The following is a 57,671-nucleotide window of genomic DNA, read 5'->3' as shown; positions in this document are numbered from 1 at the left end:
TGGTTCGGTGACATTTACGCAAACTGTATTAGAGTCAAGTTCTGCAACCGAACCTTCTTCAGCTCTTATCACTCCTGCAAAATACCTAAAATGATCTACGGCTAATGGTAGATCTGCAGCAAGGGTTTCCCTAACCGCTTTACCATTATCCCAGGTTTCAGCTCTCGCAAGATCTTCGAGGTTTTTCTCCATAATATCAGCAATCTTTAGAAGTAAATTACTTCTATAGGCAGCTGAAGAGTTATTCCATTCTGGTGCGGCTTTCCATGCGGCATCGATAGCTTTATTGATATCATCTTCAGTAGATCTAGCAACTTTGGTGAAACTATTTCCGTCAACCGGAGAAATATTATCAAAATATTCTCCTTTTATAGGAGCTGTCCATTTACCTCCAATGAAATTGTCGTATTTATCTTTGAATTTTGGTTTTTGAAGCTCCTTTTTTTCTGTGGTTTGTACATCGCTCATAATGAAAAAGTTTAAGTTTATGTATTAAGTGAATACCTCTGGGTGGTTAAGTATCAGAAGTCTCTCAAAGTTAAATTTTACACGTTTAATAAACCTGACGAATTCTATCATTACTATGAACTATCCTTTAAATTGTTGTTATATCTTTAAAAATGAAAATGGTAAATTGTATATTTAGAAGTATTCAGGTCGAATAATTAATAAATTCACAATTACCTAGAGATGAATCTTTCGAAAGAATTTTACGAAGGCAGAAAATTGGAGAATCTTGTAGAGAATCAAACTTCTTATACGCTTAACAATGCCTCTCTACATATCTTTGAAACCCATGAGCAGGCAGAGCGGGTTTTACTTAAGTTTGATAAACCTGTCCTGGCAAGTATGCTGAAGGGGAAAAAGATCATGCATCTTAGGGACCAGCAATCGTTTAATTTTCTTCCCGGAGAATCACTCATTCTACCATCAGATGAAATGATGTGTATAGATTTTCCTGAAGCTCAATTTAATAATCCTACCCAGTGCCTGGCCATGGCAATTTCAGAAGATAAGATCTCTAAAGTTCTGGATCATATGAATGAGTTGATGCCGAAAGTAGATGAAGGAGAATGGAGCCTGATGGATTATAATTTCCATTTTACTAATGATATTGGTATTTACCAGATTCTGCAACGACTTTTGTTTCTTTTTACTGAAGATCATCCTTCTAAAGACTTGTTCGTAGATAATATGCTGGAAGAACTTATTATAAGAATACTCCAAACCAATTCCAGAAAAATTTATACTGAGAAGAGCTTTAGATTAAGTTCTGGTAACAGGTTGGCTTATATAGTTGAATATATCAGAAAGAATCTACACAATCCATTAGCGGTCAAAAATTTGAGTAAAAAGGCCTGTATGAGTGAATCTAATTTTTACAGGGTTTTTAAAAATGAACTCGGAATTTCACCAATAGATTTTATAAATAATGAGCGAATTAAACTCGCGGTAAGTTTACTTCAAAACCCTAATAAATCGATAAAAGAGGTCTACCAGGAGTGCGGTTTTGAAAGTCGGTCTTATTTTAACCGGGTATTTAAAAGCAGGAAAAGGATGGCCCCGGGCGATTACCAGTCAAAACTTAACGTTAGGGCGTAAAAAAAGAGCACCTTGTGCTCTTTATCAATTATTTTTTTGGATGTTTATTTCGTTAGAATATATTGACCAGATAATTTAACTACATAGTCTACTCCATTTTCACTGATCTCACTCTCCTGATCAATCACAAGTACAAGGCGGTTTTCAGTATTTTCCTGAATACGCATTCTACTATCTTCAGGATTCTGAACCATTTGATTATCTACCTGACCAAAGGCATCAGAGGTATATAGATAGCCGCCCTCAATATACCAGTCTCCAGATGAAGATGCGTTCTCGACTGGAATCAACATACCGTCGAAACCTGTAACACTTAGAAGTACATCATAACTGCCTTCGAAATTGAAAGTCCTGTTATCCTTAAAGGTAAGTACAGCGTCAACATCCTGACCTATTCCTTCGTATGAACTGCTTAAATCTATTCCTTCAAAATTTCCGGTAGTGGTGCCGGTATATTGGAAAGACTCCAGCTTCCAGGCACTAACCAGCATTTTTTCTTCTTCTGAAAGTGAAACTGAATCCCCATCATCTGAGCATGAAGAAGTGGAAATAATAACAAAGGCAAGCACTAAAATTTTGATCGTTTTCATTTTTTAAAATTTTGGTTGGTTGATATATAAAAATGAAAAGATGTGGTAGGGTAGGACGATAAGTCTCTATCTTTCTGTAGATCAAAATAATAAAAAATACGTTCTGGGAAGCTAATTTTTTATAAAATCTCTAAAATCTTTAAAAAATTCTTCTAACTGCATCATTTTAGTAGACAGGAATGTCTTCACCTCAGGCCAATCCTTTTTATTGTGGATGCTAACATTATCCAATTCAACATAAACTCTGGAAACGATCTTATCTTCAGGTAATTCATAATTTTCAGTCAGAATAGCTTCGGGAAGATATTCAGACTTCAGGATATTTTCCAGGGATTGAAGTTTTTCAAAATAATAGGTTCTAATCATTGCATCGTTGTCTACAATATCCAGTGATACCTGGGCAACCTTTCTGTCGAAAGTGAATTTCAACTGTATCTCTTTCATTTTGGTATTATAGAGCAACCATTTATGAGGAAATTCCTTTCCGAAGCTGGTCCAGAACTCCTGTCTTATCTTTTTTGATTCTTCCTGGCTAAACATTTAAATAAAGTATGCGAGTAAGATCCCTAATATTATCACCCCTAATTTAGAGGCATTGAAGGAATGATTTTTTGAAGACTCAAACAAAATTGTTGTAGAAACATGCAGAAATATACCTATTACGATAGCGTTGATATAAGGCGCATATTCAGAAAGCACTTCGATATTATTTTTTAACCAGCTTCCCAATGGAGTCATTAGCGCAAAAAAGGCAAGGAAAAGAAAAACTTTAGGTTTGCTAAGTTTGCTCTGAATTAAGAATACCGAAAGTATAGCCGCTACCGGTATCTTATGTACCACTACACCATGCAAAAGGTGATTGTCATTATCCAGCGGAAATCCTTCCAGCAGGGAATGAAGACTCAAACTTATAAGTAGAAGAACGGGAAATGTTTTAGAGTTTTCATGAAAATGCAGGTGACCGTGTTCTACTCCCTTAGAAAGAAACTCAAGTACTATCTGGAATAATAATCCCAGCATGATAAAGACTCCTATTCCAGAATCTGGTTCGCTGTATACATCTGGTAATAGCTCAAGGACAGTAACAGCTAATAAATATGCACCACTAAAGGCTAGCAATAACTTGAAACCAGAAGAACTTCCAGGCTTGAGAAACAGCGATATAACGTAACCTGTGATTACGGCAAGAATGGGGAGCAAATAAATATATAGATCAGTCAGCAAATTACTTATGGTTGGTTGATCGGGCTTGCTCAAACTATATCCTGAACAATCCCGTTTTAATTATAGTTTCGGACAAAATTAACTTATTTTTGTCGTTCTATAAAGAAGGATTATGGCTAATAACTTTAGAATGATCGCGAAGACCTTATACGGGTTTGAATCGATCCTCGCAAAAGAATTACTTGACTTAGGTGCAATGGAGATCAAAGAAGGTAACCGAATGGTTAGTTTCGTTGGTGATCTTGGTTTTATGTATAAAGCTAACCTATGTTTAAGAACGGCTATAAAGGTTCTTAAGCCTTATGAAAGCTTTAGGGCTAATAACGAGCAGGAATTATACGATAATATAAAAAAATTACCGTGGGAAAAGTTTCTGGCAGAAGATGGAAGTCTTGCCATAGACTCAGCGGTGCATTCAGAAATTTTCACTCACTCCCAATATGTAGCCTTGAAAACCAAGGATGCTATCGTAGACAGGTTTAGAGAGAAATATGGAAAACGTCCAGATGTAGATCTTGATTTTCCAGATCTTAGGATCAATATTCATATTGAAAATAACTTCTGTAATGTATCTTTTGATAGCTCTGGTGATTCTCTTCATAAAAGAGGTTATCGTAGTGCAACCAACATTGCGCCTATCAATGAAGTATTAGCCGCAGGTATGCTATTAATGTCTGGTTGGGATGGGCAATGTGATTTTCTTGATCCAATGTGCGGTAGTGGAACCATTCCTATTGAAGCTGCTATGATCGCCTGTAATATTCCGCCAAACCTTAATAGAAAGGAATTTGCTTTTGAAAAATGGAGTGACTGGGATGAAGATCTTTACGAGAAGATCGAAGAATCTGCCTTGAAAAAAGTAAGGGACTTCCATTTTAAGATCAAAGGTTTTGATAAGGCACCTTCGGCGGTGATGAAAGCTAAAGAAAATGTGAAGAATGCGAATCTTTCAGACTTTGTGGAAATTAAACAACAAAGTTTCTTTGAAAGCGAAAAGGAGAATGAAGGTTATTTACATATGCTCTTTAATCCTCCTTACGGAGAACGTCTGGAGATAGATATTGAAGATTTCTACGGAAAGATAGGGGATACCTTAAAGCAAAACTACCCGGGAACTCATGCCTGGTTTATTGCTACTAATTTTGATGCTATTAAAAGCGTAGGTTTGAGAGCTTCCAGAAAGATCAAATTATATAATGGTCCTCTTGAAGGAAGGCTGCTGAAATATGTTCTTTACGAAGGTTCTAAAAAGAAAAGCAAGCAAGAGAATAATTAATCTCTGGCTTTTTTATAAAAAGGAATAAGGTAGGAAACCGAATAGCCAAAACCGGCGCCAAATTCACTACTGTCATAGGTTCTTCCGAATCCAGGTATCGCCAGATTATCGAAATTAGACGGATTATTTTGCCCAATTCTTCTCTTTAACTGAACATTTGCCGTAAGAAACAGGTTATTAAGAACTTCTACTTTAATACCAACCATTACTTCAGCCCAGTTGGCAGTTAGTCCTGTCGCTTCTGTATTGTCTTCCCTGATATCTGCACCAAAATAATCTGAAGAAGTGTAGATCCTGTACTCGTCAAGTGTTTGAGAAAATGTTGAAAAACCATATCTCACACCCACGAAAATGGCATTCTGCATATCCAGCCAGTTCTCATAAGCATTGTAATCGCCTCCAACCTTAATATAGCTACCGTTGGTGAAAGTTTCAATATTATCACCTTCAAAAGTAATCTTGGAAGTGCCTACCTCTGCAGCAGCATAGAAGTTATTATAAACCCGGTAGTCTCCAACTAATTCTATCCCGCTATAAGTGTCATCTAATAATGTTCGAAGTGGTTTACTTAAATCTATCCCCACTCTTATTCCATACTTTTCCTTGTACTGTAAAGAATCCTGAATCTCCTGTGCCTGTTGAGCATTTGCTGATATACCGAAAAGTAGAATTAAAATCAGACTAGAAATATATCGATACATGGGCTTGATTTTGATCTTCAATATTCGCTTCTTCTATTTGTATATCCTGTATCCATTGAGTGCCGTCTTCCTCATTCTCGAGATTGACCTTCAGGCCAACATATGCGATCTTGTAGGCACATGCTCTATTTATATATTCTTCATTTCTACCATACGTGAAAGTAATAACATCTGTATTTTTATTTCCATCTTCTTCACCGGCTTCGGTATTGTTAATGGTAAATTCGAAAGCTGTTAGATCTTCATCTGTTCTAAGTGGGATGGCCAGACTATCCCCCGTAAAACGTTCATAAGTGATGGTCTGGTCACGATTGTTCTCATTTCTAATGAAAACATATTCTTCATTGCCTTCTTCATTTATTCCCAGATTCTGAGGTGCTTGTAATTCTTCAGGATCCTCAACATCATAAAATCTAATTATAAGTAGAGGAGTAGTATCTGTAGTTTCCGGACATATATCATCACGCTGGCATCCAGTACTGGCAATTAATAATATAGTGATAAGAAGGGAATAAAATTTAATTTTCATCTTTTAAACTATCGTTTTTCAAGACACACAACATTTTCTACGTGATGGGTCTGCGGAAACATATCTACTGCCTGCACTTTAGTTACTTTATAATATTCATCCAGTAGAGAAAGATCTCTTGCCTGTGTTGCTGAATTACAACTCACATAAACAATGCGTTGTGGCAATATACCAATTATTTGTGCCACCACATCTTTGTGCATTCCGTCTCTTGGAGGATCGGTTATAATAACGTCTGGATGTCCGTGTTCGTTTATAAAGCTTTCAGTAAATACTTTTCGCATATCACCAACATAGAACTCTACATTGTCTATATTATTTCTTTCCGCATTCTCTTTAGCATCCTTGATCGCTTCCGGTACTGCTTCAACACCTATAACCTTCTTGGCTTTTTTCGCTACGAATTGTGCAATCGTACCTGTACCGGTATATAGGTCATAAACAAGTTCGTCTCCTTTTAGATCGGCATATTCCCTGGCAATCTTATATAGATTATAAGCCTGGTCTGAATTCGTCTGATAGAAAGACTTGGCGTTGATCTTGAACTTAAGACCTTCCATTTCTTCAAAAATATGATCACGTCCTTTAAAGCAGATCACTTCCTGATCATAAATAGTATCGTTAGCCTTTCCATTCACTACATATTGTAGCGAGGTGATCGCTGGAAACTTTTCTTCAAGAGCATTTAATAAAAGCTCTCTTTTTTCCTTATTATCTTCAAAGAACTGAACCAGGATCATGATCTCACCGGTAGAAGTAGTTCTTATCATTAAAGTACGGAGTAATCCTTCCTGTTTTCTGGTATTAAAAAAAGGTAGATCGTTCTCTGTAGCAAACTTCTTTACGAAATTTCTAATATCGTTACTAGGGTCTGCCTGTAAATGACATTTCTTAATATCGAGGATCTTATCCCACATTCCGGGGATATGGAATCCAAGAGCATTTCTTTCTTCGATATCTTCACCGCTCTGAATTTCCTCCTGGGTTAGCCAGCGGCTATCGCTAAAGGAGAATTCCATTTTATTCCTGTAAAAATAGATCTCTTCGCTTCCTAGAATAGGAGTAACCTCAGGTAGTTCGATCTTTCCAAGTCTTTGCAGATTATTTACAACTTCATTCTGCTTGTATTCAAGCTGAAATTTATAATCCATATTCTGCCATTTACAACCTCCACAGGTTCCAAAATGCTGGCAAACAGGTTCTGTTCTTTTATCTGATAGTTTATGGAATTCTATCGCTGTTCCCTGGTAAAATGATTTTTTCTTCCTGGTGGTTTGAACATCAACAACATCACCGGGAACTGCATTGTCTATAAAGATCACTCTGCCATCTGGAGATTTGGCCACTGCCTTACCTTTAGCACCGGCATCTACAACTTCAATTTCTGTAAAAAGCTTGTTTTTATTTCTTCTCGCCATAGCGCAAAAATAGGATAATTAACAAGATTTAAAGAGAGGCCGGTTGAAATTTTCAGTAAACATTTAGTAATTTGCAGGAATTCAATTTTAAGGGATGATTTCTCTCCCTTTTCGTCACTTTTCAACCGGAAAAAGAAGGAATAGCATAACAATAATTCAAAAACGAAAACTAACATGCCTTTACCTAAAATCAATTCTTCAGAAGAAGCAATTAAACTAGAAGACCAACATGGTGCACATAACTATCATCCACTACCAGCAGTACTAAGTAGAGGAGAAGGTGTTCATGTATGGGATGTAGAGGGTAAAAAATATTACGATTTTCTATCTGCATATTCCGCAGTTAATCAGGGACATTGTCACCCGAAGATTGTTGGGGCTATGCATGAACAGGCTTCTAAACTTGCATTGACTTCCCGTGCATTCCATAATGATGTACTTGGGTCTTATGAAAAATATGCGACCGAGTATTTTGGTTTTGATAAATTATTACCAATGAATACTGGTGCCGAGGCTGTAGAGACGGCTATAAAAATTGCTCGTAAATGGGCATACGAAAGAAAAGGTGTAAAAGAAACTGAAGCACAGATAATTGTATGTGCGAATAACTTCCACGGAAGAACTACTACGATCATCTCTTTCTCTAATGATGAAGAAGCACGGAGGAATTTTGGACCATATACACCAGGATTTATTAAGATAAACTATGATGATCCAGATGCTTTGGAAGCGGCTATAGAGGCAAATCCAAATGTTGCTGGTTTCCTGGTAGAGCCAATTCAAGGTGAGGCTGGTGTATTTACTCCGGCAGATGATTATATGAAAAAAGCAAAGGAGATCTGTATTAAGCATAATGTATTGTTCATGGCAGATGAGATCCAGACAGGAATCGCCAGAACCGGAGGATTGCTTGCTGTTTGTGGTCATTGTTCTTGTGAAGGTCACTGTGAAAGGCAGGAGGATACTTATAGCAAACCAGACATCTTAATACTAGGTAAAGCATTATCTGGTGGAAATTATCCAGTTTCTGCGGTATTAGCAGATAATGAAGTGATGGATGTGATCCAGCCGGGACAACATGGTTCTACTTTTGGAGGGAATCCTGTTGCAGCAGCAGTAGCTGTAGCGGCTTTAGATGTTGTTAAGGATGAACATCTTATCCAGAATGCCAGAAAATTAGGTAAGCTTTTTAGAAGATTACTTGATGATTATATTAGAGAATCAAATATCGTAAACCTTGTAAGAGGTCGCGGATTATTGAATGCCATCGTGATCAATGATTCTGAAGACAGTTCTACAGCCTGGGATATTTGTATGGCCTTAAAAGAAAACGGACTTCTGGCCAAGCCAACCCATGGTAATATTATTCGTTTTGCTCCACCATTGGTAATGAACGAGGAACAATTGAGAGATTGTGTAGATATAATTATTAGTACTTTAAAGCAGTTCGAAAAATAAATTCGGAATAATCACATAATAAAAATCCCGCTATTAGCGGGATTTTTTATGGGTAATGGGTAGATGATTCTAACCTCCGTATTCTCTTAAGATCTCTTGCTGCATTTCCTGAATTCCTTCCAGTCCACCATACATAATTACTGCGGCAATTGTAGAAATTAAACTAAGAGCACTTAAGACTAGTCCTATAATAGCAAGAATTCGTCCGGTTTTTACATTATTATAACCAGTATAAAGTTCCGGATCGGCACTGTAAATCTCGATCGCCCGTTTAGACATTACTAATGCTATAATTCCAAATATTACTCCGGCCACTCCATAGCAGCAACAACCAATAATAGATAAAATTCCAAATACTAAAATGAGGGTTGAATTGGGTAATTCTCTTTTTTCCATAAGCTTTAAAGTTGGTTAGTTGATAAATTGAATCATTTTAAAAATATAAGCACCGGCAATAATAACTGCATTGAAAATGATAAGGCCGATCTTAATATTATAGTCGAATTTAAATTTATAAAAAAGATTGAAAACCAGGAATAATAATAGAAAGGCCAGACTGTAGATAGCTGGATACATTTCAAAAGCCTTAGAGAATTCACCATTTGCTAGTAATACGGTCGCTCTTTGAGCACCACATCCCGTACAATCTACACCAAATACAGATTTATTCAGGCACGGCAACATGTATTCTTCAATAGAGCTCAATTCTTAACACCTATTTTTTTAGTCAATTCTTTATTATCGCTGGTATTTACCTTCACAATATATATAGCATTGCTCAAATTTGAGGTAGAAAAATTAAAATTTTTCTCTTTAGAAGTGAAATTCTGGGTAAAGTATAATTTCCCATTGAGATCATAGAGCCTGATGGTTCTTAGTTCAGAGTCATAAAGCAGTTTAATTTCCAATTGCTGCTGAAGATTATTCTGAAAAATTTCTACTGAATTAAGAAGAATATTTGGTGGTTTGTTAGTATTAAATTCAGGCGTGTCTTTCTCAGTACTTACAGTTGCGGTAAGTTTTTCAATAAAACTTAGATAAAAGCGGTCATTATATTCTCCAGCAGCTAGATCTACCTTTAAATAACCAGTTTTGATATTGAAATATAACCTATCCTTTGCATCATATATAAACACACGGTCTGGATTGAAATTACTCAAATCAGAAATTGAAAATTTAAGTTCAGTCTGTTTATTAAGAAAGATTTTAAGCGGAATTAATTCTTCATCTACTTTAGGTCGAACATTGATTACAAATGCGTCATTAGATATAGACCAACTAATGTCCTGGGAATTGTTATTCATTTTTCTTGCATCCATAGTGCGATCTTCATCGGGACTGGAATTCTTAAGAAAGACCAGAGCCAGCTTTTGAATGTAAGTTGAATCTATTTCAATGTTTAAATTCATTGAGGATTTCTCGACATCTGAATCCTTTTCGTCTACAGATGATTTGAAGACAGATAGCTTTTCAACTTTCTTCTCATAAGTTCTATATGAGTTTTTGAAACTGAAGGAACCTTCTTTTAAGCCTGTTATCATAAAGCCCTGGGCTATAGGAATTATTTTTCTGTAATAGTTTTTACCCGTTTCTCCAGTTGCGCCGCCATCAGAATACTTAATAAAGGCCGGTGGGACATATACTCCCGCTCCAGGTGAGTAAGTACCATAACCACCTTCATAATCTGCCAGATAATGTGAATTACCATTTTCTTTAGAATCCCAGAAATAAGCGATACCGGTTGTTGCCGTATTTTCAATCAGGAATTTATCAAGGTCCAGGGAGGAAGGATACGGATTACCAATGAGTAAGATCTGATCTTTCTTAATAGGCAATTCAATCTCGCCGTCATTCGGTAAACCTCTGAAATCATATGTTTGAGAATTACCAATATTAATCAATTCTCCTTCGATCTCATTTAGGTTTTTACCATTTACTCCTTTCATCGTAAAGCCTTCACCTGGTAAAATATCAAATTGGTCACCGGCAAAAGCCCAGTTTGAATAATTGTTTCCTGAGAATGTATATATCCATCTGTTAGAAATGCTAAGTGGATCGCTCAATCCATCGGTTGCAGATATTAATTTTGCGTTTCTACTATAGGTGGCATCAATTGGTTCAAAAATATAGTCATTAATCCTATCATCTCTATCCTGGACTAAGATGGGTAATGACCAGTAATTATAATCATATGCATTCGTTGTTCCTTGTTGAAAAACTGATAGCTTCCCGTTTCCTGTATTAAGATTAGATGTTTTAGATCCCTGTATCAATTGGGCATCTCTTCGTAAATAAATACTCGCAGCCGTTTCTTTTTTATTATTTTCAGCTAAATGAATTTCGTTTTGCACAAAAACCAGCCGGTCTTTCACGTAGATATAACTATCAGCATGATTTGATGGAGCAATATATAATTGTGCCGATAGCCACGAAGTGCTAAAAATCATTAAAAAAAGGAGTGGAAGCCTCATTAAAGCTATAAATTTGCATAAATGTAAATAATAAATCATTGACGCTCACAGATTTAAATATTTAACTTACTGATAATGAATAACTCACAGGTAATAAATACAACTCTAATTGTAATTGGCGGAGCATTGCTACTTTATAGTATTTCAGCGGAAGATGTTAGTCCCTACTTTAAAATTATTGGCCTTGTAATTATTATGCTTGGTCTTTATAGGGCAACGAATTACTGGGTCGCCACTAAAGATGATCATCAGGATGAAAACGAAAATGAAGTAAAGTAATGGGTTTTAATAAAGGAGATAGAGTTGAATTACTTGATGATGACCTAAGTGGGGTCGTGCAGGAAGTAGGTGCTGGTGAGGTGATGATCAGGACCGAGGATGGATTTACTATGAGTTTCCCTGCAGATCATCTTGTGAAAATCCAGGACGATATAAATGATATCGACGTCGAGGAATTCGACCTGGATGCTGTCATAAAAGAGAAAAATCCTCCTAAAAGACAACAGTCTTCCAGACCTAAACCAAAGGATAAGGGCGCTCCACCTATGGAAGTTGATCTACATATCAATCAACTTGTGAAATCACCAAAGGGATTGTCTAATCACGAAATGCTTAACCTGCAACTAGATACGGCCAGACATAAACTGGAATTTGCCATGAAAAAACGCATCCAGAGAGTGGTTTTTATTCATGGTGTAGGTGAAGGAGTGCTAAAAATGGAATTAGAATATTTATTGAGTCGCTATGGGAATATAAAATATTACGACGCAGATTATCAAAAATATGGCCTGGGAGCTACAGAGGTCTATATTTTACAAAATCCTTAGTTAGTTTCTTCAGTAGATTCCTCCGGTTCTTCCGGTTCTGGATCACTGCATGTTTCATCCTGTAGAGGACATTGCGGGAAGGAAACGGAAAAAGACATTAATGTTCCAAGATTATAATTTTCATATTGTATAGATTCACCAGAACCATTTTGATTATCGAATTTTAAGTTATCTATATCAATTCGGTATCCATAATTTCTACTAATGTCATGACCTATATATTCATCATGGCTAATTTTAGCTGTTTGTTCAACATTTAAGTAGTTTGAGATGCCTTCGGCAGTTTGAAAATTTTCAGGGCTATCCAGGTCGTCTTCAGAAACTTCTAAACGAGTTAGAACACCATCATTGTCATCATCATCATCCAGATAATTAGGAATTCCATCTTCATCAAAATCTCTCAACCCATCTTCATTTACTGGATCATTATTTTCATTTGCCAATTCTGTAGAGGTTAAAACATTATCTCCATCGTCATCTTTATCTAAATAATCTGGTATGTTATCTTCATCTGTATCCTGGTAGGGACCTCCTAGAACCCAATTTTCATCAATATTAGAAAGGCCATCACCATCTGGATCGGCATTTGCGCTTTCATCTGTAAAACCAGTAGTTACAAACACGGTTCCTCCAGTCCCACTGATCCATTCTTCAATTACCTTTGGTTCGCTAGGAGGTACGGCACTGCAGAAATATGAATTATTTCCGCTTGCGAAAGAACCATCATAAATTCTATACGTAACCCTGTTATTTCCTGTTAATGGGAAGCTTATTACAGCTTCATCTGGTGGGATTAAATTGCCATCTTCATCAGTATCAAACTGACTGCTATTGAATTCAAGAGAAATAGATTCAAAAACATCATCATCATTTATGGCGTAGATCACATTTCTGTCCGGAGCGTCGCAGAACCGAAGCGTACTATCTTCGAAATCAAAATTAGTTACAATGATTTCCCCATCATCACAGGCAGTGAACAGACCTAATAGAAAAATACCGAAGAATAAACGTCTCATGAAGATGTTTTTTGAACAAAAATAAAGGAATCAAACTTATATAGAAGAGATGTAGGAAATTATTTTATTTCCTTTAATTTTGGGCCCTATGAAAAATGTGTATTTTGATTCAGCAGCTACTACCCAGTTAAGGGATGAAGTGGTCGAAAAAATGACCAGCGTTTTAAAAGAAAATTATGGAAATCCTTCATCTACCCATAGCTTTGGAAGGTCTTCTAAATCTCTCATCGAACAGGCTAGAAAAACCGTTGCGGGAATTTTGAATGTAAAAGCATCTGAGATCGTATTCACCTCTGGTGGAACCGAGGCAGATAATCTGGCTTTGAACTCGGCAGTTAGAGATCTGGGTGTTCAGAGAATTATTACATCACGGATAGAACATCATGCGGTTTTATATACGGTGAATCAACTTCAGGAATGTTTTGATGTTGAAATAGAATATGTAAATATTGATGAAAAAGGAAATGTAGATCTTCAGGATCTCGAAGACAGGCTGAAAGGTTCAGATAAAAAGACTTTGGTGAGTCTTATGCATGTGAACAACGAGATCGGGAATATGCTGGACCTGAAGAAAACTGCTGAGCTTATAAAATCATATAATGCCCTTTTTCATTCAGATACCGTTCAATCTATAGGACATTTTAATCTAGACCTTAATGAAATACCTGTTGATTTTACTGCAGTAAGTGCCCACAAATTCCATGGACCAAAAGGAGCTGGATTTGCATTTGTTCGTAGAAACTCTGGATTGAAGCCACTGATATTTGGCGGAGAGCAGGAGAGAGGTCATCGTGCAGGAACCGAAGGTGTGCATAATATCGTTGGTTTGGAAGAGTCTCTAAAACTGGCGTATGAAAATCTGGACCAGGAAAAAGAATACATAAGTTCTCTAAAAAAACATTTTATAGAGAGTCTGAAAAAGGAGATTCCTGGTGTGAAATTTAATGGTTCCTGTGAAGATTTTGACAAAAGCACCTATACTCTTATTAATGTTTGCCTTCCAGTAACTCAGGAGAAGGCCCTAATGCTTTTATTTCAACTAGATCTAAAAGGAATTGCCTGTTCTAAAGGTAGTGCCTGCCAGAGTGGTAGCGACCAGGGTTCTCATGTGCTTAATGCTTTTCTTAATGAAGAGGATAAAAAGAAACCTTCCCTAAGGTTCTCATTTTCGAGATATAATTCCAAAGAAGAAATAGATTATGTAGTAAAGACTCTTAAAGATTTTATTGAGAGCTAGAACATAGCTCGAACTATCATATAAAAAAAGCTGAACCTCGTGGTTCAGCTTTTTTAGTTCTATAAGATTGAGTTCAGAATGACGTCAATAAAAGTTTCCCACGATTTCTATTTCCTGAAGAATTTAGCGGTATAAGAGGTGGTATTACCAACATTATCTGTTACGATCACTTTCAGGTTGTTCTCTGTATCAGTAATCATATTGTCTGAAAAATAATGAGTAAGTGTATTATTCTTATACTCATATTCCATTAATATGAACTTTCCATTTACGGTCGCTCGGTATGCTTCAATTCCTGAAAGATCATCAGAAATCTTCACCTTTAAGGTTTCATTTCCTGAGATCCATTGTCCATTATAAAAATTCACTGGATTCACTTTAGGTGCAATGGTATCTTTTGAAATAAAGTATTTACCAAAAGTTCTTGTTCCTGTGGTAAATCTATTTCCTTTTTTATAGGTAGTAGAATAGATCGGCCTTCCATAATCTGAAAGCCTGGCTATAAATAATTGTTCTCTTTCTTCTGCCGGATATTCGCTAACATCAAAACCAATCGTAAAATTCTTGTGTAATGGTATTTCATCACGGTGAACTTCTACCATATCCTCAGAAAAATTGATGTCTAAATAGGCGTCTTCGTAAAGGCTTCCGCCAGGAATATAAACGTCCATTGTATTTCCTTTGGCAGAAAGTCCGTTAGAAGCACTCGCCAGGTAATCTGTTTCTTTTATTTCCCTTTTCTTGATTTTAACACTAATCTGCCCCTTAATTGGGATTCTTACCAGTTTCTCATTTCCTTTAAAATCTATCACTTTAATGACATATTGATAATCAAGGCTGTCTTTAATGTTTAGCTTTCCTTCGCCTTCAAGATTTCCGAATATACTAAGAGGATTTGAATCCTCTCTAAATAGCTTTTGAACCCGACTTTTATTTTTCGCGTAATATTCATAATCTATAAGCTGGTTGAGGTGTCTGGTTTCTGAAAATGAAAATTTCTGAAAATCTACCTCAAAGACCTGGTCTCCATTAAGATTTGCTTCAATGCGAAAAACTCCATTGTGATTGTATGCCCCATCTTGCTGATCTACAGTAGAAATACCGAATCCTATTTCACCACAAGCTTCAACTTCGCTGGTTGTGTATGTTCCATCATTCTGCGGAATTAATCTAAGCTTTTGGCGGGCTTGAGAATTATTCACGTGGGCATCCTCACCAAGTGGGTAAGCAAATAAACCTTCAATAAGAGGTTCGCGAGAATCGGCTACATCCAGCCCGAACATTTGTGCATTCATAGGTCTCTGGCTGCCATCCCGTATTTCGAAATGTAGATGGGGGCCACCGCTTCCTCCAGTATTACCGCTATAGGCAATCAATTCTCCTTGTTCTACTTTGAGTTCCCCAGGTTCAGGGAAAAGTTCGATCTCATAAGATTCTTTTTGATATTGTTGTTTTCGAAGATATTCTTTTAGTTTAGGTGCAAGTTTTTGTAAATGACCATAAACAGTGGTGTAGCCATTGGCATGTTGTACATAAATAGCCTTTCCATATCCATAATGCTGAATATTTATCCTGCTGATGTATCCTGCGGCAGAGGCTTTAACCTCAAGACCTTCGCGCTGTTGAGTTTTTATATCCAGACCACTGTGAAAATGATTAGATCTCAACTCACCAAATGTACCTGCAAGCACAATGGGAACGTTTAATGGATTTTGAAAGTAATCCTGTGGCAGGTCATTCTGGGCTTGTAACGTAGAAAATAATACTAAAAATAGCAGGCATGTAGCTCTCTTCATAAATCTGGGGGTAATTTCTATTAAAATGTGGGGTAAAGTTAATCAAAGTTATGGCAAATTTAAAGACCTTGCTTACAGAGAATTATCCAGATTGTTGATTATTATTTCAAAACAGCTAAAAAAGTATTGGGATATTTCAAACCGTATGTTAACTTTGTAAGGGTTCACATCGGTTTTAGCGCTTATGAGTGAAATTACAGAAATAGTTGATAACCTTGAGAATAGAATCAGCAAACTACTTCATAAATACGATGTTATGAAGCAGGAGAACGAATCTCTTCAGCAGGAATTGGCTACTGTAAGATCTGAATACGGCAAACTGGAAGAAGATTTATCAACTTCCAAAGACCAAATTCAGTCCTTAAAAGCTGCGAATGCGATGCTTGGCAGTACCGACCATAAAAGAGAAACAAAGCTCAAAATAAACAGCCTGATCAGAGAGATCGATCAGTGCATTGTTCAGTTATCTGAATAATTTGATATAATGGAAGACAAACTGAAGATCAAAATATCGATCGCAGACCGCGTATATCCGCTAACTATTCAGCCTAGTCAGGAGGAAGGTTTGCGTAAAGCAGCGAAAAAGATCGAGGCTATGATCAAACAATTTGAGCAAAGCTATGCGGTAAGGGATAAACAGGATGTTCTGGCAATGTGCGCATTGCAGTTCGCCGCCCAGACCGAGCAGAAAGATATTGATAATTCGAGCGAAATGATTGAAGCAGAGGAGAAGTTAAGATCACTTAACGAATTGTTGCAGAGTCATTTAGCCTCTTAAGTTCTTTAAATAAAATAAAGGTTACTGCCTGTATTAGTGCTTTTTTGATAAACTCAACACGATTCTTTTAAAAAGGGTGAGTCTAAGTTGTAAAAGCGTGCCGTGTCCCTTTTGGGAGAGCGGATTCTTGATCAACTTGTTAACCCTAAACTTGATTTAAAGGAGTTTAAACAAAACCCATCTAATACAGGCTTTTTTTATATATATCTAAATAGAAACGAATGGAAATACTAACTATAATCATTGCCGCAGTAATAGGACTGGCGCTCGGCTTTGCAATTGCGAAAATGCTTGAAAAGAAGCAGGCCTCTAATACTATAGCCAGTGCTAAGAAGGAAGCTGCGGGAATATTAAAAGAAGCTAAGGCGGAAGGTGAAAGTATTAAGAAAGATAAAATACTTCAGGCAAAAGAGAAATTCATTGAACTCAAGTCTGAGCATGAGAAAGTGATCCTTTCCAGAGATAAGAAGATCAATGATGCCGAGAAAAGAGTAAAGGATAAAGAATCACACGTATCTAACGAACTAGGTAAGAATAAAAAGCTTAATAAAGATCTTGAAAGTAAAGTAGCAGATTACGATCACAGAATCGATTATCTTGATAAGAAACAGGAAGAAATAGATAAGCTTCATAATAGTAAAGTGCAGCAACTGGAGGTGATCTCTGGTCTTTCTGCTGAAGAAGCCAAAGCACAACTTGTGGAATCATTAAAGGATACCGCTAAGGCTGATGCAATGGCTCTTATACAGGATACGGTAGAAGAAGCGAAATTAACTGCACAGCAGGAAGCGAAAAAGATCATTATAAATACCATACAGAGAATTGGTACCGAGGAAGCTATCGAGAATTGCGTTTCAGTATTCAATCTGGAAAGTGACGATGTTAAAGGTAGAATTATAGGTCGTGAAGGTAGAAACATTCGCGCCCTGGAAGCTGCTACCGGGGTAGAGATCATTGTAGATGATACTCCAGAGGCTATTATTTTAAGCTGTTTCGATTCTGTAAGAAGAGAAGTTGCCAGGTTATCACTTCATAAACTAGTGACCGATGGTCGTATTCACCCTGCGCGTATTGAGGAGGTTGTGAAGAAAACAAGGAAACAGATCGAAGAAGAAATTATAGATATAGGTAAAAGAACGGTTATAGATCTTGGAATCCACGGGCTGCAACCAGAACTTATTAAGATGGTAGGTAGAATGAAGTATCGTTCCTCTTATGGTCAAAATCTTCTACAACACTCCAGGGAGGTTGCTAAACTGTGTGGCGTCATGGCTGCCGAGTTAGGGTTGAATCCTAAACTTGCTAAACGTGCCGGGTTACTTCACGATATTGGTAAAGTACCAGAAACTGAAACTGAAGTTCCTCACGCTATTCTGGGTATGCAATGGGCTGAAAAACATGGTGAGAAACCAGAGGTTTGTAACGCCATTGGAGCTCACCACGATGAGATAGAAATGAATTCATTATTATCACCAATCGTTCAGGTATGTGATGCGATAAGTGGAGCGAGACCTGGTGCAAGAAGACAGGTACTAGATTCTTATATCCAGAGATTGAAAGATCTTGAAGATATTGCTTTTGGTTTTGGAGGTGTAAAGAAAGCTTATGCAATCCAGGCAGGTAGGGAATTAAGAGTCATAGTAGAAAGTGAAAAGGTTTCTGATGAAAAGGCTTCTAACCTTTCATTTGAGATCTCTCAGAAGATACAGACAGATATGACTTATCCTGGCCAGGTTAAGATCACGGTAATTCGTGAAACCAGAGCAGTGAATGTGGCAAAATAAAATTTGTAATCATTATATATAAAAAAGACCGTTCAATTTGAACGGCCTTTTTTGTTTTTACGTCAATCTGAACTTGTTTCAGATTCTCTTTTTACAGACGAGATCCTGAAATTAGTTCAGTATTACCTACTACCTTAAAATGGGCTGAAATTCTTCCTGTCAATTCGAACCGAGCATAGCAAAGGGAGAAATCTAAATAATTTTAAAGATTTCTCCCTTCGATCCAATTGACTTTGAGTTTTTATATAGTTCTAATCATTATAAATATTCTCATAAGAGTTTCCTTCCATTTCAAAGAATTTACCATTTACATATCTAAAGTGGTAATCAAGATCAGCGATCTCTTTCATGTCATCTTCATCTAGCTGGTAGCCGGCACTCATCAAATTTTGCTTAATACGATCTTCATTAGTTGATTTTGGAATTACGGCAGTTCCTCTTTGCTCGCTCCATTTAATAAGAATTTGCCCTGGAGAACCACCATGCTTCTTAGCGATCTTATTAATCACCGGGTTTTCCAGTAAGGATGGCTCATCTGCCGCTTTCATTTCATCTGGTCTGTCACCGCTTCCCAGAGGAGAATATGCGGTCACATTAATTCCATTCTTACTACAAAATTCTAGTAGTTTGTTCTGTTGAAGATAGGGGTGAAGTTCTACCTGATTCATTTCAGGAATTTGATCTGTCTCTGCCATTAAATCTTTCAGTTTTTCTATGCTGAAATTGGAAACTCCAATATGTTTAACCAGTCCCTGCTCTTTAGCTTTCACCATTTCATTCCAGGTTTCGATTAGTGGAACCTCTTCCAGAGAAAGAAAATCTTCCGCCTTTTCAGGAAAGCCTACATCAGGTTTAAAAGCCACTGGCCAATGAATTAAATATAGATCAAGGTAATCTAGCTGAAGATCCTTTAAAGTTTGTTTTAAGGCTGGTATAACGTCTTCTTGTTTATGAGCGTTATTCCAAAGCTTGGAAGTAATCCATACATCTTCTCTTTTTACCTTTCCATTATTGAATATTTCTGAAAATGCCTCACCAACCTCTGCTTCATTGCCATATGTTGCAGCACAATCTATATGTTTATAGCCATTGTTAAGAGCGGTTTTAACCGCTTTAGTGACTTCTCCTTTTTCAGATTTCCAGGTTCCAAGACCTATCGCATCCATTGTATCTCCGTTTCTAAATTTTAGTTTCTTCATAATTCAATTTTTTATGAAGTTAAGGATTATGGACCTGAAGGAAAAGTTGCTGGAATCCTTTAGCAGAATTTTAATACCTATTTCCTGGGGTGGTAAGATTCCATGACCTGTCTTAGGTGAGATCTATCCACATGCACATATACTTCTGTGGTAGTTATACTTTCATGACCCAGCATTTGTTGAATTGCCCTGAGGTCGGCTCCATTTTCAAGTAGATGCGTGGCAAAGGAATGTCTGAAGGTATGGGGGCTAACCTTTTTTCTGATTCCCGCGGCTTCTGTAAGTCTGCGAGTAATGGTAAAGATCATAGCTCTGGTAAGTTTATTGCCTCTTCTGTTCAGGAATAAGGTATCAGTCGCTTCCGGTTTTATGTCCATGTGCGATCTTACCTCGTCCTTATAAATATTGATGAATTTTATGGTATAATCTGAAATTGGAACGAACCTTTGTTTATCTCCTTTTCCCGTAACTTTTATAAAACCTTCTTTGAAGAATAGGTCTGAGATCTTAAGATCTATCAATTCTGAAACTCTTAATCCGCAACCATAAAGAGTTTCTATAATCGCCCGGTTTCGTTCACCCTCATTTTTGCTTAGATCAACGGCGGCGATTATTCTGTCAACCTCTTTAATAGAAATTGTATCGGGCAGCTTGCGACCAATTTTAGGTGACTCCATGAGTTCAAGTGGGTTGTCTTCTCTATAATCCTCAAATACCAGGAAACCGAAAAAGCTGCGTAATCCTGAAATAAGTCGGGACTGTGAGCGGGCATTCAGATTTTTTGATACGCTGTAAATGAATTCCTGTATCGTTTTATCCTCAATTTTTGTCGGACTTATCTGTATTTCATTAACATCAAGATAATTCATCAACTTGATCACGTCCAGACTATAATTCTCGATGGAATTGATGGAAAGTCCGCGTTCAAGTTTAAGATAATAGCGGTAATCCTTTAAAGCGTTTTGCCAATTCATGTGTTAAAGATACTAATTCAGGGGGATCAACCTTAATAATACTTTAGGTTTAGCTAACACTTTTTTAACAGGATGTCACCTACATTTGACCCGAATCAATAAAAAGGAAAATGATGAAAAAGACATTTTTATTATTAGTAATGACAATTGTAGGAGTAAGTACTTCTTCACAGGCACAGGAGTACTGGAATTTTGGAGTTAAAGGTGGTGTGAATTTCACCAATATGACTTCAGACGGATTTGAAGATAATAATAGCAGAACAGGTTTTCACCTTGGTGTATTAGCAGAGATCCCGGTTAGTGACCGTTTTTCTGTACAGCCAGAGGTACTTTACTCTACTCAGGGAACAGAGGCAACCAGAAATTTTGCTGGAGATCGTATTGAAGGAGAATACCAGTTAGATTATGTTCAGGTTCCAGTGATCGCTAAGTTTTATGTGATCGATGGTCTGGCTCTTGAAGCAGGTCCTTCTTTTAACTTTCTTGTAGAAGAGGAGTATGATTTTGAAAGCAATGCCTTAGACCTGGAAGCAGATTCTGAATTTGCCAGTACATTCGAATTTGGCGGTGCTTTAGGAGCTTCTTACAAGTTCAATAATGGTTTTTTCGTGAACGGTAGATATGTTTTAGGATTTACCGATGCGTTTGATAGTAACAATTTTGATGATGATGCTATTAAAAATAATGGATTTCAACTGGGCGTAGGATTCCAGTTCTAGATATCAATCACCTATGAAAATGAAAAAGCGAAGATTTGATCTTCGCTTTTTTTATGCGACCACGCTAATTTCATTATTGTTAGGGAATAATCAATACTTAGGAAGTATATTTATTTAAATAACTTTTTAATTAATAGAAAAGGGATTTTTCCCTTATTTTTTTATGCTTTTGATAAGTTATTAAGATATTTTATATATTAGATTCCATTAACAACCTAAAATTCAATTTATTATGAAAAAATTTTTAATTGTTGGGGCATTAATAATGTCCTCGATTTCCTATGCGCAAGGATTTAAAGCTGGTCTAAATGTTGGAATTCCAACGGGGGATGTTTCAGATTTTTATAATCTGCAAGTAGGGGCCGATGTAGCTTATATGTTTGAAGTTGCAGATAAATTTACTGTAGGACCTATGCTAGGGTATATGAATTTCTTTCCTGAAGAATCTGATTTTATGGACAATGGTCAGTTCTTACCTGTGGCTGCTTCAGGAAGATACGGGCTTTCAGAATCTTTTTTCCTGGGCGCTGATCTTGGATATGGTGTAGGATTAACTGATGGACTCGACGGGGGGTTTTACTATAGACCTCAGGTAGGCTACGATTTTGGACTTATAGGATTGATAGCCTCTTATTCCGGAGTAAGCGTAGATGGAGGTAGTTGGAGTTCTGTTAATTTAGGTATCGAATTTGGTTTATAGTAATTATATAATTTACTGTATTAAGGCGGGGTTTTCCCCGCTTTTTTTAGTTATAAGGGTTAGTAGATAAATTGAGATGCATTTTCTGTTTTTACTTTGTAGTAGATAATATTCGGCGTAAACTTTCAACTATATTCAGCTAAATCGAATTTAATGCAGGTTTATTCCCTGCTTTTTTATGTTCTATTTTTAATACATTTACACTATGAAGCTACTAATACTTAACGGACCCAACCTTAATTTACTCGGTATACGCGAGCCCGAAAAATATGGTAATAAAAGTTTTGATGATTATTTTTCAGAGCTACAGTTTCAATTTCGAAATGTGGAACTTTCATTTGATCAAACCAATATTGAAGGAGAATTAATTGATAAGATCCAGAATGCCCGTAAGGATTTTGATGGGATCATCCTGAACGCGGCAGCCTATACACATACTTCTGTCGGCATAGGGGATGCAGTTGCTGCAATTGATATTCCAGTAGTAGAAGTGCATATTTCCAATACATTTTCCAGGGAAGAGTTTCGTCATAAATCTTATATCTCACCTATTGCCAAAGGCATCATCGTTGGATTTGGATTACAAAGTTATGATCTTGCGATCCAGAGTTTTTTAAATACCAAAGATGACTAAAGCTTACCTAAACTGGAGCAGTGGTAAAGATTCTGCACTTTCTCTTTATTATTCTAAGAAACAGAAAGAATATAAGGTCGAAAAACTTCTTACCACAATTAATAAGGATGTAGATAGGGTAACCATGCATGGCGTGAGAACTGAGCTATTATTACAACAGGCTGAAGAATTAGGTTTACCTATACAGATATCTGAGTTAAGTGCTGAAACCAACATGGAAGAATATAACCGTAAGATGAAGGAAGCAACAGATTCTTTATTAAATAACGGTTATACGCATAGTATCTTCGGAGATATATTCCTGGAAGATCTCAAAAAATACAGGGAAGACCAATTAAAAAGTGTAGGGTTAACTCCGTTTTTTCCTTTATGGAAAAAAAACACCAGAGATCTTATATCTGAATTTATTGATCTGGGCTTTAAAGCAGTGGTAGTTTGCACCAATTCTAAGTATCTGGATGATTCTTTCTGCGGCCGAATTATAGACCATCAATTTGTATTAGATCTACCGGAAAATGTTGATGCTTGCGGAGAAAATGGTGAATTTCACACCTTTGTTTTTGATGGTCCACTTTTTAAATCTCCTGTTAAATTCAAAATAGGAGAGAAGGTGAATAGATCTTATAAGCCTACGAAGGATAATGACGATAATTGCTTTCAGGAGGATGATGAATCCTGGGACACCGAATTTTGCTTTTGTGACCTTATTCCTGAATAGAAGTTCGTTGTCATAACGTCAAGCTGAACTTGTTCCAGCTTCTATTAAATATAATCCTTCCCTAAGATCCTGAAACGAGTTCAGGATGACGAGAAAAAAAAACCCGCATTCAAAAGAATGCGGGTTTTTTATTTTTCTAACGTCTAACGTCTAACGTCTAACGTCTAACGTCTAACGTCTAACGTCTAACGTCTAACGTCTAACGTCTAACGTCTATAAGTGTATTACTTCGTCATAAGCAGCTGCAACAGCTTCCATCACCGCTTCACTCATGGTTGGGTGAGGGTGAACTGCTTTTAGCACTTCATGACCTGTAGTTTCAAGTTTTCTACCTAGAACAGCTTCAGCGATCATATCAGTAACTCCGGCTCCAATCATATGGCAACCTAACCATTCTCCGTATTTGGCATCGAAGATCACTTTTACAAAACCATCAGATTTTCCGGCAGCTTTCGCTTTACCTGAAGCAGAGAATGGAAATTTACCAACTTTAAGTTCGTATCCGGCTTCTTTTGCCTGCTTTTCGGTCATACCTACTGAAGCGATCTCTGGAGTCGCATAGGTACATCCAGGTATATTTCCGTAGTCTAATGGCTGAACGTCCATTCCTTTGATCTTTTCAACACAAAGAATTCCTTCGGCTGAAGCTACGTGGGCCAGGGCAGGGCCATGAACCACATCTCCAATAGCATATACTCCAGAAACATTGGTTTGGTAAAAATCGTTAACTACTATCTTATCTTTATCAGTCTTGATCCCAAGGTCTTCAAGTCCTATATTTTCAATATTCGTTTTAATACCTACTGCAGAAAGAACCACATCAGCTTCCAGTTTTTCTTCACCTTTTTTGGTCTTCACAGTAGCGATAACTTTTCCATTCTTTTTTTCAACGCTTTCTACGGAAGAGTTTGTCATCACCTTAATTCCGGCTTTCTTGATGCTTCTTTCAAACTGTTTTGAAACTTCTTCATCTTCTAAAGGCACAACATTAGGAAGAAACTCAACTACCGTTACTTCTGTTCCCATGGCGTTGTAAAAATGAGCAAATTCAACTCCTATAGCCCCTGATCCAACCACGATCATAGATTTAGGTTGCTTTTCAAGAGTCATAGCTTCACGGTAACCAATTACGGTCTTACCATCCTGCTTAAGGTTTGGAAGTTCTCTTGAACGTGCTCCTGTAGCGATAATAATATTATCTGCCTGGTATTCTGTTTTCTTGTCTTTCTTATCGGTAACTTCAACTTTCTTACCAGATTTCAATTTTCCGAAACCTTCAAGAACATCAATTTTGTTCTTCTTCATTAGGAACTGAACACCTTTGCTCATTCCGTTTGCTACGTCCCGGCTTCTTTTAACTACGGCTCCAAAATCCTTATCGGCTTTTTCAAGTTTTAAACCATAGTCTTCAGCATGTTTCAGGTAATCAAAAACCTCTGCACTTTTAAGTAGGGCTTTGGTTGGGATACATCCCCAGTTAAGGCAAACACCTCCAAGACTTTCCTTTTCTACAATTGCGGTTTTAAAACCTAACTGAGAAGCGCGGATTGCAGTTACATAACCACCCGGGCCACTACCTAAAACAATAATATCATATTTACTCATATTCGGAATATTTTGAATCTGGTTATAGAGTTTGCGAATTTAAGGAATTAAACCCTAAACTGAAAGTTACAAAGCCGGGATAAGAACATAAAAAAAACCCGTATGAATTCATACAGGCTTTTTGATTTATTTTAGTGAAGAGGATTTATTTTTTTTCCTTTTCAAAATCAAGGTTGAATCTGTTCTGAACCTGATTCAGGTTTGAGAAATCAACATCTGCATTTGCTGCAAAAACAGCAGAAGGCAATACTACAATTCTGAAGGTTTGATTATCTGTAAACTGACTGTTAAGACCGCTTAAGTCAAAATTCCCGTCAATAATGATTTCCACATCACTTACTGTATGATTGTAAACGTATTGGATGGTCCCTTCATTCAGGAAAAAGTTTTGAGGGATAAGGCTCCATGAATCCACAGTTCCGCCATCTTCTGCATCCAGCAATTCTAAGCGATAAACCAGAACCGCATCAGATTCAGGTTCAAAAGTATCCACTTCTGCAGGGATATCAATCAATTGAGAGTAATAATTAAATTCTGAAAAGTATTCAAAATCAATTGTGCGTTCATATGTATAACCTAAACCATCAATTCCATCTAAACCATCTTCACCCGGAGGCCCTTGTGGTCCTCTTTCTCCGTCAGAAGAACAGGAGATGAAAAATATGCTGGTTAGTACTAATAGAGATAATAATTTTTTCATGATTATTGGGTTTTAGTTATTTATTAAATTCAATACTGGCTGAATTAACACAGTATCGTTGACCGGTATCTGTAGGACCATCATCAAAAACATGGCCAAGATGACTTCCGCAGCTAGAACAAAGGATTTCAGTACGAATCATACCAAAGGTTCGGTCTTGAATATATTCAACTTTTCCTTCGATGGCATCGTCGAAACTAGGCCATCCGCAACCACTTTCAAATTTTGAATTACTCTCAAAGAGTACTTCCCCGCAAGCGGCACATTTATATTCTCCCTTATCAAAATGCAGATTGTATTTTCCCGTGTTGGGAGCTTCAGTACCTTTCTCCCTCAGGACTCTATATTGTTCAGGAGTTAACTCCTTTTTCCATTCTTCTTCAGATTTTTCAACTTTATACTTTTTCATATTACTTAGAATCTGGTTTAAATTTCATCGCAACACCATTTATACAATGACGCTTTCCGGTGGTCTCTTTGGGACCATCATTAAAAACGTGGCCCAGGTGGCCTCCACATCTGGCGCAATGCACTTCATCTCTTTGGTAGCCTAATTTAGAATCACTGCCGTAAGCTACACCGTCATCTATAGCACGATCAAAACTTGGCCAGCCAGTGCCACTTTTAAATTTGTGTTTGGTCTTGTAGAGTTCATTCCCGCAAGCCGCACAAACAAAAGTGCCTGGTTCTTTTATATCTAGTAGATCACTGGAGAAAGGTGTTTCTGTAGCTGCATTTCTTAAAACTGCATATTCTTCAGAGGAAAGTTCTTTTTTCCATTCTGCTTCAGATTTTGAAACTTCATAATTTTTTGAAGTATCCTCACCTGATTTTTTCTGGGCATTACCGTTGCAACTTATAAGGAAAGCAGCAATTACGGTCAATAACAATAACTTTTTCATAGCATTCTTTTTGCTAAAATTACAAAGATTGTGCCGCTATAAAAGTTGTTATTTTGTTAATTACCTTTTCATTTCCTAAAATACGACGATGACCCAGCCCAGATGTGATCATTAATTCGCTGTTTTCCAGCTCTTCATGTATCTCATATGCCGATTTTACCTTCACATCTACATCTTCCTCATCATGAATAACCAGGGTAGGTGTTTTTACATATTTAGCAGATTCCCCTCCAGAAAGTATATCCATATCTTCATTAAACCTGTCGTCCAGGTAAGCCTTCATTTTTCGAGCTACCTTATGATTCATTTTCATGTTCTCTGCAAAGTGCCGGGTTATTTCTGAAATATTATTCGCAGTCCCAATGATTACAAGTTTATTGGTTTTCATTCCATTTCTTATTGCCCTTAGAGAGGACATCCCACCTAGAGAATGACCTATTACCGCTTCAAAAGGACCATGTTGCTCTTCCATATAATGAATAGCTTTTATAAAAAATGGCATCATACTCATTTTGCCTTCAGCTTTCCCGTGTGCGGGAGCATCAAAACTTACACACATATAACCTTGCTCCAGCAGCTCCTTGGCAATTTTCGCCAATTGGGTTCCGCTGCCACTCCAGCCATGAACTAAAAGTACTTTCTTAGCACTGCTCCCATATTCGTAAGTTACTATTTCACGGTTCATGGAAGGAACCAATACAGTTTTCTGGATTGAATTTTCATCCATTTCCTTTTCCCTGTTTGGGATCTTGTACTTAAACGGAGTTAAAAATAATTTAGCCGCAAACCTACTGGCCAGAAAGGGGGAAATAGTTGTTAATATTCTTGAAATCGTTAATATATATGAAGGTACCAGGAGTCGTTGTACCGGTGTTTTATCTTTAGTGTTTTTTGTCATTTTTTAAGAAATCATCAATTTATTATAAAAAGTATAACAGTACTTGAAAATGCCGTCGCAGGTATCGTTATTGCTGCAAATATCAACAATGGTATTGTTTTTGAAACTCTTCTTTGTGTTAAATCATACTTAAACCAACAACGGCGATATTACTGCTTTTGTACTTTTAGGTACATAAAACCAAAAATCATGAAGTTTAAAAATACCTTTTTATGGTTAAGTGTGCTACTGTTAGTAGTATCATGTAAGACTAATCCTTTTACAGGAGAAAGCAATCTTAACTTTGTTTCTAATGATCAATTGTTTCCAGCTTCTTTCGAGCAGTACAACCAGTTTCTTAATGAAGCTGAAGTGGTAAGAGGAACTGAAGATTCCAGAATGGTCAAGAAATTAGGAGAGGATATTGTGGTAGCGGCAGAACGTTATTTGAATGCTAACGGATACCAGGGTTTTATGAACGACTTTAAATGGGAGTTCAACCTTGTGAAAGATGATCAGGCGAACGCCTTTGCGATGCCGGGTGGTAAAGTTGTAGTATACACCGGTATTCTTGATGAGGCAGATAATACGAATGGTTTAGCGACTATTATGGCGCATGAGATTGCCCACGCCCTGGCAGATCACGGTGCTCAACGTATGAGTGCTGCTCAATTGCAACAGCTAGGTGCAGTTGCCGGATCTGTTGCAGTAAGCGGAAAAAGTGAGCAAACTCAGCAGATATTTGCGCAGGCGTATGGGCTTGGAACTACAGTAGGAGTTATGCTACCTTTTAGCCGTGGTCATGAAGCTGAAGCAGATAGAATTGGTCTTACAATGATGGCGATCGCCGGATATGATCCAAGAGAAGCACCAGAATTATGGAAGAGAATGCAAGCTAACAGCAGCGGTCAGGCTCCTCCAGAATTCCTGAGTACTCACCCTTCAACCCAAACCAGGATCAATAATCTTACTAAATGGGCACCAGAAGCAATTGCTGAGGCAAAAAAATATGGAACTACCAGTTTTAAATAAGATATTCTAAAAATAAAATTGAAAAGCCACCAAATTCGGTGGCTTTTTCTATTTTTAGTGCATGAAGCATCTACCTAAAGGAAGTAAAAAGCTTATTCATGCCTGGGCTTTTTATGATTGGGCTAACTCAGTTTATAGTTTAGTCATCTCATCTGCTATTTTTCCTATATTCTATGGAGCTCTCACAATAGTAACAGATAGTGAAGGAAATAAGTTAAGTGATACAGTTACCTTTCTGGGAATAGACTTCAATAATGATACTTTAATAAGCTATGTGACAGCGGGAGCTTTCCTCGTAGTTAGTTTTTTAAGTCCATTTTTATCTGGTATTGCAGATTATATAGGGAACAAAAAGAACTTTCTGAAATTCTTCTGTTATCTGGGTGCTTTTTCGTGCATAGGTCTTTACTGGTTTAGCTTGGATTTTCTATGGTTTGGGCTTCTGTGTTATTTTTTAGCACTTATAGGTTTCTGGGCCAGCCTGGTGTTCTATAATTCTTACCTACCCGATATTGCCTTTCCAGCCCAGCAAGATAAAGCCAGTGCAAAAGGTTTTTCTCTGGGATATATAGGTAGCGTTATTTTATTGATCCTTTGTCTGGTGATGATATTGAAGTATGACTGGTTTGGTTTTGAAAACAAAGGATTTCCCACTAGATTTTCTTTCGTGTTAACTGGAATCTGGTGGATAGGGTTTAGTCAGTACACTTATTATTATTTGCCAAAAGGAAACAAGAAGGCTAAGCTAACCAATGATGTGCTCTTCAATGGATTTAGAGAGCTTAGAACTATATGGAAATCCCTTAAGCAGAATAAAACCCTGAAAAGATATTTACTTGCTTTCTTTGTATACAGTATGGCGGTACAAACAATTATGTTAATTTCAACATATTTTGGTATAGAGGAATTAGAATGGGGTGATCAGGACCCTACAACGGGTCTTATTGTGAGTATTCTTTTAATACAATTGGTGGCAGTAGTAGGTGCAACCCTTACTTCCAGACTAGCTATTAAATATGGAGACGTAAAGATCCTGATATTTATAAATCTAATCTGGATCGCTATCTGTGGGTATGCATATTTTATTACCACCCCGGTTCAATTTTATGTGGCTGCAGCTTCAGTAGGTCTTGTAATGGGAGGTATCCAATCCTTATCGCGATCTACATATTCTAAAATGTTACCTGAAAATGCTGTAGATACCGCTAGTTATTTCAGTTTTTATGATGTTTCTGAAAAGATAGGTATAGTAATTGGAATGTCTCTTTATGGTTTTGTGGCCCAGGAAACAGGTAGTGTTAGAAATGCGATCTTATTCCTGGTGGTATTTTTTATTGCCGGGGTGATCTTATTAATGAGGGTGCCCAAGCCTGCATTCAGGGAATAAAAAAACCTGCACGATGGCAGGTTTTTCATAAACTATTTTTTGATTAATGGGAAGATACACTTCCAGACCCATGACTGTTGAAATCTTGTTTTTCCGGATTTCCTTTATATGTGATGTCTCCAGATCCTGACACTGATGCTTTTAATGAATTTTTAGCGTTTACCATAATATCTCCTGAACCTGCTACTTTTGCTTCTACATTTTCAGCAAATAGATCATAAGCATTAAAATCTCCGCTTCCGGTAACTTTACAATCGAAATTTTTACTTTTTCCTTTTAATTGCACATCTCCAGATCCAGTAATTCTTCCTTCAAGGTCTTTAACTTCCAACTCCAGCTTCATGTCTCCAGAACCGGTAACCTGTATTTGTAATTTAGAACTTGAGATCTTGTCTTTGGTCCACATATCTCCAGAGCCGGTTACTGAAACTGCATCCAGGCTTTCAAAAGGGACCGTGATTAGAATTTCATCTTTTGGTGATAAATTAAAACCATCTTTTGTAGATATTTTAAGTGCACCATTTTTAACTTCAGTAAGAATGTATTCCTGTAAATTACTTTCAGCCTCAACAATAATATTGCCTTCCTGTCCAGCCACCAGTTGCACATTCATAGATCCTACAAGTTTTATTTCGTCGTAAGGCTCTGTAGTTCTGGTTTTAGAAACCATATCGCCGTTTCCTTTTACTCTTTCATTATTACCCCATTGAGCGTTAACACATGATAAGGTTAGGATGCAAACACAAATTAATAAGAATGTTTTTTTCATAATATTGGTTATTTAAGAATTAGTTAGATGATTAGTTTTTGTAAAATTTCACACTTCCGTAGCTCGTAGTTATATTGAACTGCGCTCCACTTCCAGAACCATATGTGCCAGAAGCTTTATTTCCGTTGTTCTCGCTGTTTCTCTTTTTAACATTAAGGTCATCCAGACCGCTGATGCTTCCATAAGAAGTTCTAACCTCAAAGTTGAAGTTCATCTCATTGTCGAAACCGATTTTCACGCCAGCGTAGTCTGTGTCTATGGAAATGTTCTTTGCTCCTTTGATCACTTTTTCAATAGAGAGAGAGCCGTAATCTAAATTGATATTTGCAGAGGTGAAGATCCTGTTGATCTTAGTAGTTAGATAATCTCCATTTCCCATTAGCACCTTTACCTTATCGATCTCAACACTACCATAATCACAATTAAAATCGATCTTCGAAACTTTTCCTAATCTGGAATTTGAGTAATCTGCACTAATGGTTAATTGATCTGCTTCTTCGATCTCGTAATCTGAATAATCTGCATTGATCTCAGCATTGGTTACGAAGCCTATATTGCTATTTCTTGTATAATCGAAATTTAGATAATTTGATCTCCCTCTTAATTCACCGATATCAATTTTTCCGTAGTCACAGGAAATTTTTGCATTCCCGGTAGTTCTGTCAATATAGATGCCTCCATAATCATTATTAATATCCAGATGATTGCCAACGGGAGCCTTTATTATGTAGTTTACTTCCATGTTCACATTATCAAAACCTCCAAAAACTTCTTTCCACCAGGATTTGTCTTCTTTAGAGAATCTAGTTTTTGCACTTACACCATCAGTATTCTGACTGAATGCTACATTGATCTCTTCAAGTCTTTTTTCTACTTTTTCTTCATCATTACCATTGGTCTTGATAATAACTTCAATAACTACACGATTTTCATCCCAGGTGGTGATATCTACATTCCCATAGCTATTATTTATTTTTAGATTAGAATCTGCACTAACTTTAAACTCTTTTTTTATCTTTTTTTCCTTTGTATGTTTACCTGTAAGTTCGGTTTTTTCTGTAACACATTCGCTTTCTAAAGAATCGAAATGTGGAAGACCGGGAGCCAGGGCAGCCAGAAATATGATACTAGATAATATTGTTTTCATGATTTTGGTTCTTTAGTGTTTTAATATTTTCAATTTGGGTCAAAACGTTATTCAATAGGTCTATTCGTTGTTGGAAATTCTGGATCATAGCATGTATCACTCTGTTATCTTTTCCACTGTCCAGGAGGTCATCTTTAAGGTTTTCATAATTCATTTCCAGTTTTTCCATTTGTAATAAAGCATCATTAATAATGGCTTCGGTTTCCGGTGTCTTTTCAGCATTGATAGCATTTAATTCTTTGGTGATCAAGCCGGTGTAGAATTCCTGGGTCTGTTTCATTTCAGGAGAAATACTAGCCAGTTCAGAATTTTTCGCATTATCTAAAGGGCCCATAAATCCTCCTAGAAGAAAGATAGCCAAGGCAAAGCTCGCTGCGATTGCCATTATTGGGGCCCATAAACTGCGTACTTTATTTTTAGATTCAGGAGATTCAATTTCTTTATCGATTTTTTTGAAAAAGCGCTCTCTATGGCCGGTATGTGGCTCTTCGATATTAAAATTCAAATCATCGAAAAGATTATCAAAGTCATTATTTTTCATGATCCTGTAATTTTTTTCTTAAGCTTTCTTTTGCCCTGGATATCATCGTTCGGCAATTGGCATAAGAAATATTCATTATTTCACAAATCTCTTCATAGTCGTACCCTTCAATCAGATGCAAGGTTAAACCAAGCCTGTAATTTTCTTTAAGCGACTTGATCTGGTTAAGGATCATACGAACTTTAGAGTTATTTTTATCATCATCATTTAAAGTAACACCTGCATCATCTGCCTCATTTTTCAAATCATCGTTATAACTTACTTCTCCCAGTTTAGCAATCTTGTTGTAGGCAGTGATACTTTCGTTCACTACAATTCTTTTTAACCAGGCTCCGAAGGTTGAGGTCTCTTTAAAACTTTCAATTTTGGTGAAAGCGCTTAAAAAAGCTTCCTGCATAATATCCTCGGCTTCAGCTGAGTGACCGGTTATACGATAAGCAGTGTTATACATCGCTTTGTAATAACGATCATAAATTTCCATTTGAGCTCGTTGGTCGCCATAACGACAACGTTCTACCAGGTCTTTAATATGTATGATGGTTGGTGTCAATTAAAACTTGGTTTCTGTTATAAAGATGGATATGTTTTGCATTTGTTACACTTTTATAAAAATAATCTAGCACACAGCGTGGCATAGGAATTGAATAATTGAAATAGAAAATCTGAAATAAAATTGAAAGTCTTATCTATCAGGGCTTTTAAACAACTTCATCAAAATTAGCGAATAATAGTTTTGATGACAGTTTGACTTAAATATAATTATGGCAAAAACAAAGTTTGGTAATATTGACAGTTTGTCACTACAGGGAATTGAGGAAGATGCAGAATTAATCCCTTTAATGACACCTGAAGATGAAGAGGAAATAAATAAGGAAAACCTGCCTGAAACTCTACCTATACTACCTTTGAGGAATACTGTGCTATTCCCGGGAGTTGTGATACCTATTACTGCCGGCCGAGATGCTTCTATTAAGCTAATTAATGAGGCTAATAACGGTAGTAAGATCATTGGGGTGGTGTCTCAAAAAGATGAAGAGGTAGAGAATCCAACTTCAAAGGATATTAATAAAGTTGGTGTAGTAGCACGGATCCTTAGGGTTTTAAAAATGCCTGATGGTAATACTACTGTGATCATCCAGGGAAAAAAGCGTTTCCAGATCACAGAAGTGGTTACAGAGCAGCCTTATATGAACGCTACTATCACCGAAGTTCCAGATAACAGGCCTGAAAAGGGGAATGCAGAATTTTCGGCAATAATAGATTCTATCAAAGAACTTGCCTTGCAAATTATAAAGGGCAGTCCTAATATCCCTTCGGAAGCCTCATTCGCAATTAAAAATATCGAGAGTGATTCATTTTTGATCAATTTCGTTTCTTCTAACATGAGTTTAAATGTGGAAGAAAAGCAGAAACTTCTTGAGATGAACAATCTTAAGGAGCGTGCCCTGGCGACTTTGAAACATATGAATACTGAGAACCAGAAACTGGAACTCAAGAACGATATCCAGAGCAAGGTGCAGAGCGATATGAGCCAGCAGCAACGTGAATATTTCCTTCATCAGCAAATGAAGACCATCCAGGAAGAACTTGGTGGTGTTTCACATGAAGGTGAGATCGTGGAAATGCGTGAGCGTGCTGTAGATAAGCAATGGGGGGAGGATGTTCAGAATCATTTTGAAAAGGAGCTCGCTAAAATGCAACGCATGAATCCTCAGGTGGCTGAGTATTCTATTCAAAGAAATTATTTAGACCTGTTCCTGGATCTACCATGGAATGAGTTCAGTAAAGATAAATTCGACCTTAAAAGAGCTAAAAGAATTCTAGATCGTGATCATTATGGACTTGACGATGTAAAGAGACGGATCATAGAATATCTGGCTGTTTTAAAGTTGAGGAATGATATGAAATCTCCTATACTATGTCTTTACGGACCTCCCGGAGTTGGTAAAACCTCATTAGGGAAGTCTGTAGCTGAAGCTTTAGGAAGAGAGTATGTTAGAATATCGCTTGGTGGTCTTCGTGATGAGGCAGAGATAAGAGGACACAGGAAAACTTATATAGGAGCGATGCCGGGTAGAATTATTCAAAGTTTGAAAAAAGCCGGTACCAGTAACCCAGTTTTTGTTCTGGATGAGATTGATAAACTTAGTATTGGTAATTCTGGAGATCCATCTTCAGCTTTACTGGAAGTTCTGGACCCGGAGCAGAATTCAGAATTCCATGATAATTTCCTTGAAATGGGATTTGATCTTTCCAAAGTGATGTTTATTGCAACCTGTAATTCATTGAGTACAATTCAGCCTGCATTAAGAGACCGTATGGAGATCATTAATGTAACCGGTTATACCATTGAAGAAAAAGTTCAGATCGCTAAAAGGCACTTATTACCGAAGCAGCTCGAAGAGCATGGTTTAACTTCAGAACATTTGAAAATCGGTAAAAAGCAACTTGAAAAAATAGTTGAAGGTTATACTCGTGAATCTGGGGTGCGTGCACTTGAAAAACAGATCGCAAAAGTTGTACGATATGCAGCTAAGAATATTGCGATGGAGGAGGAGTATAAGATTAAGGTTTCTGATGAGGATATTATCGAAATTCTTGGTAGTCCTAAAATGGAAAGAGATAAATATGAGAATAATGATGTTGCCGGAGTAGTTACAGGGCTTGCCTGGACTAGTGTTGGTGGAGATATACTGTTCATTGAATCTATACTTTCCAAAGGAAAAGGTAATCTAAGTATTACCGGAAACCTTGGTAAGGTGATGAAAGAGTCTGCTACGATCGCGATGGAATATATCAAAGCGAATGCAGAGCGATTAGGAATTATACCATCAATTTTTGATCAATATAATGTGCATATTCACGTGCCAGAGGGAGCAACTCCAAAAGATGGTCCTAGTGCAGGTATCACCATGTTAACATCGTTGGTTTCTCTTTTTACTCAGAAGAAAGTGAGAAAAAGTATTGCTATGACCGGTGAGATAACATTACGAGGTAAAGTATTACCTGTAGGTGGTATCAAAGAGAAGATCCTTGCTGCAAAAAGAGCCAGAATCAAGGAGATCATTCTTTGTGAAGACAATAAGCGGGATATAGAAGAAATTAAAGATGAATATTTGAAAGGACTAACCTTTCATTATGTCAAGGAAATGAGTGATGTAATAGACATAGCGATCACAGATGAAAATGTGAAGAATGCTAAAAAGCTATAAAACCAGCCCCGTAAAGGGGCTTTTTTTATGATTATTGAATATAGCTTTTTAAAAAATTACCTTTGTAATAGAAATAAAAATATATGAGTAAAAGGATTACGATAGCGATAGATGGATTTTCCTCAACTGGAAAAAGTACGGTAGCAAAGCGATTGGCTAATGAATTAGAATATGTTTATGTAGATACGGGTGCAATGTATAGGGCAGTTACTTTGTATATGATGAGGAATATATTCGTATCTGAGGGAAATTTAGATAAAGAGGCGATTATTCGTTATTTACCATTTGTAAGCCTACGATTTGAATATGATGAAGAACTTGGTTATGGTCATATGTTTCTGAATAATGAAAATGTAGAGAAGGAGATTCGATACATGGAAGTTTCTGAACAGGTGAGTAAAGTATCTGCGATTCCTCAGGTTAGAAAAATGCTGGTAGATCAACAGCAGGAAATGGGGAAAAGTAAAGGAGTTGTAATGGATGGAAGAGATATTGGTACAGTAGTTTTTCCAGATGCTGAATTAAAGATATTTATGACTGCTTCTACTGAGACCAGGGCACAAAGAAGATATGATGAGTTAAAGGGTAGAGGTGACGAAGTAAAATTTGAAGAGGTTCTGAAGAATGTAAAAGATCGTGATTTCATGGATTCAACCAGAGAAGATTCACCATTGAGAATGGCTGATGATGCTGTGGAATTCGATAACTCAGATTTGGGATTAGATGAGCAATTTGAAAAGATCCTGAAGATCGCTAAGGACAAGATTGCTGAGGTAAATTCTTAGAATCTTTTTTATATTAAATACTATCCGTAATTAATTTCATTATTAGTTGCGGATTTTTGTTTTCTTATGTATTTTTGCACTCCTTTTTGGCAGATGATCGGAAATCCAAAAGGGCTTGATAATCAAAATTATAAACAACTTCTGAAGTTTCTAATTTGCAACAATGATTTCCGGAGAAACTCAGGATACAAATTTAAAGTCAGTAATGGCTGAAGAAACAAAAAACAAAGAAGTTCAGGATAACACTGAAAATGTGGAAGTTCAGGACGTAGCAGGTATGGATTCTCAATCTCAACCTGAACAAGAAAATCAACAGGAAAATCCTGAAAAATTCCTTGAAGAATTTAACTGGCATAACTACGAAGAAGGAATCGATCCTATCGACGATGAGAAGCTGGAAGAATTTGAAAAGCTAGTTGCTGAAAATTTCGTTGACACTTTAGATGATGAAGTTGTAACAGGAAAAGTAATTAATATTACAGATCGTGATGCAATTATTGATATCAACGCAAAGAGTGAAGGAGTTATTTCTCTTAACGAATTTCGTTACAATCCAGATCTTAAAGAAGGAGATGATGTTGAGGTTTTAATCGACGTTCGCGAAGATGCAACCGGACAATTGATCCTTTCTCACCGTAAGGCGAGAGTGATCAAGGCTTGGGAAAGAGTGAACACAGCGCACGACGAAAGTCTTGTAGTTAATGGATTCATCAAATGTCGTACAAAAGGTGGTATGATCGTAGATGTATTTGGTATCGAAGCTTTCCTTCCAGGATCGCAAATTGATGTGAAGCCAATCCGTGATTACGATGCTTACGTTGGTAAGAACATGGAATTCAAAGTGGTTAAAATTAACCATGAATTCAAAAACGTTGTTGTTTCTCACAAAGCGCTTATCGAAGCAGATATCGAAGAGCAGAAGAAAGAGATCATCGGTCAGCTTGAAAAAGGTCAGGTACTTGAAGGTACTGTTAAGAACATTACTTCTTACGGTGTATTCGTTGACCTTGGAGGTGTTGACGGACTTGTACACATTACAGATCTTAGCTGGTCTAGAATCAACCATCCAAATGAGATCGTTGAACTTGATCAGAAACTTAACGTAGTAATCCTTGACTTTGATGAGTCTAAGTCTAGAATTCAGTTAGGTCTTAAGCAACTTAGCCAACACCCATGGGATGCTCTTAGCGAGGACCTTAAAGTTGGTGATAACGTGAAAGGTAAAGTAGTTGTAATCGCAGATTACGGTGCATTTATCGAGGTTGCTGAAGGTGTTGAAGGTCTTATCCACGTTTCTGAAATGTCTTGGAGCACGCACTTGCGTTCAGCTCAGGATTTCGTAAATGTTGGGGATGAGGTAGAAGCACAGATACTTACTTTAGATAGAGATGACAGAAAAATGTCTCTTGGTATCAAGCAATTGAGCCAGGATCCATGGACTGATATTACTTCTAAATATCCTGTAGGATCTAAGCACAAAGGTATCGTTCGTAACTTTACTAACTTCGGTGTATTCGTAGAATTAGAAGAAGGAATCGACGGACTTATTTATATCTCTGATCTTTCCTGGACTAAAAAGATCAAGCACCCATCAGAATTTACTAACGTAGGTGATGAGCTTGAAGTTGTAGTTCTTGAACTAGATGTTGAAGGTAGAAAACTTTCTCTTGGACATAAGCAGATCGAGGATAACCCTTGGGATAAATATGAAAAAGACTTCGGTGTTGGATCTAAGCATTCTGCAGAGATCACTGAGATCGTAGACAAAGGAGCAACTATCGACTTTAACGAGGATATCACTGCATTTATTCCGCAGAGACACCTAGAAAAAGAAGATGGAAGCAAACTTAAGAAAGGTGAAGAGGCAGAATTCCAGATCATTGAATTCAACAAAGAATTCAAGAGAGTAGTAGCTTCTCACATGGTAATTCACAAAGAAGAAGAGCAAAAAATTGTAAAGCAGGCTGCTAAGAAATCAGCTACGCAAAACAAAGACAACGCCACTACAATTGGTGATGTTAATGCTGATCTTCAAGCGTTGAAAGACAAAATGGAAGGTAAGAAGTAATCTACCTGATATTTATAAAGTAAAAACCTCCTTAGGCAACTAAGGAGGTTTTTTTTATGCCATATATTTTAGAAGAAATATGTGGTACTATAGATTTGTCAGTCCTTATTCGACTATCGGAATAAGACCTCTAAGACCCATATCTACTACCGGTTCACTATTCTCTGTGCCAATATCCCATTTACCGTTACCATTCAGGTCCTGCCATTCAAAACTCTTATTAGTAGATAAGGACATGGTTACAATAATATCCTCAGTTTCGTTACCGGTAATATTGAATGGACTTTGAAATTCACCCGTCACCACACAAGATCCCTGCGGAATAGGGGATGTATCAAATATAGGATTAGGCACGGTTATACCTCCCGATGGCACCTGGCCCGTATTAACACCTGCTATACTTTCAAAGGCGAAAAAGCCCTGAAGTTTATTATCGTTTACTTCAACAGTTTCATTTTTAACTTTAAAATTTGAAATATAAGTATTAAAGCCAACGAATCCTGCGATGGTTACATCATAGAGATTTCCCTCAAAGTAGACCTCTGCATCCAGGTTTTGGTAAGACAGGGATAATCGTACCCATTCATAACTTCCTGGTTTAATATCTTTAAGTGGAATAGTGAGAAAAACTTCTCCCGGTGCTACCTTAATACTGTTATCAAAATCTATAGCGTTGCCTCCACCTTTAGTAGTCTCAGAAGCATGATATAAGATCTCTCCTTCTCCTAAAGGTGTAAACATATTAGGGGCTAATTCGAGGTAATGAGCAGATATAATATTAAAATCTGGATCCTGACCCGCATTTTCACTTGGTACCGAGGTAGTAGAACCGGTGTTACCTAATCTTACCTGGTTGGGATCAACATCTAATTTTATGATCAGGTTGGCTTCAGTTTGCTGGTCTACAGGATTGTTGTCATTATCGTTATTACAGGATTGCAGGCCAGAAATCAAGAAATAAACAGCAAATACTCTCAGAAATAATTTCTTCATACGTGGTGAGTTTAGGTAGATACTTTTATAATAACTGAATAAATTTAGGAAATATTATAATATAAGAATCACCTAACGTCAATTCTATTTAATTGATTTGTAGTCTTTTGAGGAGGTTAAAAATTTAGTTGGAACAGTTTTATTCATTTACTGAAAAAGAAAACCCCCTTAGTTGGCTAAGGAGGTTTAATATTTTCTAATATGAAAAACTATTCTGAAGCAGACATTAGTTCCTGAAGTTTCTGAGAGCTAATAGGCTTGATAAGGTAATTGCTTATATTGTCATAATCTTTTGCCCTATCCATATCTATGGGGTCTATGGATGATGTCACTATATAAATAGTAATTTCTTTCTCGCATGGGATCTTAATGAATTCATCTAAAAATTCCCATCCGTCCATTACGGGCATATTGAGATCTAATAAGATCACATCTGGTAAAGAATCATTATTAGATTCTATAATTGGCTTAAGGTGGTTTAATGCCTCCTCACCATTATGAAATACCAGAAAACTATTACAGAAGTTGGCTAGTTTCATGATCTTCTTGGTTCCGAATACAAATATTGGATCGTCATCAATAATGCACGCGATATCAACTTTATTCATGCTTCTTTAAAGTTATAATAAATTTAGTTCCTTTATTTACAGTGCTTTCTACTTCAATTTTACCTTCCATGGCTTCAATCTGATTTTTAGTAATAAATAGTCCAATGCCTCTGGAATCTTTATGATTATGAAAAGTTTTATACATTCCAAATAATTTCTGTCTGTGCTTCTTCAGGTCTATACCCAGACCGTTATCTTCAATAATTAGTCGTATAAAATTTTTCTCTTCTTCAATGCTGAAGCGAACAAAACTATCTCTTTCCTCAGCTCTATATTTAATGGCATTAGTAGTGAAATTAAGTAATATACTTTCCATATATGCTCTTATTCCCTTTACATAGCAATCTTCGGGAACCTCGTTTATCAATTCCAGTTGTGCGTTACCTATAAGAGCTGCGACTGAATGTTTAGCATTTACCACTTCTTTGCGTAGATTAACCGGTACCAGAGTTTCACTTACAGAAGTATTTATTACGGTCACTTCATTTAAATGATCTATAGTCTCTTTTAAATTTCCTGAAGCCTTATATAGCATTTCAATGATCTGATTTTCTTTTTGTTCTGGATGATCTTCTAAATATAGGTCTAGAAGCATTCCCAGGTTTCCAGAATGAGATCTTAAGTTATGAGAAACTATATGAGCAAAATTTTTAAGTCGATCATTCTGATCTTTCGTTAATTCGAGGATATTTGAAAGCTCTTTTTCGGCATTTTTTAATTTCGATATATTGGTAGCAACACCCAGATATCCCATAATTTCACCCCCGTCTTTTATAGTAGTAATTGTAAGTTGAACCGGGAACATGTTTCCATATTTAGGCTTATAAAGCCATTCTCTGGTGTCGAAATTACTTTTTGTAGCCATCGCTTTAAAAAGATCTACCCCTTCATGTTTTTCACCGTATAGAGCTGCAAATTCCTTAGAGCGAGACTTCATTTCTTTTTTAGAATGAATGATGGCCGGGGTTTGAATGCCTATCATTTCTTCTTTGGAATACCCCAAAAGGTTTTCTGCCCCTCTATTAAAAACTTTAATAATACCATCTGGATTTATACCAATGATACTAACCCTGGTACTAGCTTCTAACAGACCTTCTAATTCTAGAAGAGTCTTTTTTAGTTTTGCTTCTGCTAATTTTTCTTTAGATATATCTGTGATCTGTGAGACAAAGAAAAGAGGTTTGTTTTGTTCATCTCTCACCAGAGACACAGCAAGATGAATATAAACAAGGTGCCCGTCTTTATGATAATATCGTTTATCCATATGATAGTGGTCTCGTTTCCCATCTATCAATTCATTCAGAAGTTTCAAATCCAGATCCAGGTCTTCTGGATGCGTAATATCCCGGAAGGTTTTTTTGCGTAATTCTTCTGCTGAAAAACCTACGATTTCGCTAACCCGGTTATTAATTTGAAGCCATTGTCCATCAGGTTTTACAATAGCCATTCCAATAGCCGCATTTTCAAAACTACCTCTGAAGGTCTCCTGACTAATTCGGTGTTTCTTTTCAGCTTCTATTCTTTTTGTGATATCATGCATCGCCACTACGGCACCTGCCAAATTTCCATTTTCGTTAAATAGCCGGGAGCCATTCACAGAAACTTTGCGTTTAACCCCGTCTATTGGTTTGATCATGATCTCATCATTCTCAAGTTTCCCGTTTTTAAGTACTTTTAATAGTGGGATTTCTGAAAGATCCAAAGCTCTATCACCTTCAAGATTATATAAACCATAGTATTCTGAAAGTCTTTCATGAGGGATCTGTTCTGGTGGTAGGCCGTGCCAATCCTTGGTAGCTCGATTAAATAAGGTTAATTCACCATTTTCATTACAAGCAACTATTCCCACATCGATACTTTCCAGAACGGTCTCCATAAGCTGCTGCTTTTTAAATACTTCTCGTTCTGCAAATTTAATGGCCGTAATATCGGCGGTATGCATTAATATTCCACCAATCACGTTTTCACTGGTGAACCAGGGTCTTACTTCCCAGCTTATCCACTGCTCAGTGCCATCAGCATATATATAGCAATCTTCATCTTTACTATGTATCTCTCCTTGCATACACTTTTTATGAATGTCTTTCCATTCATCACTTATATTCGGAAAAACTTCATAGTGTCTTCTTCCAATTATCTCCTTATCCTGAATATTGTAATCTTCAAGCCATTTGTTTGAAGCAGCTATGTAAACCATATTCATATCGAACATGGCTATTGCACTTGGAGCCTGGTCTATAAATAATTTCTTTATTTCCAGTCTGGATATTTCCTCGGTAACATCAACGTGAAAACCTGTCATCCATTCTGGTTCCCTGTCTTTGGTCCAGGTTACAACCTTTCCTTTATCTCGAACCCAAACCCAGTTACCGCTCTTGTTTTTCATTCTGGCTTCAGTTTGATAAAAATCTGTATCACCTTCAAAATGCCGTTGAAGTTCTAGATTGCATTTTTCCAGATCCTCAGAATGAGCCAGGACTTCCCAGGTTTTAACAGATGTAGGCTCAAGTTCTTCCAGGCTATAACCAAGAACCTCTGCCCAGTTATCACTGAAAATAGTTTCTCCTGTTTGAATATTCCATTGCCAGTTACCGAGTTCGGCACCTTCTATGATCTTTTCATAACGACGTATTTTCCTGAGAAGCTTTTGTTTTAATTCCGGAGTTTGTTCAATTTGATTGCATCCTAGGAAGAGGTAGGTTGAACCATCCTCGGTTACCCTTTTCACGCTTCCTGATAGTCGAAGTTTATAGCCTTGTTTATGCATTAAAAATATTCGAGTAGATCCTTTTTCAAGACTTTTCAAATAATTTAAATTTTCTTCATCCAGGAATTTTGAAGTGTGTTCCTCATTTTCGAATTGCTGAGGATCATAACCCAATACCGATCTCAGCTTAGGATTTAACCATAGCGCATGCGGGTCATTGAGATTGAATACTAAGTAGCCATCGAGTGCGTTGACCTGGGTAAATTCAAATATATCCTGGTTTTTTCGTATCAACGAGAAAACTCTATCCATTACGCCATGTATCATTAAGGTAGGTTTAAAGATTTGGGAATCTTAATCGTCTGCAATTAATGCTAATTCCGCATAAAATACAATTAAAAGTTAGATTAGGGAAACGCTATTATTAGTTAAGAGGTTTTTAATGTTACCAACATTGATGGCGTAATATAAAATTTAGGTAATTAGGTTGTAAATATAAAGATGTCTGAGATTCCCTTATTTTAAAGCCATTTCACAATAGTTTGGCTATTTGTCCTTTAAATAATTCTTATCATTGAGCATGAAAAAAAGATACTGGGTTATAATAATTCTAATCATAGGTTTAATTATAACTTATTTTTCGGGTCCTGTTCCGGACAAACCAGATTATTCAACAGATTTTCCGGAGTTACCTTCAGATTTAAAAGCTCTGGAGAATTACATTAACAGGATGGAAGATTCTTTACCTGTGAGGCCAGATAACCAGGCCAGGATTGTGTGGCAGGAAGAGCCTGTAAAAACTGAATATAGTATAGTATACTTACATGGATTCGCCGGAAGCTATAGAGATGCATACCCTGTTAATAAAAATATTGCCGATTCTCTTAAGGCAAATATTTATTATGCCCGTTGGTCGGGACATGGATTGAAGCCACCTGCATCTTTAAATAATTTTGATGGAGAAAATGCATGGAATTCTGCAAAGGAAGCTTTGGCGATAGGAAATAAAATAGGGGACAAGGTGATTATTATGAGCACTTCTACTGGTGGGACCCTGGCACTTAAACTTGCCGCAACTTATCCGGATAAGATACATGCGCTGGTTAACTTATCTCCAAATATGGAGGATGACCAACCTGGAACATTCGTGCTTAATACACCCTGGGGTTATGAGATTGCAAAGTTAATTTCATTCGGAAAAAATAAAAAGATAGAGCATGAGCAGGAAATCGCCAGAAAATACTGGGATACGATCTATCCTTCCAGGGCTCTTGTAGATCTCCAGGTATTGGTAGAAACTACCATGCTTCCAGAAACTTTCAGAAAAATTAATATTCCGGTACTTACGCTTTACTATCATAAGAACTTTATTGAAGAAGATCAGCATGTAGAGATAAGTATCTATGAAGATGCCTATAAATTGATCTCTACACCAGACTCATTAAAGGTCTTAAAAGCCCTGGAGAATCCCGGTACTCATTTTATAGGAAGTGATATTAAATCCAGGGATATTGAAAGTGTTGAAGAAGAGATCATCAAATTCCTGAAGACGGTAAATTCCAGTCTCTAAAATTTATTAAGAAATTCAGCATACCCCATAGAGTTAATCGCTTTTAAGCGGTTTTCTCCAATGATATCTATTAGGATAGTTAGATCAATATTTAGTTCCTTGTCCCCAAACCATTCCAGCGCGAAAGTGTAATAGATATCGTCTTTTACCTTAATCCTGGTGTATTCTACCTGGCAGCCAAAATCTGGAAATTCGTCTATTTTGATCCTTTTAATTTCACCATTAGAAATTTCGGTTAAATTGAAGCCTATGCGTTCTTTCTTAACAGGTATCCAGTCATAATTATCACCTTCAGTAATCTCATGTACCAGCGAGTCATCTTCCGCAGAAGAAAAGCTCCATTTCACATACTCTTCGAAATAACCTTTTACCCTTGAGACTAACTTTTCTTTTTCCGATCTCGAAACGCGTTGTTTTATTTCAATATTATTTTCCCGTAGTTTTATTCCAATATCTTCTTTTTCCTTGAGAGGAAGATAATAATCTATTCGTGCTTCAGTATTTTCAAAGAGGTATCCATTTTCCTCAAACCATGCACTTATCGCCAGATCTTCGTTAGAATTAAACCATCTAATTTCTTTGCTTTTGAACATTTGCTGAATATTTAAGTTCCGGAATTAACCTGCTTACTGAAGGGTATTAGAATATCTTCCTTTAAATTTACGAAATCCTGATGTTTTAACTTTAGTTATGAAATTAGAAGATACCGGGGAACATATAATTCAATTCAAAAAAAACATTACTTTTGTTGCAATCTACAAACAGTCTCATGAGCCGGAAAGTACTACTAGACTCTAACCAACTCAATATCATTCTACATCGTTTGGCCTGTCAATTAGTAGAAAAACATACAGATTTTAAAGATACCGTACTTGTAGGGATTCAGCCCAGAGGTATTCATGTGGCTAATAGAATAGAGAAGATTCTTAAGGAAGAATATGGACTTGATTCTATTAAAACCGGGCAATTGGATATTACCTTTTATAGAGACGACTTTAGAAGGGGAGAGAAACCCCTGGAAGCCAATAAAACCAGAATAGATTTTATAGTTGAGGATAAATGTGTGGTGTTTATAGATGATGTTCTATACACGGGGCGTAGTATTCGAGCAGCCTTAACTGCTATTCAATCTTTTGGAAGACCCAAAGAAATAGAACTTCTAAGTTTAATAGACAGAAGGTTTAGCAGACACTTACCAATACAACCCGATTATAACGGTAGACAGGTAGATGCAATAAATGAAGAAAAAGTAAAGGTAAGCTGGGAAGAAAATGATGGGGAAGATGCAGTTTATCTTATTTCAAAATAGATAAAAAAATGAACAGCGAATTAAGTGTAGATCACTTATTAGGTATTAAATATCTCAAACCTGAAGATATAGAATTAATCTTCAAAACTGCCGATCATTTTAAAGAGGTAATTAACCGACCTATTAAAAAAGTACCCTCTTTAAGAGATATTACCATTGCTAATCTATTTTTTGAAAACAGTACGAGAACTCGACTTTCTTTTGAGCTAGCAGAAAAAAGATTGAGCGCAGATGTGATTAACTTTTCAGCTGCTTCATCTTCCGTAAAAAAAGGAGAAACTCTGATAGATACAGTTAACAACATACTTTCTATGAAAGTGGATATGGTGGTGATGCGTCATCCCAATCCTGGTGCTGGTATATTTCTTTCAAAACATGTGAAGGCAAGTATTATTAATGCTGGTGATGGAGCACATGAGCATCCTACACAGGCCTTGCTTGATTCTTATTCAATCAGAGAAAGACTGGGCGATGTGGCCGGGAAGAAGGTGGTTATTGTGGGAGATATTCTGCATAGTAGAGTAGCCCTTTCAAATATCTTTGCCCTTAAACTTCAGGGAGCACAGGTGAAGGTTTGTGGACCCAAAACCTTGTTGCCTAAACATATAGAATCTCTAGGAGTAGAAGTTGAAACCAACCTGAAAGCTGCTTTAGAATGGTGCGATGTAGCCAATATGCTGCGAGTTCAGAATGAACGAATGGATATTAGCTATTTTCCAAGTACTCGTGAATACGTAAAACAGTTTGGCCTGAATAAAAAATTACTGGATAGTCTTAATAAAGAAATAGTAATCATGCATCCCGGTCCTATTAATAGGGGAGTAGAGATTACCAGTGATATTGCAGATTCTGAGCATGCCATTATTCTGGATCAGGTTCAAAATGGGGTTGCTGTAAGAATGGCTGTGATCTATTTACTTGCTTCGAAAATTAAACAATAGAGTGAACTTTATTTGTTCAGTTTTTTATATTAGATAGAAATTAGAATTAGAATATGAAAACTTCCAGAAAAGAAACCTTCTTACTTATAGAAAATGAAGGTGATTCTTTAACCAATTTTGCATCTGAGCTTACCAAGCATCATTCAGATTTTCAGAATGATAATATCGTGGTAAACCTAATGACATTTACCAATATTAAATCTGATCAATTACTGGCGTTTTTGGAAATTTCAACAACTCATAGGAATGAGAATAAAAGCTTTGTGATTGTAAATGATGCTGTTGGTATCGACGAACTACCTGAAGAACTTGTAGTGGTTCCAACGATTCAGGAAGCTGAAGATATGATCCAGATGGATGAGATCCAGAGAGATCTTGGATTTTAAACGTATAGATTCTCGAAAATAATCGAAAACTAAGGTCGAATGAAGATCAATATTCTTGGTTGCTATGCGGCCACCCCAAGAAGTTTTACCAATCCTACATCACAGGTTCTTGAAATACAGAATAATCATTTTCTTATTGATTGTGGAGAAGGTACTCAGGTACAGCTGCGCAGGAATAAGATCAAATTTTCGAAAATAAAACACATTTTCATCTCTCACCTGCATGGAGATCATTTCTATGGCCTGGTTGGCCTTGTAAGTACTTTCAGGCTTCTAAATCGCGAAACCGAATTACATATCTATGGTCCTAAAGGAATAAAAGAAATTATTACCCTTCAGTTAAAGCTAGCTAATTCCTGGACAAACTTTCCATTAATTTTTCATGAACTTACCTCAAGGGAGCCCGAAGTTATTTATGAGAATTCTAAAGTAATTGTAAGTACATTACCTTTAAAGCATCGTGTTTATACTAATGGTTTCCTTTTTAAGGAGAAAGAAGGGGATAGGAAGCTGTTAATAGATAAGGCTGAAGAATATAATATAGATTTCTCCCTTTATAAAAGCCTTAAAAAAGGTAAAGATGTAGTTTCAGAAAACGGGAAACTAATTCCTAATTATTTGGTAACTGCAGATCCGCAGCCTCCGAAATCCTACGCTTATTGTAGCGATACTGTATTTGATATGGAACTGGTTCCTTTAATTAAAGGAGCTACCGCTTTATATCATGAATCTACCTTTCTCGAAGATCAGGCTAAACTGGCCTTTCCTACTAAACATTCTACGGCTAAACAGGCAGCTACTATCGCGAAAGCTGCAGAAGTCGGGACTTTGATCCTTGGCCATTACTCTACCCGGTATAATGATATAGAATTATTCCGGACAGAGGCTTCCCCTATATTTTCTGAGATCATCTTAGCCGATGACGGAAAGGAAATAATCGTTGAATAACACATCATATTATTTAACTTCTTACACACCTTTAATCGATTGAAAATCAATCATTCGACTGTATTTTCCTACAAGAAATGTTAAAAATTACAGAAAATTAAGTAATTTTTAAGTTCATTATGCATTTAGTCGGTATTTAATGTACATTAGTCTTCCCTGAATCTAACATTTCAACCGATGAAAAAAATTACATTAACAGGAATTACATTTATTTTTTGTGCAGTTTTTCTTACATCTTGTTCAAATGATAACATCGAAGACGAATTAACTTCTTATGATCAGGTGGTTACTGAAAAAGCTGAATACAGCTATAATACTATAGAAGTAGAAATTCTGGAAGAAATTAATATTTACAGAAAGGCTCTTGGATTATCTGAGCTAAAAGCAATGGCTGAGCTTTCTGTTGAATCTGAAGATCACAATGAATATATGATCGAAGAAGGATTAGTAAGCCATGATAACTTTTCACTGCGCGCGTCGAAGTTAATGAATAAGGTAGGTGCAAGAGCCGTTGCAGAGAATGTTGGATTTGGTTATAGAACTTCAGAAGCTGTAGTGAATGCGTGGCTAAAGAGTAAAGGTCATAGAGAAAATGTAGAGGGAGAGTATTCACACATTGGCATATCAGTAAGACAGGATGAAAATGGAAAGAATTACTTTACCAATATCTTTATAAAGAAATAAAAATTAAGGTTTGTTTTCCCCCCAAATCGAGAAAAGGGTTCAGGCTAGAGGCTGGCCCTTTTTTTTATGCCTTTATTTTAGATTTAACATGTAGGAATAATAATGAATATGATAAGGGAATATTAATTTATATATCGACTCCTACATTACCTCATTTTTTAAGATTTTGTAAGGATACTCAATAGATTTGAAGAAGGTAGTAAAAACTATTTATCTAAGAAGAGGTACTAAAAAAGTTCAGGGATTACCTGAACTTTTCTAATTTGATATAATACTGAAATTTATAGATCTGGTAAGGCATCAATATACATCTTTTGATATTCCAGATTATTCATGCCACTTTCTCCAAGTAATTCAATTTCGAGCCTGTTAATCTGAGATTTATCTGTCTGGGAACGGCCCAGGATATCATTTATAGCTATTTCCAATAGAGGCTCATCCTGTTCTCCAAGAACACCAAAATCATTTAAATTCTCAATATAAGTTATATCTGGTTGGAGACCATCAATGTAATCTGATCTTCCTGCAGAGTTTATAGATTTGAATACCAATGGTTGCATGGCATAGGTATGGTTTGTACTTCTACCAGATTTACCATAATCCTCACTATCATATAACGTTACAGATGCCTGGAATTTCCCAACCGTTCTATCTCCAATCTGAATTACACTGATATAAGGCGTTAAACCATTTATAACGAGCTCACTGGCTGAGGCACTTGAATTGGAAGTAAGAATATAAACTTCAGGAAGATTTAAGCTATTAATACTGGCGCCTCCTCTAATTTTATCATCAAACCTGTTATTCAATGCTTCAGGATTCTGTGTTTCGTAGAAGTTCTGATATTTTGAATTCCATTGTTCCTTGATGAAAATCTTTCCTTTAAACTGGCCCGTGATCATGCTAGAAAGGTCCTTAGCAGATTCAACTGAACCGCCACCGTTATATCTTAGGTCCAGAACCAGATCTGTCACTCCATTAGCTTTAAAATCTCCAAAAGCCTTATTCAATTCTTCATCAAAGTTTGCGATAAAGCTATTATACATCAGGTAACCGATCTTTCTTCCTCCAATATCGAAAGTTTTAGCTATAAAAACAGGGTTTTCGGTATAGTTATCATCTGTAAGAGTTACTTCATTTTCTGTAAGAAATATTTCACTATTCTCTACATAACCCACATTAATGGTAAAACTAGATTGATCAATAAGAGAACTGAAATTATTTGAAGTAAGTTTCTGTCCGTTGATTTCGGTGAAAATATTTCCCCGCACTAAGCCGGCATCTTCAGCTGAAGTACCTGGAAGGATATATCTTATTATTCCGAAGATATTATTAGTCCCGGCAATTCTTCCAATCCCAAACTTAATTCCGGTTGCTCCGCTAATTCCATCAAAACTATCTTCCAGACTCTCAAAATCATCTGTAATAAAGCTGAACCTGTCTATGCTGGAAGTAAGATCATCAAATAGATCTTCGGGTGAATCGGCTTTTGCTAAAAATTCACTTTTATCATTTGTGTTTTGAAAGTACCCGTTCGCCAGTTCTGGAATATCAGACTTGTAAAGGTATATCTCATTCAAGCCATTATAAACAAAGCTTTCAACTTCCAGTTCTGGATTGTCTACAGAGTTATCTGGCCTGGTAATTTCATTCTGGGAATTCGTTTCAATATCCTCTGTGTCTTTGGTGCATCCTATCAGGGCAAGACATAAGAGACTATTGAGCATTAGTATGTTTCTCAATTTCATCAGCTTTTCTTTTTCATTACTAAGGTTCATCAATTATGCCATTTCCTGTTAAAATGATATTGATGCAATAATAATGCGTTTGCTGATAATACTTACGTAATAAAAGCGAAAAAGGTTCAGGCTAGAGGCTGAACCTTTTTCTTTTCAAATCGATCTGTTGGGGTCGATTTCGATTAATCTTAATAATTATCTCTAATTTGATAATTACCCCATTTTATCGATTGTAGTTTAAATTTAATTAAAAATCGAAAGAGATATTATGACAATTTGATTACAATAGGGGGGCGGATAGTAACCTGGAATGCCTCTTTCAGAATTTTTCGTTGTTAATCCATTTGCACGACGCTAAACATAGATCTTCTATTCAATTGATGATCATCTTCAGAACATCTATCGCAATCAATTGCAGGTTTAGTTTCTCCGTAACCTTTGAATTCTACAATTCTTTCTTCAGCAACACCATTCTCTACAAGATAATCTCGGGTAGATTTAGCTCTTCTTTCAGCTAATTTTTCATTGTAGGCATTACTTCCCCGACGGTCTGTGTGTGACCCTATCTCAATAACAAGATCTGGATATTCATCTTGCATAAGAGTAATTAACTTATCCAGTTCTTTAGCGGCATCAGGTCTTATATTAGACTTGTCGAAATCAAAATATATATTGTCTATTTCAGCAAGATACTCTACATCCTTTACAGGATTAAGCTGAATGTTGTACTCCATTTCATCGGTATCATCAGAGTCCATTGTACTCAATTCACCTTCAAAAGTTTCATACTTGATCTCTTTTGCTTCGAGAGGAAAACTTTTATCTCTGGCAATCTCAGTTTCATAGTTTCCTTCTTCATCTGTTTCAAGAAAGGCGATCTGCTCACCGTCATTCATAATTCTTATAGTTGCTGCTGAAATTGGATTTCCATTTACAGCATCAGTCACCTGACCTTTTAATACCAAAGGATTCAGCTTATTAAAAACGTATATATTATCACTACCTCCATCACGGTTAGTAGAAATATATCCTTCTCTGGAATCTGCTACCTGAAAATAGGCAAAATCATCCATGTTACTATTTACTGGCTCACCCAGATTTTCTACACCATCCTCTTCTGTCATTCTGAAAATATCGAACAAACCTAATCCCGCATGTCCGTTAGATGAGAAATACAGGGTACCATCGGTATCCATGAAAGGAAATGTCTCGTCAAATTCAGTATTTACAGGCTCACCTAAATTTTCTGGTTCTCCAAAGTTACCTAATGAATCTACAGAAGCTCTATATATATCTGTTCCTCCCATACCATTTGGCATATCTGAGGCAAAATATAAAGTTTTACCATCAGGAGATAGAGAAGGATGGCCAACAGAATATTCATTGCTGTTGAAAGCCAATTCCTTTACAGACGCCCATCCATTTCCAGATTTAGTAGCAACATATAATTTAAGGTGATTGGTTTTATCCTTATCCCTTTTACCTTCCTTATTATCCAGGTAATTGTTTCTGGTAAAGTACATCGTATTTCCGTCAGGACTTATAACTACCGGGCCATCATGAAGCTTTGTATTCACTTCTCCTCCAATAGGAGTAACGCTCCCTGATCCCTTATCAAGCACATAAATATCCAGGAATGGTTCTTCATTCCAGCTATAGGTTTTCTTTTTAACTTCAGTATCCTGAGCTCTGGCAGAAACGAAATATACCTGGTCATCTTTTACAAAAACTCCAAAATCACTTACTTCAGTATTGAAATCTGCAGATTCTAATTTATAAGTTGCGTTGGTATTATATTCGCTTTTTTCGATCATTTCTTTGATCTCATCAGATCCACGTCCGGATTCAAGATATTTTTGTAACCATTCTCTGGATTCATCATATCTCTTAACTCCACGAAGAGCCTGGGCATATTTGTAATAGTATTCTGGAGAGATCGCAGTATCCTGGATCACGTCACCGTAATAAAAAACTGCATTCTCAGGACTTCTAAGCATCATATAAGTGTCTCCTAACTTCGTAGAGTTATAAGTGACATTATATTCCTTTTCGATAAGTTCTTTATAAACGTCGGTTGCTTCCAGATATGCGAAATCCTGGTAAAGCCTATCTGCTTTTTTCTGTTTTCCACTCTGCGCTTGCACCGTAATTGAGCAGGAGAGAAGTATTAAAAATAGAGAGTAATATTTTTTCATAATCTACAGGCTTTAGGTTAAAAGAAACGGGGTGATTTATACCTTGTATTTTTAAATCTGAATTCATAGATCAAAAGAACTTCGTGAGATCCAGAAGTATAAGGACTTATATCTGAAATTGGGTATTCATAAGCATATCCTGCACGGAATCCCTCGAACAATTGAATATCTAAAAATGCACCTAGTGCATCGTCTATTCTATAATTAGCACCTAAATAGAACTTTTCATTTAAGATCGTAGTTGCTGAAATATCTACTGAAAGTGGCGCTCCGTTAGTTGCTTTCAACAAAGTAGATGGTCTTAATTTTACATTGCTGCTTAGATCAAAAACATATCCACTGGTTAGATAATAATGAACCTGTTCCAGCGCCATATATTCGTTGGCTTCATTGTTGTTATTATTAATGACTTTTGGCGCAGAGCCTCCTATATACCAGTTTTGAGCCGATAAATAGAAACCTAACCCGAAGTTTGGTGTCCAGCGATTAAACTGATCCTGAAAAAACGGATCGTTAGCAACAGAGGGATCATTTAATAATTCTTCTTCCAGGCTATAATAGCTCATACCCGCTTTTAATCCCAGGCGTAAAGTGACATCCTCACTTAAATCCAGACGATAGGCAAAATCCCCATATGCGTATGTATAATTCTCATAACCAGAATTGTCATTTATGATAGACAATCCTAATCCTACTTTGTCATTAGACAATGGAGAATGTAAAGAGAGAGTTTGTGTAGTTGGTGCGCCTTCCATATCTGCCCACTGGCTCCTGTGAAGTCCCACCGTTGAAAACCCATCCCTGCTGCCCGCATAAGCCGGGTTTATTGAGATCGTGTTATACATATATTGTGTAAACTGAGGGAGCTGTTGCGAATAACCTGGGGAGGCAACAAACAAAATCAATATGATTACGAATACTTTTTTCATGGTTTCCCTTTTTTATTTTGTTCCTAAGTAGATATATCCTTGAATCGGCTTAAACTCACTATTTCTGATTTCCAGAATGTAGAAGTATGTTCCTGAAGGCAATTGGTTCGAATTGGTAAATGAACTTTTTGAAAATCCATCCCAGTTGTTTTGATAGTTTTGGGCAGTAAATACTTCAGCACCCCATCTGTTAAATATCTTGAGGTCATAAGTAAAACCACATTCTGTATCAAGATCCACTTCGAAGAAATCATTTCTATTGTCTCCGTTTGGCGTAACTGCTTTAGAGATACTATCCCTTAGATCTGTTAAACTACAATCAAGCACTATACAGTCATCATTCACCAATACGCTTACCTCTGTAGTTGAGTTACAATTTCCTGTCACCTGATACTCGAAAGTATATGCCTGTCCGGTAGTTAACATTGAAGGATCTATAAATCCATTATCAAGTGCACCAGAGTTTTCAGTATCTACCCAAACTCCAGAGTCATCATAATCTCCAGTAAATAATTTAAAGAGGTCGTATATTGAATCTTCGATACAAAGGTCAATTACTCCGTTATTTACAAGTTCTATATCACTAGCTACAGGATTTTCTATTGTAATCGTAGTAACCTCTGATACCTGTCCGAATTCATCCTTTACAGTAACTTCATAAGTTCCAGGTTCAATATTTTCAAAAACTGCAGAGTCCACATAGTTTTCACCATCTATACTATAAGTAACGCCTTCCTGGGTTTCAATTACAATAGAACCTAATGGATTGGCACAGGTAGGTGCAACTCCAACAGTTGGGTTTGGTGCCGGTGGCGGAGCAGGAGCCTCATTTTCATTTACAGTTACAGTAAACTCGCATGTTGCTTCATTTCCATTATCATCTGTCACCGTAAAAGTTATAGTCGTTTCTCCTACTGGAAATTCTTCGCCTGAAGCAATTCCGCTTGTCATAGTTGTGGTCGTACCACCACAATTATCGGTAACTGTTAATGCATCATAAGTAACCACCGTAGAAGTTGTTCCAAATGCTACATCGATTGTAATATTTTCAGGACATTCTATTGAAGGAGCTTCATTATCTATTACGGTAACGGTAAAGCTTGTGGTGGCAGTTAATCCTGCCGTATCTGTAGCTACATAAGTTACTGTAGTTTTTCCAAGTGGGAATTCTGAACCAGAGTCAAGACCTTCAGTCATTATAATACTTTCCACTCCGCAATTATCGGTAGCAGTTGCATCTTCGAAGGTAACAACAGCACCACAAACTCCGGCGTCATTGTTAACAGTTATATCTTCCATATCATTTATCTGAGGAGCTTCGTCATCAGCAATGGTTACCGTAAAGTTACAGGTAGCTGAGTTGCCAGCTGCATCGGTAGCAGTGAATTCTACAACAGTTTCTCCTATAGGAAATTGATCACCTGAAGCTGGACCACTTGTTTGAGTTACGGTCACATCATCAGAATTATCTAAAGCAACTGGAGTTTCAAATTCAACAACAGCACCACAAATTCCAGTATCTACACCAGAAACATAATCTGATGGACATTCCAGAGTAGGATCTTCATCATCTTGAACTGTTACGGTAAAGCTACATTCAGTTTGATTGCCAGAAGCATCAGTAGCAGTAAAAGTAACGGTAGTTGTTCCAATTTCAAACTGAGTTCCGGATACCGGTCCTTCTGTTTGTTCAACGCTTACTTCACAATTATCTGTAGCAGTCGCGTTTTCAAAGTTTACAATTGCATAAGATTCTCCAGCCTCAGTGCTGGTAATAATATTATCAGGACAGTTAACTTCTGGCATTTGACTATCTGTCACCGTTACATCAAAGCTAGTAGTTGTAACATTTCCAGACATATCGGTTACCGTAATAATTACCGTAGTAGTTCCTATTGGATAAACCGAACCTGAAACTAAACCTTCAGTTACTTCGATAGTATCAATTTCACAGTTATCTGTAGCTACAATACTTTCAAATGCTACAACAGCTCCACAAACATCCAGATCACTTTCAATATTAATATCAGCAATAGTTTCTACAACCGGAGCTTCATCATCGGTTACATATACCATTTGTTCACATTGAACAGAATTATTAGAGGCATCTGTAATAGTCCAGGTTACAAGTGTCTGACCTACTGGGAATACTTCAGGAGCATCATTTTCAAAAGTCAATTCGGTATCACAATTATCTGTAGCAGTTGGCATTCCTAATTCAACTTCAGAAGCGTCACATACTCCTGCATCAGCAGATACGTTTACTTCCGCAGCACAATTAGTAACTACCGGAGCTTCATCATCTGTTACATTAACGATTTGCTCACATTGTACAGAGTTGTTAGAAGCATCTGTAATAGTCCAGGTCACAATTGTCTGACCTAATGGGAATACTTCAGGAGCATCATTTTCATATGTTAATTCAGAATTACAATTATCTGTTGCGGTTGGCATTCCAAGTTCAACTTCAGAAGCTTCACATACTCCTGCAGCAGCAGATACGTTTACTTCCGTAGCACAATTAGTAACTACCGGAGTTTCATCATCTGTTACATTCACGATTTGCTCACATTGAACAGAGTTGTTTGATGCATCAGTTATAGTCCAGGTCACAATTGTCTGACCTAATGGGAATACTTCAGGAGCATCATTTTCATATGTTAATTCAGAATCACAATTATCTGTTGCGGTTGGCATTCCAAGTTCAACTTCAGAAGCGTCACATACACCTGCATCAGCAGATACATTTACTTCCGCAGCACAATTAGTAACTACCGGAGCTTCATCATCTGATACATTCACGATTTGCTCACATTGAACAGAATTATTAGAAGCATCAGTAATAGTCCAGGTCACAATTGTCTGACCTAATGGGAATACTTCAGGTGCGTCATTAGTAATAGTGAATTCACTATCACAGTTATCAGTTGCCGTTGGCATACCAAGTTCAACTTCAGAAGCTTCGCATACACCTGGACCAGCAGATACGGTTACTTCAGCAGCACATTCAGTAATTACAGGATTTTCAGTATCTGGAGTGAAAATTACATCTACAGAGTTAGTAGTGGTACATCCATTATCAAGGTCGGTTACAGTTAAGAAATATACTCCAGCTGCATCTACATCTATGGTTGCATCAGTTCCAACTTCAGCTCCATTAGCGTCATCCATAGTCCATGAATAAGAAGCCGTACCGTTCACAGTAGATCCAGAAGCATCTAAAGTAATTTCAGTATTGTTACAGTTCAATTCTTCATTTCCTTCAATTGAAGCTGTAGGCACATTATCATCCTTAGTGATTTCAACAGTATCTTTTGCGAAACATCCATTATCATTATCTGTTACAGTAAGTGTATAAAGACCCTCTACAGTTACGTTAGGCATAGCCACGTCTGAAGTGAAATCTCCAGGACCAGTCCAAGCGTAAGACAGATCTGCATCTTCATTTGCAGAATCACCAGAACCGTTCAGCATTACTGAAGTAGTAGTACAGGTTAATTCCATTGTTTCACCAGCTTCCGCAGTAGGAGCAGTGATATCCTCTGTTACTTCTACAGTATCAGTTGCAAAACAACCATTATCATTATCGGTTACTGTTAAAGTATAAGTACCAATAGTAGAAACGCTTGGCATAGCTTCTGAAGAAGTATAACCTTCAGGACCAGTCCATGCGTAAGAAAGATCAGCATCTGCATTAGCAGAATCACCAGATCCATTCAGCATTACTGAAGTAGTAGTACAGGTTAACTCCATTTCTTCACCAGCCTCAGCTGTTGGAGCAGTATTATCCTGTGCTACGGTTACAGAATTTGTAGCGGTACATCCGTTATCTGTATCAGTAACAGTTAGGAAATAAGTTCCTGCTGCATCTACATCTAAGGTAACCTCAGTTCCAACTTCAGCTCCATTAGCATCATCCATAGTCCATGAATAAGAAGCCGTACCGTTTACAGTAGATCCAGATGCATCTAAAGTAATTTCAGTAT

The 57,671-nt window shown here is 36.9% G+C and carries 55 protein-coding genes and 1 other RNA gene (1 of these 56 running past the window's edge); 25 read left to right on the top strand and 31 right to left on the bottom strand.

The features are described from left to right. Positions 1-468, bottom strand: the 5' portion of a protein-coding gene (locus G530_RS0115265; RefSeq protein ID WP_026935359.1) for an aldehyde dehydrogenase family protein. It extends 1,056 nt beyond the left edge of the window; 468 of the gene's 1,524 nt are visible here — the first part of the coding sequence; the start codon lies at positions 466-468; its stop codon lies off the left edge, out of view. A gap of 222 nt (positions 469-690) precedes the next feature. On the opposite strand from G530_RS0115265, the gene G530_RS0115260 reads away from it, so the two are divergent. After that, positions 691-1,602, top strand: a complete 912-nt coding sequence (locus tag G530_RS0115260) for an AraC family transcriptional regulator (protein ID WP_026935358.1) — start codon at positions 691-693, stop codon at positions 1,600-1,602. Positions 1,603-1,646: 44 nt separating this feature from the next. Here G530_RS0115260 and G530_RS0115255 read toward each other — a convergent pair whose 3' ends face one another. The 3 genes from G530_RS0115255 to G530_RS0115245 all read right to left on the bottom strand — a co-directional run bounded on the left by G530_RS0115255 (position 1,647) and on the right by G530_RS0115245 (position 3,416). Beyond that, positions 1,647-2,192 (bottom strand): DUF5004 domain-containing protein, encoded by a 546-nt coding sequence (locus G530_RS0115255; RefSeq protein WP_026935357.1) that lies wholly within the window; start codon positions 2,190-2,192, stop codon positions 1,647-1,649. Positions 2,193-2,303: 111 nt separating this feature from the next. Then, on the bottom strand, positions 2,304-2,732 hold the full coding sequence (locus G530_RS0115250; RefSeq protein WP_026935356.1) for a DUF4268 domain-containing protein: 429 nt from the start codon (positions 2,730-2,732) through the stop codon (positions 2,304-2,306). Continuing rightward, positions 2,733-3,416 (bottom strand): ZIP family metal transporter, encoded by a 684-nt coding sequence (locus G530_RS0115245; protein ID WP_035716607.1) that lies wholly within the window; start codon positions 3,414-3,416, stop codon positions 2,733-2,735. It abuts the gene before it with no gap. Positions 3,417-3,528: 112 nt separating this feature from the next. Here G530_RS0115245 and G530_RS0115240 point away from each other — a divergent pair, with 112 nt between their 5' ends. Further along, on the top strand, positions 3,529-4,692 hold the full coding sequence (locus tag G530_RS0115240; RefSeq protein WP_026935354.1) for a THUMP domain-containing class I SAM-dependent RNA methyltransferase: 1,164 nt from the start codon (positions 3,529-3,531) through the stop codon (positions 4,690-4,692). Here G530_RS0115240 and G530_RS0115235 read toward each other — a convergent pair. The 3 genes from G530_RS0115235 to rlmD are packed head-to-tail and all read right to left on the bottom strand — an operon-like array spanning position 4,689 to position 7,340. Continuing rightward, positions 4,689-5,393 carry a DUF6048 family protein gene (locus G530_RS0115235; RefSeq protein WP_051199817.1) on the bottom strand — a complete coding sequence of 235 codons (705 nt, stop codon included), beginning with the start codon at positions 5,391-5,393 and terminating at the stop codon, positions 4,689-4,691. The two genes, G530_RS0115240 and G530_RS0115235, sit on opposite strands and share 4 nt — an antisense overlap. Next, positions 5,374-5,922: a DUF6452 family protein gene (locus G530_RS0115230; RefSeq protein ID WP_026935352.1), complete on the bottom strand. Its 549-nt coding sequence runs from the start codon at positions 5,920-5,922 to the stop codon at positions 5,374-5,376. Before G530_RS0115230 ends, G530_RS0115235 begins: the two co-directional genes overlap by 20 nt. An 8-nt stretch (positions 5,923-5,930) precedes the next feature. Beyond that, the gene (gene rlmD / locus G530_RS0115225) at positions 5,931-7,340 is read right to left on the bottom strand and encodes a 23S rRNA (uracil(1939)-C(5))-methyltransferase RlmD (protein WP_026935351.1); all 1,410 of its coding nucleotides are present in this window, start codon (positions 7,338-7,340) and stop codon (positions 5,931-5,933) included. A gap of 174 nt (positions 7,341-7,514) precedes the next feature. Between rlmD and rocD the strand changes: the two genes are divergently transcribed. Further along, positions 7,515-8,798, top strand: coding sequence for an ornithine--oxo-acid transaminase (gene rocD, locus G530_RS0115220; protein ID WP_026935350.1), 1,284 nt, complete (start codon positions 7,515-7,517; stop codon positions 8,796-8,798). Positions 8,799-8,867: 69 nt separating this feature from the next. Here the strand turns inward: rocD and G530_RS0115215 are convergent, their stop codons facing one another. The 3 genes from G530_RS0115215 to G530_RS0115205 are packed head-to-tail and all read right to left on the bottom strand — an operon-like array spanning position 8,868 to position 11,269. Then, positions 8,868-9,194: a CCC motif membrane protein gene (locus tag G530_RS0115215; protein WP_026935349.1), complete on the bottom strand. Its 327-nt coding sequence runs from the start codon at positions 9,192-9,194 to the stop codon at positions 8,868-8,870. Between the two features lie 15 nt (positions 9,195-9,209). Further along, a complete protein-coding gene (locus G530_RS0115210; RefSeq protein ID WP_084519490.1) occupies positions 9,210-9,503 on the bottom strand; it encodes a DUF2752 domain-containing protein in 294 nt (97 codons plus the stop codon). After that, entirely contained in the window at positions 9,500-11,269 is a 1,770-nt protein-coding gene (locus tag G530_RS0115205) for a T9SS type A sorting domain-containing protein (protein ID WP_026935347.1), read from the bottom strand. Before G530_RS0115205 ends, G530_RS0115210 begins: the two co-directional genes overlap by 4 nt. A gap of 75 nt (positions 11,270-11,344) precedes the next feature. Between G530_RS0115205 and G530_RS0115200 the strand changes: the two genes are divergently transcribed. Next, entirely contained in the window at positions 11,345-11,548 is a 204-nt protein-coding gene (locus tag G530_RS0115200) for a hypothetical protein (protein WP_026935346.1), read from the top strand. Beyond that, positions 11,548-12,096, top strand: a complete 549-nt coding sequence (locus G530_RS0115195) for a Smr/MutS family protein (RefSeq protein ID WP_026935345.1) — start codon at positions 11,548-11,550, stop codon at positions 12,094-12,096. The genes G530_RS0115200 and G530_RS0115195 overlap by 1 nt, the downstream gene beginning before the upstream one ends. Here G530_RS0115195 and G530_RS0115190 read toward each other — a convergent pair. Next, positions 12,093-13,112, bottom strand: a complete 1,020-nt coding sequence (locus G530_RS0115190; protein WP_026935344.1) for a hypothetical protein — start codon at positions 13,110-13,112, stop codon at positions 12,093-12,095. The two genes, G530_RS0115195 and G530_RS0115190, sit on opposite strands and share 4 nt — an antisense overlap. A gap of 88 nt (positions 13,113-13,200) precedes the next feature. On the opposite strand from G530_RS0115190, the gene G530_RS0115185 reads away from it, so the two are divergent. After that, entirely contained in the window at positions 13,201-14,349 is a 1,149-nt protein-coding gene (locus tag G530_RS0115185) for a cysteine desulfurase family protein (protein ID WP_026935343.1), read from the top strand. 107 nt (positions 14,350-14,456) lie between these two features. Here G530_RS0115185 and G530_RS0115180 read toward each other — a convergent pair whose 3' ends face one another. Further along, positions 14,457-16,145, bottom strand: coding sequence for a M23 family metallopeptidase (locus G530_RS0115180; protein WP_026935342.1), 1,689 nt, complete (start codon positions 16,143-16,145; stop codon positions 14,457-14,459). A gap of 184 nt (positions 16,146-16,329) precedes the next feature. On the opposite strand from G530_RS0115180, the gene G530_RS0115175 reads away from it, so the two are divergent. The 4 genes from G530_RS0115175 (at position 16,330) to rny (ending at position 18,707) form a co-directional block, all read left to right on the top strand. Next, the gene (locus G530_RS0115175) at positions 16,330-16,620 is read left to right on the top strand and encodes a hypothetical protein (RefSeq protein WP_026935341.1); all 291 of its coding nucleotides are present in this window, start codon (positions 16,330-16,332) and stop codon (positions 16,618-16,620) included. A gap of 9 nt (positions 16,621-16,629) precedes the next feature. Beyond that, positions 16,630-16,923 carry a cell division protein ZapA gene (locus tag G530_RS0115170; RefSeq protein WP_026935340.1) on the top strand — a complete coding sequence of 98 codons (294 nt, stop codon included), beginning with the start codon at positions 16,630-16,632 and terminating at the stop codon, positions 16,921-16,923. A 51-nt stretch (positions 16,924-16,974) separates the two neighbouring features. After that, a non-coding RNA gene (gene ssrS / locus G530_RS17560) (6S RNA) lies at positions 16,975-17,091 on the top strand. Positions 17,092-17,144: 53 nt separating this feature from the next. After that, complete coding sequence (gene rny, locus G530_RS0115165; protein ID WP_026935339.1) at positions 17,145-18,707, top strand: ribonuclease Y; 1,563 nt, start codon at positions 17,145-17,147, stop codon at positions 18,705-18,707. Between the two features lie 251 nt (positions 18,708-18,958). On the opposite strand, the gene G530_RS0115160 is transcribed toward rny, so the two are convergent. Then, a complete protein-coding gene (locus G530_RS0115160) occupies positions 18,959-19,906 on the bottom strand; it encodes an aldo/keto reductase (protein WP_026935338.1) in 948 nt (315 codons plus the stop codon). 77 nt (positions 19,907-19,983) lie between these two features. Further along, positions 19,984-20,880, bottom strand: a complete 897-nt coding sequence (gene xerA, locus G530_RS0115155) for a site-specific tyrosine recombinase/integron integrase (RefSeq protein ID WP_026935337.1) — start codon at positions 20,878-20,880, stop codon at positions 19,984-19,986. Positions 20,881-20,993: 113 nt separating this feature from the next. On the opposite strand from xerA, the gene G530_RS0115150 reads away from it, so the two are divergent. The 4 genes from G530_RS0115150 (at position 20,994) to G530_RS0115135 (ending at position 23,651) form a co-directional block, all read left to right on the top strand. After that, positions 20,994-21,599: a porin family protein gene (locus G530_RS0115150; RefSeq protein ID WP_026935336.1), complete on the top strand. Its 606-nt coding sequence runs from the start codon at positions 20,994-20,996 to the stop codon at positions 21,597-21,599. Between the two features lie 232 nt (positions 21,600-21,831). After that, complete coding sequence (locus G530_RS0115145; RefSeq protein ID WP_026935335.1) at positions 21,832-22,299, top strand: hypothetical protein; 468 nt, start codon at positions 21,832-21,834, stop codon at positions 22,297-22,299. Between the two features lie 205 nt (positions 22,300-22,504). Continuing rightward, a complete protein-coding gene (gene aroQ, locus G530_RS0115140) occupies positions 22,505-22,933 on the top strand; it encodes a type II 3-dehydroquinate dehydratase (RefSeq protein ID WP_026935334.1) in 429 nt (142 codons plus the stop codon). Further along, positions 22,926-23,651, top strand: coding sequence for a Dph6-related ATP pyrophosphatase (locus tag G530_RS0115135; RefSeq protein WP_026935333.1), 726 nt, complete (start codon positions 22,926-22,928; stop codon positions 23,649-23,651). The genes aroQ and G530_RS0115135 overlap by 8 nt, the downstream gene beginning before the upstream one ends. 213 nt (positions 23,652-23,864) lie before the next feature. On the opposite strand, the gene lpdA is transcribed toward G530_RS0115135, so the two are convergent. From lpdA to G530_RS0115110, 5 genes are all read right to left on the bottom strand, one after another. After that, positions 23,865-25,256 carry a dihydrolipoyl dehydrogenase gene (gene lpdA / locus G530_RS0115130; protein WP_026935332.1) on the bottom strand — a complete coding sequence of 464 codons (1,392 nt, stop codon included), beginning with the start codon at positions 25,254-25,256 and terminating at the stop codon, positions 23,865-23,867. A 145-nt stretch (positions 25,257-25,401) separates the two neighbouring features. After that, positions 25,402-25,956: a collagen-like protein gene (locus G530_RS0115125; RefSeq protein ID WP_026935331.1), complete on the bottom strand. Its 555-nt coding sequence runs from the start codon at positions 25,954-25,956 to the stop codon at positions 25,402-25,404. A gap of 16 nt (positions 25,957-25,972) precedes the next feature. Further along, entirely contained in the window at positions 25,973-26,365 is a 393-nt protein-coding gene (msrB, locus tag G530_RS0115120; RefSeq protein WP_026935330.1) for a peptide-methionine (R)-S-oxide reductase MsrB, read from the bottom strand. 1 nt (position 26,366) lies between these two features. Beyond that, on the bottom strand, positions 26,367-26,858 hold the full coding sequence (gene msrB / locus G530_RS0115115) for a peptide-methionine (R)-S-oxide reductase MsrB (RefSeq protein WP_026935329.1): 492 nt from the start codon (positions 26,856-26,858) through the stop codon (positions 26,367-26,369). Between the two features lie 19 nt (positions 26,859-26,877). Further along, positions 26,878-27,756 carry an alpha/beta fold hydrolase gene (locus G530_RS0115110; protein WP_026935328.1) on the bottom strand — a complete coding sequence of 293 codons (879 nt, stop codon included), beginning with the start codon at positions 27,754-27,756 and terminating at the stop codon, positions 26,878-26,880. Positions 27,757-27,945: 189 nt separating this feature from the next. Here G530_RS0115110 and G530_RS0115105 point away from each other — a divergent pair, with 189 nt between their 5' ends. Both G530_RS0115105 and G530_RS0115100 read left to right on the top strand, forming a co-directional pair. Further along, the gene (locus G530_RS0115105) at positions 27,946-28,767 is read left to right on the top strand and encodes a M48 family metallopeptidase (protein ID WP_026935327.1); all 822 of its coding nucleotides are present in this window, start codon (positions 27,946-27,948) and stop codon (positions 28,765-28,767) included. A gap of 61 nt (positions 28,768-28,828) precedes the next feature. Next, entirely contained in the window at positions 28,829-30,154 is a 1,326-nt protein-coding gene (locus G530_RS0115100; protein ID WP_026935326.1) for an MFS transporter, read from the top strand. A gap of 43 nt (positions 30,155-30,197) precedes the next feature. On the opposite strand, the gene G530_RS0115095 is transcribed toward G530_RS0115100, so the two are convergent. The 4 genes from G530_RS0115095 to G530_RS0115080 are packed head-to-tail and all read right to left on the bottom strand — an operon-like array spanning position 30,198 to position 33,161. Beyond that, positions 30,198-30,923 (bottom strand): head GIN domain-containing protein, encoded by a 726-nt coding sequence (locus G530_RS0115095; RefSeq protein ID WP_026935325.1) that lies wholly within the window; start codon positions 30,921-30,923, stop codon positions 30,198-30,200. Positions 30,924-30,954: 31 nt separating this feature from the next. Further along, entirely contained in the window at positions 30,955-32,070 is a 1,116-nt protein-coding gene (locus G530_RS0115090; RefSeq protein ID WP_026935324.1) for a DUF4097 family beta strand repeat-containing protein, read from the bottom strand. Further along, positions 32,051-32,611, bottom strand: coding sequence for a hypothetical protein (locus G530_RS0115085; protein ID WP_026935323.1), 561 nt, complete (start codon positions 32,609-32,611; stop codon positions 32,051-32,053). Before G530_RS0115085 ends, G530_RS0115090 begins: the two co-directional genes overlap by 20 nt. Then, a complete protein-coding gene (locus tag G530_RS0115080) occupies positions 32,601-33,161 on the bottom strand; it encodes an RNA polymerase sigma factor (RefSeq protein WP_026935322.1) in 561 nt (186 codons plus the stop codon). Before G530_RS0115080 ends, G530_RS0115085 begins: the two co-directional genes overlap by 11 nt. 211 nt (positions 33,162-33,372) lie before the next feature. Between G530_RS0115080 and lon the strand changes: the two genes are divergently transcribed. From lon to rpsA, 3 genes are all read left to right on the top strand, one after another. Then, the gene (lon, locus tag G530_RS0115075) at positions 33,373-35,823 is read left to right on the top strand and encodes an endopeptidase La (protein WP_026935321.1); all 2,451 of its coding nucleotides are present in this window, start codon (positions 33,373-33,375) and stop codon (positions 35,821-35,823) included. A gap of 83 nt (positions 35,824-35,906) precedes the next feature. After that, complete coding sequence (gene cmk, locus G530_RS0115070) at positions 35,907-36,608, top strand: (d)CMP kinase (RefSeq protein ID WP_026935320.1); 702 nt, start codon at positions 35,907-35,909, stop codon at positions 36,606-36,608. Between the two features lie 205 nt (positions 36,609-36,813). After that, entirely contained in the window at positions 36,814-38,676 is a 1,863-nt protein-coding gene (rpsA, locus tag G530_RS0115065; protein WP_026935319.1) for a 30S ribosomal protein S1, read from the top strand. 105 nt (positions 38,677-38,781) lie between these two features. Here the strand turns inward: rpsA and G530_RS0115060 are convergent, their stop codons facing one another. From G530_RS0115060 to G530_RS17405, 3 genes are all read right to left on the bottom strand, one after another. Continuing rightward, positions 38,782-39,669 (bottom strand): hypothetical protein, encoded by an 888-nt coding sequence (locus G530_RS0115060; protein WP_026935318.1) that lies wholly within the window; start codon positions 39,667-39,669, stop codon positions 38,782-38,784. Between the two features lie 209 nt (positions 39,670-39,878). Next, positions 39,879-40,277, bottom strand: coding sequence for a response regulator (locus G530_RS0115055; protein ID WP_026935317.1), 399 nt, complete (start codon positions 40,275-40,277; stop codon positions 39,879-39,881). Further along, entirely contained in the window at positions 40,270-43,311 is a 3,042-nt protein-coding gene (locus tag G530_RS17405; RefSeq protein WP_084519486.1) for a PAS domain S-box protein, read from the bottom strand. The genes G530_RS0115055 and G530_RS17405 overlap by 8 nt, the downstream gene beginning before the upstream one ends. Positions 43,312-43,564: 253 nt before the next feature. Here G530_RS17405 and G530_RS0115045 point away from each other — a divergent pair, with 253 nt between their 5' ends. After that, a complete protein-coding gene (locus G530_RS0115045; RefSeq protein WP_026935316.1) occupies positions 43,565-44,554 on the top strand; it encodes an alpha/beta hydrolase in 990 nt (329 codons plus the stop codon). Here the strand turns inward: G530_RS0115045 and G530_RS0115040 are convergent. After that, positions 44,551-45,147 (bottom strand): hypothetical protein, encoded by a 597-nt coding sequence (locus G530_RS0115040; protein WP_026935315.1) that lies wholly within the window; start codon positions 45,145-45,147, stop codon positions 44,551-44,553. The genes G530_RS0115045 and G530_RS0115040 overlap by 4 nt on opposite strands. 176 nt (positions 45,148-45,323) lie before the next feature. Between G530_RS0115040 and pyrR the strand changes: the two genes are divergently transcribed. The 5 genes from pyrR (at position 45,324) to G530_RS0115015 (ending at position 48,822) form a co-directional block, all read left to right on the top strand. Then, positions 45,324-45,863 carry a bifunctional pyr operon transcriptional regulator/uracil phosphoribosyltransferase PyrR gene (pyrR, locus tag G530_RS0115035; protein ID WP_026935314.1) on the top strand — a complete coding sequence of 180 codons (540 nt, stop codon included), beginning with the start codon at positions 45,324-45,326 and terminating at the stop codon, positions 45,861-45,863. Between the two features lie 8 nt (positions 45,864-45,871). Further along, positions 45,872-46,804 carry an aspartate carbamoyltransferase catalytic subunit gene (locus G530_RS0115030; RefSeq protein WP_026935313.1) on the top strand — a complete coding sequence of 311 codons (933 nt, stop codon included), beginning with the start codon at positions 45,872-45,874 and terminating at the stop codon, positions 46,802-46,804. Between the two features lie 53 nt (positions 46,805-46,857). After that, complete coding sequence (locus tag G530_RS0115025; RefSeq protein WP_026935312.1) at positions 46,858-47,190, top strand: hypothetical protein; 333 nt, start codon at positions 46,858-46,860, stop codon at positions 47,188-47,190. 39 nt (positions 47,191-47,229) lie between these two features. Beyond that, entirely contained in the window at positions 47,230-48,138 is a 909-nt protein-coding gene (locus tag G530_RS0115020) for a ribonuclease Z (protein WP_026935311.1), read from the top strand. A gap of 177 nt (positions 48,139-48,315) precedes the next feature. Beyond that, positions 48,316-48,822 carry a CAP domain-containing protein gene (locus tag G530_RS0115015; RefSeq protein ID WP_035716600.1) on the top strand — a complete coding sequence of 169 codons (507 nt, stop codon included), beginning with the start codon at positions 48,316-48,318 and terminating at the stop codon, positions 48,820-48,822. Positions 48,823-49,103: 281 nt separating this feature from the next. Here the strand turns inward: G530_RS0115015 and G530_RS0115010 are convergent, their stop codons facing one another. The 4 genes from G530_RS0115010 to G530_RS0114995 form a co-directional block, all read right to left on the bottom strand. Next, a complete protein-coding gene (locus G530_RS0115010; RefSeq protein ID WP_035716608.1) occupies positions 49,104-50,570 on the bottom strand; it encodes a S41 family peptidase in 1,467 nt (488 codons plus the stop codon). Positions 50,571-50,896: 326 nt separating this feature from the next. Next, positions 50,897-52,756, bottom strand: a complete 1,860-nt coding sequence (locus tag G530_RS0115005) for an OmpA family protein (RefSeq protein WP_026935308.1) — start codon at positions 52,754-52,756, stop codon at positions 50,897-50,899. 17 nt (positions 52,757-52,773) lie between these two features. Next, entirely contained in the window at positions 52,774-53,685 is a 912-nt protein-coding gene (locus tag G530_RS0115000; protein WP_026935307.1) for a PorP/SprF family type IX secretion system membrane protein, read from the bottom strand. Positions 53,686-53,697: 12 nt separating this feature from the next. After that, a partial coding sequence (locus tag G530_RS0114995) for a T9SS C-terminal target domain-containing protein (protein ID WP_026935306.1) occupies positions 53,698-57,671 on the bottom strand: 3,974 nt, incomplete at its 5' end.

It is taken from the genome of Christiangramia echinicola DSM 19838, assembly GCF_000423065.1.
Classification (GTDB): domain Bacteria; phylum Bacteroidota; class Bacteroidia; order Flavobacteriales; family Flavobacteriaceae; genus Christiangramia; species Christiangramia echinicola.
The sequence above is the reverse complement of the archived record's forward strand: the minus strand, read 5'-3'. Positions and strand labels throughout refer to the sequence as shown.

Coding starts and splice junctions, on each gene's coding strand:
- G530_RS0115260 (WP_026935358.1), top strand. CDS start 691: ATGAATCTTTCGAAAGAATTTTACGAAGGCAGAAAATTGGAGAATCTT.
- G530_RS0115255 (WP_026935357.1), bottom strand. CDS start 2,192: ATGAAAACGATCAAAATTTTAGTGCTTGCCTTTGTTATTATTTCCACT.
- G530_RS0115250 (WP_026935356.1), bottom strand. CDS start 2,732: ATGTTTAGCCAGGAAGAATCAAAAAAGATAAGACAGGAGTTCTGGACC.
- G530_RS0115240 (WP_026935354.1), top strand. CDS start 3,529: ATGGCTAATAACTTTAGAATGATCGCGAAGACCTTATACGGGTTTGAA.
- G530_RS0115235 (WP_051199817.1), bottom strand. CDS start 5,393: ATGTATCGATATATTTCTAGTCTGATTTTAATTCTACTTTTCGGTATA.
- G530_RS0115230 (WP_026935352.1), bottom strand. CDS start 5,922: ATGAAAATTAAATTTTATTCCCTTCTTATCACTATATTATTAATTGCC.
- rlmD (WP_026935351.1), bottom strand. CDS start 7,340: ATGGCGAGAAGAAATAAAAACAAGCTTTTTACAGAAATTGAAGTTGTA.
- rocD (WP_026935350.1), top strand. CDS start 7,515: ATGCCTTTACCTAAAATCAATTCTTCAGAAGAAGCAATTAAACTAGAA.
- G530_RS0115215 (WP_026935349.1), bottom strand. CDS start 9,194: ATGGAAAAAAGAGAATTACCCAATTCAACCCTCATTTTAGTATTTGGA.
- G530_RS0115205 (WP_026935347.1), bottom strand. CDS start 11,269: ATGAGGCTTCCACTCCTTTTTTTAATGATTTTTAGCACTTCGTGGCTA.
- G530_RS0115200 (WP_026935346.1), top strand. CDS start 11,345: ATGAATAACTCACAGGTAATAAATACAACTCTAATTGTAATTGGCGGA.
- G530_RS0115195 (WP_026935345.1), top strand. CDS start 11,548: ATGGGTTTTAATAAAGGAGATAGAGTTGAATTACTTGATGATGACCTA.
- G530_RS0115190 (WP_026935344.1), bottom strand. CDS start 13,112: ATGAGACGTTTATTCTTCGGTATTTTTCTATTAGGTCTGTTCACTGCC.
- G530_RS0115185 (WP_026935343.1), top strand. CDS start 13,201: ATGAAAAATGTGTATTTTGATTCAGCAGCTACTACCCAGTTAAGGGAT.
- G530_RS0115180 (WP_026935342.1), bottom strand. CDS start 16,145: ATGAAGAGAGCTACATGCCTGCTATTTTTAGTATTATTTTCTACGTTA.
- G530_RS0115175 (WP_026935341.1), top strand. CDS start 16,330: ATGAGTGAAATTACAGAAATAGTTGATAACCTTGAGAATAGAATCAGC.
- G530_RS0115170 (WP_026935340.1), top strand. CDS start 16,630: ATGGAAGACAAACTGAAGATCAAAATATCGATCGCAGACCGCGTATAT.
- rny (WP_026935339.1), top strand. CDS start 17,145: ATGGAAATACTAACTATAATCATTGCCGCAGTAATAGGACTGGCGCTC.
- G530_RS0115160 (WP_026935338.1), bottom strand. CDS start 19,906: ATGAAGAAACTAAAATTTAGAAACGGAGATACAATGGATGCGATAGGT.
- xerA (WP_026935337.1), bottom strand. CDS start 20,880: ATGAATTGGCAAAACGCTTTAAAGGATTACCGCTATTATCTTAAACTT.
- G530_RS0115150 (WP_026935336.1), top strand. CDS start 20,994: ATGAAAAAGACATTTTTATTATTAGTAATGACAATTGTAGGAGTAAGT.
- G530_RS0115145 (WP_026935335.1), top strand. CDS start 21,832: ATGAAAAAATTTTTAATTGTTGGGGCATTAATAATGTCCTCGATTTCC.
- aroQ (WP_026935334.1), top strand. CDS start 22,505: ATGAAGCTACTAATACTTAACGGACCCAACCTTAATTTACTCGGTATA.
- G530_RS0115135 (WP_026935333.1), top strand. CDS start 22,926: ATGACTAAAGCTTACCTAAACTGGAGCAGTGGTAAAGATTCTGCACTT.
- lpdA (WP_026935332.1), bottom strand. CDS start 25,256: ATGAGTAAATATGATATTATTGTTTTAGGTAGTGGCCCGGGTGGTTAT.
- G530_RS0115125 (WP_026935331.1), bottom strand. CDS start 25,956: ATGAAAAAATTATTATCTCTATTAGTACTAACCAGCATATTTTTCATC.
- msrB (WP_026935330.1), bottom strand. CDS start 26,365: ATGAAAAAGTATAAAGTTGAAAAATCTGAAGAAGAATGGAAAAAGGAG.
- msrB (WP_026935329.1), bottom strand. CDS start 26,858: ATGAAAAAGTTATTGTTATTGACCGTAATTGCTGCTTTCCTTATAAGT.
- G530_RS0115110 (WP_026935328.1), bottom strand. CDS start 27,756: ATGACAAAAAACACTAAAGATAAAACACCGGTACAACGACTCCTGGTA.
- G530_RS0115105 (WP_026935327.1), top strand. CDS start 27,946: ATGAAGTTTAAAAATACCTTTTTATGGTTAAGTGTGCTACTGTTAGTA.
- G530_RS0115100 (WP_026935326.1), top strand. CDS start 28,829: ATGAAGCATCTACCTAAAGGAAGTAAAAAGCTTATTCATGCCTGGGCT.
- G530_RS0115095 (WP_026935325.1), bottom strand. CDS start 30,923: ATGAAAAAAACATTCTTATTAATTTGTGTTTGCATCCTAACCTTATCA.
- G530_RS0115090 (WP_026935324.1), bottom strand. CDS start 32,070: ATGAAAACAATATTATCTAGTATCATATTTCTGGCTGCCCTGGCTCCC.
- G530_RS0115085 (WP_026935323.1), bottom strand. CDS start 32,611: ATGAAAAATAATGACTTTGATAATCTTTTCGATGATTTGAATTTTAAT.
- lon (WP_026935321.1), top strand. CDS start 33,373: ATGGCAAAAACAAAGTTTGGTAATATTGACAGTTTGTCACTACAGGGA.
- cmk (WP_026935320.1), top strand. CDS start 35,907: ATGAGTAAAAGGATTACGATAGCGATAGATGGATTTTCCTCAACTGGA.
- rpsA (WP_026935319.1), top strand. CDS start 36,814: ATGGCTGAAGAAACAAAAAACAAAGAAGTTCAGGATAACACTGAAAAT.
- G530_RS0115060 (WP_026935318.1), bottom strand. CDS start 39,669: ATGAAGAAATTATTTCTGAGAGTATTTGCTGTTTATTTCTTGATTTCT.
- G530_RS0115055 (WP_026935317.1), bottom strand. CDS start 40,277: ATGAATAAAGTTGATATCGCGTGCATTATTGATGACGATCCAATATTT.
- G530_RS17405 (WP_084519486.1), bottom strand. CDS start 43,311: ATGATACATGGCGTAATGGATAGAGTTTTCTCGTTGATACGAAAAAAC.
- G530_RS0115045 (WP_026935316.1), top strand. CDS start 43,565: ATGAAAAAAAGATACTGGGTTATAATAATTCTAATCATAGGTTTAATT.
- G530_RS0115040 (WP_026935315.1), bottom strand. CDS start 45,147: ATGTTCAAAAGCAAAGAAATTAGATGGTTTAATTCTAACGAAGATCTG.
- pyrR (WP_026935314.1), top strand. CDS start 45,324: ATGAGCCGGAAAGTACTACTAGACTCTAACCAACTCAATATCATTCTA.
- G530_RS0115030 (WP_026935313.1), top strand. CDS start 45,872: ATGAACAGCGAATTAAGTGTAGATCACTTATTAGGTATTAAATATCTC.
- G530_RS0115025 (WP_026935312.1), top strand. CDS start 46,858: ATGAAAACTTCCAGAAAAGAAACCTTCTTACTTATAGAAAATGAAGGT.
- G530_RS0115020 (WP_026935311.1), top strand. CDS start 47,230: ATGAAGATCAATATTCTTGGTTGCTATGCGGCCACCCCAAGAAGTTTT.
- G530_RS0115015 (WP_035716600.1), top strand. CDS start 48,316: ATGAAAAAAATTACATTAACAGGAATTACATTTATTTTTTGTGCAGTT.
- G530_RS0115010 (WP_035716608.1), bottom strand. CDS start 50,570: ATGAAATTGAGAAACATACTAATGCTCAATAGTCTCTTATGTCTTGCC.
- G530_RS0115005 (WP_026935308.1), bottom strand. CDS start 52,756: ATGAAAAAATATTACTCTCTATTTTTAATACTTCTCTCCTGCTCAATT.
- G530_RS0115000 (WP_026935307.1), bottom strand. CDS start 53,685: ATGAAAAAAGTATTCGTAATCATATTGATTTTGTTTGTTGCCTCCCCA.